The sequence below is a fragment of the Bartonella sp. AC10YNML genome, assembly GCF_042196825.1.
Classification (GTDB): Bacteria; Pseudomonadota; Alphaproteobacteria; order Rhizobiales; family Rhizobiaceae; genus Bartonella.
The window spans coordinates 115343-173013 of sequence record NZ_JBHIRA010000002.1 but is presented as its reverse complement, the minus strand read 5'-3'; the positions used below and the strand labels follow the sequence as shown (position 1 = coordinate 173013).

The window sequence follows — 57671 nt, the reverse complement described above, 5'->3', positions numbered from 1 at the left end:
GTAGACAAGAAGAGGGAAGTTTATGCGGGGCAGCAATAAAGATAAAATCTCCATTTTGATTGACTGTAATGCGGCGCTCTTTCCATTTTCCATTGACTTTAATATATTGGTTGATAGGGAGTGTATCGAGAAATTCATTAGCAATGAGGAAGAGAGGTTTTGAAGGAATTTGATTAAAATTTTCAATGCTATGGATTTGTTTTTGATAAGAGCAAAGGCGCTTTTTTTGTTCTTTTGCGAGTTTTTGGCTTATTTCGATCAGAAAAATTTCAGCAGCATTAAATGCCGTTTGAGAGAGCTTTTGGATGGTTCGCAAAATGTCATCCATCAAAGTTCCTCGTCCTGGACCTATTTCAGCGAGAATAAAAGGGTGAGGACACCCTTGAGCTTTCCAGCTCGCAAGAGTCCAAATGCCAATCATTTCTCCAAATAATTGGCTTATTTCAGGTGCTGTAATGAAATCACCAGCACGTCCGAAAGGTGTTTGTGTTTGATAATAACCAAATTGAGGATCTGTAAGTGCCAACGTCATATATTGGCTAACAGTGATTGGTCCATTAAGGACAATAATTTCTTTAATTTTTTCTTTGAGATTGGCCATTTTCTGTCGGTTTATATTTAAAGGCGTGGAGAAGAAGATAAAACCCTACAAGAAGCATGGGAAGAGATAAAGCCATGCCATAGGTAAAACCAGTAGAATGGAAAAGAGTCGAAAACCATTCTGGATCTTCTTGAGGCGCACGGTAAACTTCAGAAATGCTGCGTGTTACTGCGTAGCCTATAATAAATGTTCCTGATACAGTACCGGGACGTTTTAATGCTTTGAACCCAAAAATAAGAAGACACAGGATGATGAAGAGAAGAAATCCTTCCATAAATGCTTCGTAAAGCTGGCTTGGATGGCGCGGTAAATAGTAAGGATCGAGAGGAAAACAAACAGCCCAAGGACGTGTAGTAATATTGCCCCATAATTCTTGGTTGATGAAGTTGCAGATTCGTACAACGCCGATACCAATAGGAGCACCTGCAGCAATGATATCAAACATGGCTCGTATGTTAATATGATTTTTACGGGCAAACCAGATCATAGCAATGATAATACCAATAAGTCCGCCATGAAAGGACATTCCCCCATCCCATACGGCAATAATAGCACTTGGATGGTTAAAATAGTAAATGGGATCCCATACAAGAACTTGTCCTAAACGCCCTCCGACAACAACACTTATGGCAGACCAGACAACAAAATCTCCGATCTTTTCTTTATCCATAGGAGGATAGTTTCTATACCATAGAGATGTTTTTTTTAATAATTTTTGCGCATACCACCAAGCAAAAAGAATACCCAGTACGTAACCAAGTCCATACCAATGAAGTGCTATGGGACCTAGATGGATAATGACAGGATCAAGAAAAGACGGAAAAGCAATGGCTGGACAAGACAAATTGTTCATGAGTTAAGCATCTTACATTATACGAGATGAATATGAAGTGACTCTGATGGTCAGAAATGACAGATGAATACACAATGGTCAAGTCAGTAGGAAGGCTAGTCAGAAAGGGGGGGAGATTTCCACTGATTTATTACGGTAAAAAAATATGGTGATAAAAGGAATATTAAAAAATCTGAAACAAAATCATTATGAAAAATCTGCACAGTATGTGAAATATAGAGTAAAAGGAACAAATTACAGTATCTAAATGTTATGAGAATACGCTATAATGCGTGTGTCAATAATTAAAATTTAAGGAAAAAGGTTATGCGTAATGGATCAAATCGTATTCTTGATGAATTAGCAAAATTAGCAACAGATGCTGCTGACGTTGCGCAAGGCATACGACGTGAAGCTGGAACAGCTTTTCGTGTGCAGGCTGAAAAGATAGCAAACAAACTTGATCTTGTTTCTCGCGAAGAGTTTGAGACTTTTAAGGAGATGGTGCTGAAAATCCATACTGATAACGCTGATTTGAAAAGACGCCTTGATGATTTAAAAAAAGATGATTAAAAAAAACGCAGGCACAAAAAAGTAAAATAGTTTAAAAAAAAGAATCTTCAAAAAAATATCCCCAATTTTTCAATATGATGCGTGAAACTAAAAAATGCTTAATCTTGAGTCTGTTAGAGCGGAGCATTTGTTTATTTTTGATTTTTTTTGGGTAAAAATACATTTTTTTGAATCAGGGGGGCTGGCGCTATCAAATTGTATCAATACACTGAAAAAACTTGATGATTCGTTTCATGATTATCAGGTTTCCCTAAAGAGCGCGATTGTGTTCTAGGTGTTTGTGTTTTGTTGATGTTTTTAATGTGTATTTGTTTGGTGTAAGAGGTTTGATTGTAGCAAATATTGTTACAATTTAAGCGGTTTATATTCTGTTGACAATGTTTTAAGATGATTGAGGATTGTGATGAGGCTTGCATTTTGCGCCACAGAAAGAAAAGAGCACCCTGTTGACTTTATCGAACAGATTGCCTGTGAATATGATTGGTCGTTTGAGCGAGATGCACAAGATGAAATTAGCGTTTGTGTGGAAGGAAAACGCGCAAACTATCGTCTTGCTTTTTCATGGATGGAAGAGCATGAAGCACTTCATTTAGCTTGTTCGTTTGATCTTTCTATTAAAAATGCTCGAACAGCTGAAATACAGCGCTTATTGCTAGCAATTAATGAAAAATTGTTGTTGGGACATTTTGATTACTGGCAAAGGAATAATTCAGTTATTTATCGACAAGGTCTTCTTTTGGCTGGTGGGATGCATCCATCTCATATACAGGTTGAAACATTATTGATACATGCACTTAAAGCCTGTGAAAGCCATTATGTTGCATTTCAGATGGTTGCTTTATCGGGAGAAAGTGCTTACAAGGCACTGCAGTACACTTTGTTTGAAACTGTAGGGAATGCCTAAAACATCAAGTTTGTTATTTTTACAGACGGTTTGCTGAAATATTGCTCATAGGGGGATATCAAGAATAGCGCGCAATCCCCCGAGTGGGCTCTCGTCTAATTGTATATTGCCACCATGGCTGCGTGCTATGTCTTGAGCAATAGAAAGACCAAGTCCTGTTCCACTTGCATCTTGATTTCGCGCTTTATCAAGTCGAAAGAATGGCTTAAAAACTTCTGTGCGCATATTTTCATGAATTCCAGGTCCATTATCATCGATTATCAATATAAAAGATTCTTGTTGAGAGTTAGCTGTTAGTTTAACGGTTGTGCCGTAACAAAATGCATTTGATACAAGATTGCTGACCAAGCGTGTGAAAGCACGTGGACGTACTTGTATTTCTGTAGGACCTTCAATAGTGTAAGAAAATTGACGTTTGTGAAGATGAGCATCGGTGGAGAATTTTTGCATAAGAGCATTTAAATCAAAAGTCTTGACACTTTCACTTCCTTCTCCACGGGCAAAGGCAAGATAATCTTCTAACATATTTTGCATATCACTTACATCTTGCTCAAGCGGTTTAATATCAAAGCCAGTATTTGCTAATGCTAACTGAAGTTTAAAACGTGTAAGAATGGTTCTTAAATCATGACTTACTCCTGAGAGCATCATGGTGCGTTGTTCTATTTGGCGTTCAATACGTTCTCGCATACGTAAAAAAGCGATGCCTGCACGACGGACTTCATCAGCTCCTTGTGGTTGAAATCCTTTTGGTAAGGGACGACCTCGCCCAAAGCTTTCAGCCGCTTCAGCGAGTTGTTGAATTGGTTTTATTTGGTTGCGTAAGAAATAAATTGCTATCAACAATAAAACAAGAGCTGTTCCTACCATCCAGCTTAAAAAAATAGAGGTATTGGAAGCATAGGCTTGGCTGCGCGGAGCGAAGACACGCAAGATGTTGTGGCCAAGGTGGATACGGATTTCAACAAGATCAGAATCTCCTACGGTATCGATCCAGAAGGGACGGTTAATTTGTCGGGTAATTTCTTCGCTTAAAAAATAATCAAGAATTGCAAAAAATGGCTTAGGTCCCGGTGGGGGTAAGGGGGCAGGAGAGAGAATAGAAATGTTTAATCCCATACGTTGTTGTGCAATACGCTTGATATCTTCATAGTTATCTTGTTGTGGATATGTTTCAATAATATCAATAATGGCTGAAATATCATGCACGACAGCAGTTGAAAGACGCTCGGTTACCATTTGCCAATGACGTTCCATAAAGACGTAAGCAATAACCGTTTGCAGAAGCACCATGGGAGCAATAATAATGATCAAAGAACGAGCATAAAGCCGTTTAGGCATTTTTTTCGTTAGCCATCGAAAAAAAAATCTTAAAGGTTTGAACATTCTTGTGCCTATTCAATTGAGAGTTTATACCCTATTCCTCGCACAGTTTGGAGCCATATAGGAAGTGCTGGATTTTTTTCGATCTTACGGCGAAGGCGGTTGATTTGTACATCAATGGCACGTTCACTTATATTGCTGTCATCGGTCGCGAATTTATGGCGCGGAATTGTATCGCCTGCATTTTCGGCAAAAATGATCATCATTTCTTGTTCTTTATCGGTTAATTTAATAATTTCTCCTCTTTTTTTGAGTTCGCGCCGTGAAATTGAAAATATATAAGGACCAAAAATGATTTGCTCAATTTTAGGTTGGCTAAGGGGAAAACCACGTCGTAAAATGGCGTTGATGCGAAGGAGAAGTTCACGAGGGTCAAACGGCTTAGCCAGATAATCATCTGCCCCTGCTTCTAATCCACGGATACGATTGTCTATTTCTGATAAAGCTGTTAACATGAAGATAGGGACATCTTTTGTTTGACGGAGTGAATGAGTGAGATCAATACCGTTTTCGCCAGGCATCATGACATCAACAATAAGAAGATCAAAATCTAAACTTGCTAACAGTCGTCTTGCTTCATTCGCATTGGCTGAAACTGAAACACGAAATCCATTTTTAATGAGAAACTGAAATAAAAGATTGCGAATACGCGTATCGTCATCAATCACAAGAAGGTGAGGGGCATCGTCACACAAAACTTGAACGTGATTGCTCATTCTTAAAAAAACCTTGATAAAAATTTAGTTTACACAAAGTGCAAGTTTACATAAGTTGTATAAAGCTGTCGAGCAGCACCTTTACCTTAAAGGAGAGAAAGTTTTATTTATAAATTGAAAAAAGTTATTTTTGAAAAGGATATGATGGGTAGTCTTAATATACATATTATTCCAGTTACGACATTCCAACAAAATTGCACTTTGCTTTTTGATAGTGAATGTAAAACGGGGGTTCTCGTTGATCCTGGTGGTGATTGGCCGCGGATTCAAGACGTAATCGAAAAGAATGGTGTTATCGTTGAGGCTATTTGGATAACACATGGTCATTTTGATCATGTAGGAGCAGCAATGCAAGTGAAAGAAGCGCTTAATGTAAAAATTATCGGTTCACATCGCGATGATAAGCCTGTGATGGATGCCGTGAGCGAAAGCGCAAAAAATTATGGCATCACTGATGCTTGCATTTGTATTCCTGATCGATGGTTAGAAGATGGTGAGTGCGTTCATTTTGCTGGACATGTGTTTAAGGTTTTTCATACACCAGGGCATTCTCCTGGTCATGTTATTTATTTCAATGAAAAAGAGCGCTTAGCCCTCTTGGGTGATGTTCTTTTTCGTGGCTCTATTGGACGTACGGACTTCCCCTTCTGTTCCCATGAAAAATTGATGCAATCTCTTAGAGAAAAAGTTTTACCTTTAGGCAACGATGTTCGTTTCATCTGTGGGCATGGTCCCAAAAGTAGCATAGGCTATGAGCGCCAAAATAATCCTTTTCTTCAAGATTTTAATATATGAGCAAACAAAAAAACGCTTTGAAGCGTTTTTTTGCCATTTAAAACTTTTTAGTAGGGCAGAACAGAAGTTAATTTATTGGGGCATAACAAAGGTGTTCGACGCCTTTACGGTCTCGGAAAGTTCCTGTTTTAGGGTTGAAGGAACGGTATTTTTTCTTGCAATAGTTAAGCCAATCAGATTCTAATGATTGTTGTACTGGCTCATATTCCACCGTTTGCGGAGCTTCATAAATTATCTGTTCTTGTGGAACCTGTTGATATACAATTTGATGCTGTGGTGCGGTTTGATAAACAACTTGTGGCTGTTCTGGTTTTTTAAAAATTTTGCCGAGAAGTGCACCTGCTGCAAGAGCAAGAATGCCCATTGCTAAAGCTTCTCCTGAGTTATTTATATTAATACTACTGTGTTTTGTCTTTTTGCGCTCGACATAATGATATGTCTTGTGTTCAACATGATGGTGTTGTTGTGCTCCCCATTTATGGCTAACATAATGACGCTTGTGGGGATTATCAAAAGAGTGATGTTCACTATGAGAAAAATGGGAGCTAAAATTGTGAGACGGTAAACCAGCCTCCCTTCTCATATCATAGTTATGATACCATGCCATATCCGCAAGCGTTGGATCTAATGGCATCAAAACGGTTACAGTAGACATTGCCGTTAATACCGCTAACCTGATCACTTTTTTCATAATGATGCTCCTTGTGTCAATTCGTATTTTTCACATCCTACACGTTTCAAACTGAATAGAGACTGAACAATTTTGGACTTTATTGTGACAAAAAAATAAAAATTCATTTAGTTAAAAATATTATCAATACAATAAAATAAAATCATGACAGAATTTTGATTTCAATTAATGTACTCTTCTTAAGCTTAATTAAGCAGCTTGTATTTAGAGCACCAGATTTTTTACTATTGGTTATAAATTATTTATTGATGAGTACTTTTTTATTGCTTGATACAATATGAATTGAACAATAGGTGTATGAATAAAAGTTATCGTTTTTTATTATAGGCTTATGGTGCTAAGATAGAACCTTATTTCACCTTATTTGTGTGATTGAATACAGTCCTGTTTCACTACTCTCTTGTGAGGCTAAATATTGAGTTCGATATCATATTATAACTGTATAAATATAATATATTGCGGGAACTTTTTTTGATATATGGGAAACATTCTTGTTGGGATATGGCTGTTAGTTTGACAGTATTGGCATGACAAAATGCATTTGACACAAGATTGCTGATGAGACGCGTGAAGGCACGTGGGCGTGCCTGTATTTGTGTAGGGCTTTCAATGGTGTAGGAAAATTGACGTTTGTGAAGATGTGCATCGGTAGAGAATTTTTGCATAAGAGCATTTAAATCAAAAGTTTTAACACACTCACTTTCTTCACTACGGGCAAAAGAAAGGTAATCTTCTAACATGTTTTGCATGTCGCTCACATTTTGCTCAAGCGGCTTGATATCAAAGTCAGTATTTGCTAATGTTAGCTGAAGTTTAAAACGGGTGAGAATGGTTCTTAAATCATGGCTTACATCCGCAAGCATCATGGGGCGTTGTTCGATATATTTAGAAGATGGTGAGTGTGTGTATTTTGCTGGACATGAGTTTAGGGTTTTGCATACACTGGGGCATTCCCTTGGTCATGTTATTTGTTTCAATGAGAAAGAGCGCTTAGCCTTCTTGGGTGTTGTTCTCTTTCGTGGTTCTATTGGACGTACGGACTTCCCCTTCTGTTCTTATGAAAAATTGATGAAATCCCTTCGAGAAAAAGTTTTACCCTTAGGCGATGATGTTTGTTTTATCTGTGGGCATGATCCCAAAAGTAGTATAGACTATGAGCGCCAAAATAATACTTTTCTTCAAGATTTTAATATATGAGAAAACAAAAAAACGCTTTGAAGCGTTTTTTTGCCATTTAAAACTTTTTTAGTAGGACGCAACAGAAGTTAATTTATTGGGGCATAACAAATGTGTTCCAAACCATTACGGTCTCGAAAGGTCCCTGTTTTAGGGTTAAAGGAACGGTATTTTTTCTTGCAATAGTTAAGCCAATCAGATTCTAATGATTGCTGGAATGGCTCATATGCCACCGTTTGCTGCACTTGATAAACCCTTTGATTTTGTGGAACTTTTTGATAAATTACCTGACTTTGTGGTACTATTTGATAAACCACTTGTGGCTGTTCTGGTTTTTTTAAAATTGTACCAAGAATTGTACCTGTTGCAAGACCAAGAATGCCCACCGCTAAAGCATCTCCTGAGTTGTCTATATGAATATTACTGTGTTTTGTCTTTTTGCGCTCGACGTAATGATATGTTTTGTTTTCAACATGATGATAATGGTGGTGGTGGTGATGATGGTGTTGTTGTTGTTGTTGTTCCGTCTTACTATGTTTGGCTACAGACCTTTCATGTTTGGCTTTAAATCTTCTCTTGTTGTCATCAGAACTCTTGTGGAAATCATCAACAAACTTTTGGAAATCATCAGAAAAAAAGCCACGTTTTTTATCAGAACAATGGGAGTGAGAAAAACCGCAAGGCAGAATATCAGCTCTCTTCCTTATTTCCCTTATCGCATCATCTGTTTCTTTACGCATCTTCCTCATCATATCATCTATTTCTCTCGAGATAGAGTCACTACGATTCCATGCCATATCCGCAAGCGTTGCATTTAGCGGCATCAAAATGGTCACAGTTGACATTGCTGATAATACCGCTAACCTGATCACTTTTTTCATAATGATGCTCCTTGTGTTAATTCGTATTTTTCACATCCTACACGTTTCAAACTGAATAGAGCCTGAACAATTTTGGACTTTATTGTGACAAAACAAATAAATAAGCCATTTAGTAAAAGCTATCATAGATACTGACAAAATTTTGATTTCAATTTAATGTATTTAATTGATAAGATTGTATTGGTAGTAGATGATTTTTACTATGTTGTATAAAGTATTTATTTGGGAATAATTTGTTCCTATCAATTAATTTAATATAATTTAATAACTATTTTATAAATAAAGCCTATAGTTTTATCACTATATAATTATGATTAATATTAAATTATATATTATAGTATAATTGTATAAATATAATATATTTGTAGTAATATTTTGTTTCATGGGAGATATTTTTTAAAATTTGTCTGCATTTATTTATATTTTAGAAGTTTTTACAGTTTTAAAGATTTTTATAATAAGGTTGAACAAGAAAGATTTTTTAAAAAGTCAATAAGTTTAGGCATTTTTTGTAAAATATCCTCTCTTATGTTGTCTTAGAAAAATTGGAATATTTTTAATATTTGCTGTTATCTATTTTTAGGGCAATACTGTTTGCTCTTCATCGATAGTCAGTTTTTTAGAAGAGCTAAAGATTAGTTTTGGCGGTGTGAAATTTCTTGCTCCTTCATTGATTGCGTTTTTTTCGCTTTATTGTTGCTTGATTAGGGGTGTTTTTACGAGATTTTCCTTTTTGATTTTCCAAAATACCAGTGTCCATGGTTGGTCCCATGTGTGCAAGGTCTGGTTTGGAGAAAAGACTTGGTTGTAACACGGGCTCTTGGGGGGATTGTTCTCTATGATGTGTTAAGGGATTCTCCGCGAGTTCTAGTTCTATCTTTTGTAATTGTTTGATTTCATCGCGAAGGCGTGCTGCTTCTTCAAAATTAAGATCAGCAGCTGCTTCATGCATTAATTTTTCGAGGTGTTTAATATGAGATGCTAAATTGTTGCCAACTATATTTTTTTTCTCGATGACATCAGGGATATTTGTACGAATATGGTTGTTTTCATAGCCTGAATTGAGAATATCTCCGATATTTTTTTTGATACTTTTCGGTGTGATATGGTGTTCTTCATTATAGGCCATTTGTTTTTGTCGACGTCTTTGTGTCTCTTGTAAGGCTCGTTTTATGGAACCAGTGATCGTATCTGCATAGAGGATAACACGGCCATCTACGTTACGTGCAGCACGTCCGATTGTTTGTATGAGGGAAGTTTCAGAGCGCAAAAAGCCCTCTTTATCGGCATCTAGAATGGCAACAAAACCACATTCTGGAATATCTAAGCCTTCTCGGAGCAAGTTGATACCGATGAGGACATCAAAGGTGCCAAGCCGAAGATCGCGTAGAATTTCAATGCGTTCTAATGTATCAATGTCGGAATGCATATAGCGTACACGAATACCTTGTTCGTGGAGATATTCAGTTAAGTTTTCGGCCATACGCTTTGTGAGAACTGTCACCAATGTACGGTAGCCCTTTTGAATTGTTTTCCGAATTTCATTCACAACATCATCGACTTGAGTGCGTGCTGGACGAATTTCTGTTTCTGGATCGACAAGCCCTGTTGGGCGAATGATTTGTTCAGCAAAAATACCATGGGATTGTTCTATTTCCCAGCGTCCAGGTGTTGCGGAGACAGCAATTGTTTGTGGGCGCATGGCATCCCATTCTTCAAAGCGCAAAGGACGGTTGTCCATACAGGAAGGGAGGCGAAAACCATATTCTGCTAAAGTTGCTTTTCTGCGAAAATCACCTCGGTACATACCACCAATTTGGGGAATGGTTACATGGCTTTCATCGATAAAAACAAGAGAATTGAGTGGAATATATTCGAATAAAGTTGGGGGTGGTTCACCGGGATTTCGTCCTGTTAAATAACGTGAATAATTTTCAATTCCCGGACATGAACCGGTGGTTTCCAACATTTCCAAATCAAAAACTGTACGTTGTTCTAAACGTTGTGCTTCTAAAAGACGCCCAGCTTCGTTCAACTCATCGAGGCGTTGAACGAGTTCCATTTTGATAGATTTCATCGCTTGGTTAAGTGTTGGGCGTGGTATTACGTAGTGTGAGTTGGCATAAATTTTAATTGATTGAAGATCGCCTGTTTTTTGTCCGGTGAGAGGATCAAATTCCGTAATTGTTTCCACTTCATCGCCAAAGAGCGAAATACGCCAAGCACGATCTTCGAGGTGGGCAGGGAAAATTTCGATTGTATCCCCTCGTACACGAAAGGAACCACGAACGAAGTTGATATCTTGTCGATAATACTGTTGAGAGACTAAATCAGCCAAGAGTTTTCGTTGATTGAGTTTGTCCCCTTTTTCTATTTCGAAGGTCATAGCCGTATAGGTTTCTACGGAACCAATTCCGTAGATGCAGGAGACAGATGCGACGATAATAACATCATCACGCTCTAAGACGGCACGTGTTGCAGCATGACGCATCCGGTCGATTTGTTCATTAATAGAGGACTCTTTTTCAATATAAGTGTCAGAGCGTGCAACATAGGCTTCTGGTTGATAATAGTCATAATAAGAAACAAAATATTCGACAGCATTGTGAGGAAAAAAGCTTTTAAATTCTCCATAAAGCTGTGCCGCTAAAGTTTTATTTGGAGCTAAAATCAGAGCTGGACGCTGTGTTTTTTCAATGATATTGGCCATTGTATAGGTTTTTCCTGAGCCGGTAACACCCAAAAGCACTTGTGTACGTTCATCTTTTTGAATTCCCTCAACCAGAGTTTTAATGGCTTGAGGTTGATCTCCCGCTGGTTTAAAAGATGTTTCGAGTTGAAATGGAATACCACCTTCAGATTTTTCAGGACGAATAGGGCGGTGAGGTGTCCATAATGCACCATTCTTAAAAAGAGGATTACCTGAAGCAATGAGAGCAGAAAGAGCTTCTACTGTTGCAGTAACACCATTTTTCATTGTTGTATCCTTTGATAGAAGCGTGCTGGTGATTTTAAAGAAAATACTAATTTTTACAATTTCATTACAACAACAGCAAAACATTATTGAACAGATTTGTTTTGGTTTATTGGAGCTTTCATTAGGATCTTGATCAAGTTTTTTCTATGAGACAAATTCTTCGAAGTATTTCTTTGGAGGGAGCATATTTGTGGTTGTTCATAGACACTATTGCATTTTTTCCATGATGATATTCAAGAGGGCATAAGTTATTATGGCTGTTATGGAGAATAATCGGTACGTTTGGGCACTAAAGGCATTGTGTATGTGTGATAAAGATCATTTCCATCTTTAAATGAAAGATAACGAGATGACACCCAACCCATTTGAGCGTTATATCGGATATGGCACCAGTTTCCTTCACAGTTTTTGACAAAGACCAATTCCCCCGCAGAGATTAAGCCACAAAGCGCATACTGAGTGCTGGGGCCTGCTCTAAAATTAAGATTTCTCGTAACAAAGGCCTCTGCTGCCTCGGATATCGTTGTAGTTAAAAAGAAAGGAACAAACATAAAAAAAATTATGATTTTTTTCATTTTACTGCAAAGAACTTCTTTAGTAATTTTCTATCCTTCTCTCTTCGTATCACATATGATTTCTTTTGCCAGACTATGATAAAACAGAAAAAAATACAATTCTTTCTTCTTTAGGAGACTCAGCAGTAGAGTGAATTTTAATATTTTAAACACCAAAATGAGATGTTTTAAACACTATTGGTGCATGTTTTGTTCCCTTTATTTATTTTTATATGGAAAACAGAGAGACTGTACTATATAATGAAAAAGATCGTAGTTTTCGGATTCCAAAAGTAATTTTGGAAGCCGTTTTTTGTATTTTTATTAAACTTTCCGTGTAATAGAAAGGGACGGATTATGGAAAAAGTTCCGATGACTACAGCTGGTTTTGAAAGTCTTAAAGAAGAGTTGCGTTGGCGTCAACAACAGGAGCGTCCGCGGATTATTGAAGCAATTTCTGAGGCGCGAGCACATGGTGATTTGTCAGAAAATGCCGAGTATCATGCAGCTAAAGAAGCGCAAAGTCTTAATGAGGGGCGTATAAATGAGCTTGAAGATTATATCGCACGAGCAGAAGTGATAGATGTCTCGCGTCTTTCAGGTGACAAAATAAAATTTGGCGCAACCATTAAACTCTTGGATGAGGATACTGAAGAAAAAAAGGTGTATCAGATTGTAGGGGATCAAGAAGCTGATGTAAAAATTGGTAAAATCTCTATTTCTTCACCTATCGCACGTGCACTCATTGGCAAGCAAGAGGGTGACGTAATTGAGGTGAATGCGCCCGGTGGTGCGCATAATTACGAAATCATTGAGGTTCAGTACATCTAAACTATGTCTAAATTATTATGCGTATCTCTTTGGAAGAAACTGAGGTTATTGCGCCTCATTTAAAAAAGCGTTTGTCGGGAGTGACATCTACGATTATTCAGCTTATTCCACTACAGCGCGAACAGGGGGTGCGTATATCTACTTTGGGATTTGGATTACCACAAAACTTGCCTGCTCTTACCTTTAGGGACCTTTTCGGACTTTGGAAAAGTCCGAAAGGGAAATCATTTCGTATTTGGCATGCACGACGCAATATTGAGATGCTTTGTGGGATCTTTTTACGCGATATCTTGCGAATGAAGCTGAGGCTTATATTCACATCGGCTTCACAACGCCATCATAAGCCTTTTACCAAATGGTTGATTCGCCGTATGGATAGAGTTATTGCTACCAGTACGCATACGGGTGCTTATCTAGAAGTGCCTCACAAGGTTATTATGCATGGGGTGGATGTAAGGCGTTTTACGCCACCACAGACTCTTAATGATTACTTTTCTTCAACAGGATTTCCAGGAAAATATGCGGTAGGATGTTTTGGACGTGTGCGTAGCTCAAAGGGAACAGATTTATTTGTTGATGCTATGATAGCATTATTGCCCCACTATCCTGAGTGGACAGCACTTATTGCTGGTCGTACGACAGAACAACATTATCATTTTGAAAAAGAATTACGCCAAAAGATTGCTAAGGCTGATCTGAATGATCGCATTATTTTTCTTGGTGAGATTCTGGATACACCTTTATGGTATCGTCGTTTATCACTTTATGTGGCACCTTCTCGTACAGAAGGTTTCGGTTTAACACCATTAGAGGCAATGGCATCACAGGTTGCGGTTGTAACGAGTGATGCGGGAGCTTATAAAGAGTTGGTAGTAGCAGAAACAGGAACGGTTGTAAAAGCAGGAGATGGTTCGGCTTTAACGGCAGCGATTGAACTTTATTTTGCTGATGTAGAAAAAACATTAGCAGCCGGAAAGAAAGCTTTAACCCATGTTCGTACTCACTTTCCTTTGGAAAAGGAGGCAATTGAGATTGGAAGTATTTACAAAGAACTGTTTGCGGAAAAAATACTTTAAAATATATTATATCAAAAATCTTCTTGAGGAATGATAAAAAGTGTTTCCTTTAAAGGTTTTTTATGATCATCAAGAAAACATCTCAATTATATTAAGTGTTATTTCAAAAAAATTATCATGTCTTTCATATAACGCTATAAGAAGTTCTCAAAGTTTGGGATCAAAGATTAAAAAATCTATAGGTTTGAGAGCGATATATGGCTTATGACAAAGCATACGAGGAGAGAGAAGAATTATTTTAATTCCAGCAATATTTTAGAATGAGAAAATAATACTTTAACTTTTAAAGTCTAGAGATTTATGCACTATCTTAACGCTGTCATGCTAATATTATTACGTTTTGTAAGACTTAAATATAGAGCAAAAAAATTCTTATCTTAAATGAGAGAAAATTTTTGAGGTTTTCTGTAGTATTTTCATGGATAAAATAGTTGTACATATTTTTGGGTAGTAGAAATTCATAAACAAAATGTGCTCTGATTAATATATTGATATCATATAAATAATTTATCTTTGCAATTTGAATAAGAACTTTCAATATCGTATGATTCTTCCATGTCAAATCTGTTTATAGTAAATCAATAAAAACTATACATTTGCACGTCACAATTGGAAGAGAGCATGTGGCGGATAAAAACTATTTAAGAAAGGTGTAAAGAGATTTCTTATAAATTGTCTGAAATGCAGTCTGTTGCACATTAACAGCAGAAAAATAATATGATGGTGCTAATTGTATCTTATGTTGTGGTTTCGGTATGCACTTTATTATTTAAGTAAAAATGATGGGACCAATTAGATCTTATACCTTTCATAAGAATTGTTGTGAAATGAATAAGATGAGTATTGTGAGATGTTTTTTAACAAGCTCGTAAATTTGTAATAGAATGCATTCTATTTTCCATAAAGATGTTGTTCTATTAAAGAGAAAAAACACTTTTATCAGCAAATATTCATATTTTTGCATGAGGGATTATTCGTAAAAAAGAATGTTCTATGCGTCCACTTTATTTGATAAAGAAGATCAATAAAGTGAAGTTTTATATGTTATGGCTTTGAGAGTATTGGTATTTGATTGTTTTTGTTGAATTATTTTTATATCATTGATATGATGTTTTGTATGAAATTTTAGGAAATCTTCAGTAGATTGGGTGAGGGGTGAATATTATGACGCATACTGTTCTCGCCTTTTTATCTTGTAAATTTTTTATCATGGTAGCATAAAATACTCTATGCATTAGAATTGTTCACGCCAGAAAGCGGGAATAAAAAGGACGAATATTGTTATGATTTCAAGGCGTCCAGCTAACATTAGAAAACTTAAAATCCATAAAGCATTATCATTGATTGTAGAGAAATTACCTGCAGGGCCAATGATATCTCCAAAGCCTGGACCAACATTTGAAAGTGCGGTTAAGACACCTGTAAAGGAAGAGGTAAAGTCAAGACCGGTTGTAAGCAAAAGTGCAGTGCCGATAACAAGGCAGAACATATAAAGACATACAAAAAATAAAACGGCTTGAGCAACATCGTTTGATATATTTGAGTGATCATAGCGAGCTTTTACGACAACATTAGGAGAAAGAAGTTTTTGTATATTTGTTTGTGTAATACGCCAAAGAATAATAAGGCGATTGATTTTCATACCACCAGAAGTAGAACCAGCACACCCACCTGTAAAAGAAACAATAAAGAAAATTCCAAGCGCAAAGGGGCCCCAAAGTTGATAATCTTCAGCACTGTAACCTGTGGTACTAATAATGGATGAAAGGTGAAAAATGGCATCAAGAAAAACCAAATGGAAAGCGCGATGATCATGAAACCGTAGCCACACTGCTAAAGCAAAGCTGAAAAGGAGAACGATATGGAGAAAAACAATTACTTGTGGATCAAGGAAGCGTTTGGAGTGTCCAGGAAGAACTAATTTAACATAAAGGACGAAGGGTAAAGCAGAAAGCAACATGAAGATTGTTGAGATAATTAAGATAGCTGGTGTATTAGAAAAATAGCCAAAAGAAGCATCGTGAGTCGAAAAACCAGCAGTTGCTACTGTACTCATTGCATGGTTAATGGCATCAAATAAATTCATGCCTGCAGCAAAATAAGAAAGCATACAAGCCAATGTGAGACCAACATAAGCTATGATAATTCCATTAGCAATTTGGTTGATGCGAGGCAATATTTTTTCAGATTTATCAGATGATTCCATATGAAAAAGTCGTACTCCCCCCACACGCAGTGAAGGCAAAATCAAGAGGGCTAAACCGATAAAACCGATGCCTCCAATCCAGCATATGATAGAACGCCATAACAAAATACTTCGCGACAAATTATCAAGACCCGAAAGGACTGTAGAGCCTGTTGTTGTAATTCCAGAGACAGATTCAAAGATGGCACCTGCTAGAGAAATGGGTAGAGGGGAAAGATAAAGAGGTAAGGCACCCACGATGCTTCCTGTGAGCCAAAGACAAACAGTGAGCATAAAACCAAGGCGTGCTGAAAAACGACAAGTAGCCCCCTTAGTTGCTAAAAGAATCAGCGTTGCTAACATGGTGGTTATGGCACAAGAATAGAGAAAGCTTATCCAATTACGATTGTTGTCGTGCAAATCCACAAAAATTGGCAAAAGCATTGCTCCTCCCATGATTAAGGCAAAACGTGCACAGACATTGATAATAAATTGAAAAATGATCGTTCCCTATCTTTGTATCTCTTTTTATTATGGTTTTGTGCTCATAAGAAGTTACATTTTTCTCTTTATAGGATAAGGATTAATTCTTAACATTAGCGCGCCTTGATGAATTGGTAATCAGACCTTTTCATAAAACTTGAAAAGAAGTATACATAACATAATTAGGGCTCTTGAAAAATATTTTTTTAAAAGGCTGCATTCCGTTATCATTTATAGAATAATTAATTTATAATAAAGTGAAGGGGATTTAATGGTACAATCTCATATTCGTCTGCTGATTATTGGCTCAGGTCCGGCTGGTTATACAGCGGCGATCTATGCAGCAAGAGCAATGCTTAAGCCGGTTTTGGTGACGGGCTTGCAGCAGGGTGGGCAATTAACAATTACAACTGATGTTGAGAATTATCCAGGTTTTGCAGATCCCATTCAAGGACCATGGTTGATGGAGCAAATGGCAAAACAAGCTGAGAATATGGGGACAAAAATTGTCTATGATACAATTATAAAGGCTGATTTGTTGAAGTATCCTTTTGTTTTATATGGGGATTCAGGAACACAATATTCTTGTGATGCACTGATTATTGCAACAGGAGCTCAAGCGCGCTGGCTTGGTTTAGAAAGTGAACAGACCTTTATGGGCGGAGGTGTTTCCGCTTGTGCGACATGTGATGGCTTTTTTTATCGTGATAAGGACGTTATTGTCGTGGGAGGAGGAAATACGGCTGTTGAAGAAGCACTTTATTTATCGCATTTGGCTAAAAGTGTAAGCGTGGTTCACAGGCGGGGGCAGTTTCGGGCAGAAAAAATTTTGCAAGATAGGTTGCTAGCTTGTAATAATGTACGTGTTCTTTGGGATCATGTGGTCGAAGAAATTTTGGGGCTACCCGCTCAAGATTCAATGGGCGCTGTTGTAACAGGGGCACGTCTGAAAAATGTTAAGACAGGTCACGAGATGAAAGTGAATGCAGAGGGCATATTTATTGCCATTGGGCATGATCCTGCTGTTTCTCTGTTTGAAGGACAGCTGAAACAAAAACAAAGTGGCTATTTATGGACAGCACCGGACTCAACAGCAACAAGCATTGCTGGTGTTTTTGCTGCTGGGGATGTGACAGATGAAACATTCCGCCAAGCTGTAACAGCTGCGGGAAGAGGATGTATGGCAGCGTTGGAAGCAGAACGGTTTTTGGATATACTCAAGCGTTAGTCACCCATTGAGAACATAGAGAATATAGAGGTAAAATTAATTGTGGCGCCACCGTTGGATTGGGATAAGTTAAGGGTTTTTCACGCTGCAGCAGAAGCGGGATCTTTTACGCATGCTGCTCAAAAACTTCATTTATCTCAATCAGCCGTTTCACGACAGGTTTCGGCTTTAGAACAAGAGGTTGGGGTATCCTTATTTCAACGTCATGCGCGTGGTTTGATTCTTACAGAACAAGGAGAAACTCTTTATCGTACAGCTCATGATGTTTTGATGAAGCTTGAAAGTGTGCGTTTGCAATTAAGTGAAAGCTATGCAAAACCAACGGGGCACTTGCGTGTGACCTCGACCTTTGGAATGGGGGCAGGGTGGATTGCAGAGCGTATGCCAGAATTTCTTAGTCTTTATCCTGATATGCAGGTTCAGCTTTTGCTTTCCGATGAAGAGCTTGATTTGACAATGTGTCATGCGGATTGTGCTGTTCGCTTACATCAACCCAAACAACCTGATCTTATACAAAGAAAACTCTTTACAATTCATATGCATGTTTATGCTTCGGAAAAGTATATTGCAAATTATGGAAAGCCGGAAAAATTGTCTGATCTCGATGAGCATCGTATTATTTCGTTCGGTGAACCGGTTCCACCTTATTTGTCTGGTTTAAATTGGTTGGAAAAGGCTGGTAGAAGTGATGGATCATTGCGCGTTTCAGTTCTACAAATCAACAATATCATCTCAATAAAGAATGCGCTTATGCGTGATCTTGGGATTGCTGTGCTTCCTGATTATATCGTCAATAATGATGAGCATTTAGTGCGTCTTTTTCCTGATATGGTTGATATTCCTTCTTTTGATACTTTTTTTTGTTATCCTTATAATTTAAAGAATTTGGCAAGGTTAAATGCTTTTCGAGATTATATTTTTTTAAAAGCCCGTCAGTGGTCTTTTTAATATTAATATCTTAATTTATAAGGGACAATTAGCTATTTTGCAACTTGAGACTCCCGTAATATTCTTTCGTTTCAAATTTGCCTATATTGAATCAATTAAAATTATTTGTTGCACATTAAAAGTGGAGGGAGTCTGTGCGGGTAAATATTTTTGAAAAGAGGGATAAATGTTTTTTATGAATGCTAGCAACGGTGAGGGTTATTATATATTGAAAAATGGAAAATCGTGTGATGGTGTAGTTAACATTTTTACTATTTAATTAAAGAGAGTGGTACATGATGGAGACAAATTTAAAGCTATGTGTTTATCGCATAGCAGATACGCTTAAGTCTTTATTGTGCTTTTCCTTATAAAATGACATAGAATATTATCTCTTGATTATGTTGCCTCCCAGTTTCGTTTTCTTGAGTGTTCCCTTACGAAGATCTATCAGATTGATTTTATCTCTGAGGATTTTCCAAATTTGCCGGACATATGTCCGGCTTTTTTTTTAATTTTTGAAAGAGTCCCTAGAAATTGCAATATATGGGAAGATGATAAAGAAAAAATTTCGAAACTGGCGGATATCCAACAATTTTTTTAAGAATACTAAAATTCAATGAGGAGTTTGAGAGGGGGTATTCTACTGTACTGTAAAAGTCTGTCTTTTAGGAGCGTGATATAAAATATTTAAAACCTTATACATGAAGTGCTTTTTATTAGAATGTGAGATGAATATTTAAGGCAGGTCTTGTTCATAAAGCCTATGAAGTAAATCAAGTAGTTATTAGATAGAACTTAAAGGAAACTGGATTGTTTACACAACGATGGGAGGTGGCTTCTTCTTCATTTTAGGACGAAGAAGAAGCTGAGAAATAGAAGAGATTTTATTGTAAGGGCCTTTGATTATAAGGGCAATTGTGTTTAAAAGTGCTCGGTCTTTTTTAGAGTTATAAATTGAATGGAGAAAGCAGAATAGGCTTGTCATCTCTTATGATAAGAGACTGATTCATTTATTTGATAGCTAGATTTTTTTGATCTTTATCTACAGCATCTATTTTTGTGTTTATTCATAGATATTTTTGCTGAATCGATAGATTTAGACCATGACGCAGCTTCTGGTATTTTCTCGGATATACTAACATTCGGCAAAAAACAATCACAAGAGATGATGTTAAAAATTTTAAGTTAAACTGTTGCAAAAGCGCTGGATACGTAAGCAAGCTTCTTCAAGCAGTTTTTCTGATGTTGCATAAGAAATACGAAAAGTTAATCCAAGTCCAAAAGCAGACCCTTGGACGACAGCAACAGCCTCTGTTTCTAGAAGCGCTATGACAAAGTCTTCATCATTCATAATACATTGACCGTTAGGTGTTTTCTTACCAATAAGTCCTTTGCAAGAAGGATAAACATAAAAAGCACCTTCGGGTGTTGGACAGTGAATGCCAGGAGCTTGGTTTAACATGGAAACAACGAGATCACGGCGTGCTTGAAAAATACTTTTATTTTTAGTGATAAAGTCTTGTGGTCCATTGAGAGCTTCAACTGCTGCCCATTGTGAAATAACACTCGTGCCAGATGTTTGCTGGCCTTGAATGGTATCCATAGCTTTAATGAGTTCTTGTGGTCCGCCTGCATAACCGATTCTCCAGCCCGTCATCGCATAAGCTTTAGAAACACCATTCATTGTGAGTGTGCGATCATAAAGCGCTGGTTCTACTTGAGCTGGAGTAACAAAGGTAAAACCCTCATACGTGAGATGTTCATATATATCGTCAGTGAGAATATATACATGAGGATATTTTACTAAAACATCGGTGAGTTTTTTCAGTTCATTATATGTATAAGCGGCACCTGATGGATTTGAAGGAGAGTTAAAGATAAACCATTTGGTTTTTGGGGTAATGGCAGCTTCTAGCTCTTGTGGTTGGAGTTTATAAGAAAATTCCGCTTTTGTTTCTAAAAAGACAGGCGTACCATCGTTAAGTGTGACCATTTCTGGATAACTAACCCAATAAGGAGATGGAATGATGACTTCATCTCCTCTATTCAAAGTTGCCATAAATGCATTAAAGAGAATTTGTTTTCCACCGGTACCAACAATAATTTGTTCTGGTTGGTAAAGAAGGTTATTTTCTCTTTTAAATTTTGCAGAAATTGCTTGGCGCAATTCTGGAATTCCAGATATGGGAGGGTATTTTGTTTCTCCCCTTCGAATAGCTTCAATAGCCGCGTTTTTGATGTTGTCTGGGGTATCAAAGTCTGGCTCTCCAGCACTTAAAGCAATAACATTTCGCCCTAATGCTTTTAAATAACGGGCTTTTTGAGAAGCAGCAATTGTTGCAGAAGGTTTGATACGAGACAGTTTGTCGGCAATAAAAGCCATAATTTAAAATCCTTATATTATATCAAATGATTATTGCTTTAAGAATATTTTATAAGAGATTATATTGTATGCAATAAAAAACTTCCACAATACTCTTACATAGGCTTTATATTCTTCTTTTTTGAGATTTTTGCAAGGTCATTTCTTTTTAGGTTTTATGAAAGATTTATAAGGAAAGATAGAGGAGGTTTGATAAATTGTACAAAGGAGATAAGCAGTCTTTTATTTTAACAAGGTAAAATAATGTTTTATAAAAAATAAAAAATCTTCGTCGTTACAGACGAAGATTTCTAAATAAAATATTGCAGAATTTAAACTTTAAAGTGCTGCAAGGTTACCAGCGGCAAATTTTCCTGAACGACGATCTTGAAGAACATCATAAGAGATTTTTTGCCCTTCATTAAGACTGTTTAGACCTGAACGCTCGACGGCAGAAATGTGTACAAATACATCTGCACTACCATCACTAGGCTGAATGAATCCGAAACCTTTTGTTGTATTAAACCACTTAACTGTTCCTGTAGACATAGGAAACTCCTTAGAATATATAATTATATTGAGCATTGAAGCTTTTATCCCTTCAATACGGCTGTAGATCGAAATTAGGTGGGAGAAGTTTCGTCGAAAGTGCAGATTGCACAGGAAAGAAAGTCACGTAACCGAAAATTCGATGAAACCTCTATAAAAGTTTTTAGAACAAAAAGCAAGTCTTAATCAATTTTTATATAAAGAAAAAATAAGAAAATAGTGTACATTTTACTAAGTAGAAAAAAATTCAACTAAAATAACTTTGTAGTGAACGTACCTCAAGGTGCCTTTTTTTGAGTGCTTTGATCGCTTCTACGACGGCTTCGGCTCCAGCTATTGTTGTATAATAGGGAACATTTTGCATGAGTGCTGCATAACGTAATGATTTTGAGTCTGAGATGGCACTGGCAGTGCTAGTTGTATTAAAAATCAATTGAATTTGGCGATTACGAATAGCATCTTCAATATGGGGGTGTCCCTCTAGAACTTTGTTGATTTTTTTTGCTTCAACGTGGTGTTCGGTGAGAAATTTTTGTGTTCCACTTGTGGCGACAACAGAAAAGCCAAGCTCAGTTAAACGTTTTACAGGATTTAAGATGCGTTTTTTATCTTCATCCCTTACAGAAACGAACAAAGTTCCCTCTTTAGGGAGTTTTACACCAGCTCCAAGTTGGGCTTTAGCAAAAGCAAGCGAAAACTCATAGTCAAGACCCATAACTTCACCGGTTGAGCGCATTTCTGGACCAAGAAGTGTATCAACACCTGAAAAACGAGCAAAAGGAAACACTGCTTCCTTGACAGCAATATGTTGTTTTTCCTGCAAAGAAGGTAATCCACCATAAGCTTGAAGAGCATCATGAAGCGTTTCTCCTGCCATAATACGTGCAGCCATTTTAGCAATAGGGCGACCAATCGTTTTTGCAACAAATGGAACAGTACGTGAAGCACGGGGATTGACTTCTAAGACATAAATGGTGTCATCTTTTATAGCATATTGTACATTCATTAAACCGCGAACATGAAGTGCTTGTGCTAATGCTTTGGTTTGGCGCTCTAATTCAGTAACTATTTTATTTGAGAGCGTATGGACTGGTAAAGAACATGCTGAATCACCAGAGTGGATACCAGCTTCTTCAATGTGTTCCATAATACCAACGATTAGTGTTTCTTTGCCATCACAGAGACAATCAACATCTACTTCAATTGCTTCTGTTAAATAGGTATCAAAAAGAAGCGGATTTTTACCAAGCAATATATTGATTTGTCCTGTTGTGTCGTTAGGATAACGGACTTTGATATCTTCTGAAATTAATTCAGGGACACTCTCAAGTAAATAATTTTGTAAGCTACGCTCATCACGAATAATTTGCATAGCACGTCCTCCTAAAACATAAGATGGACGTACAACCAAGGGGAAGCCTAGTTCGTGGGCAATGAGGCGTGCTTGTTCGATGGAGTGGGCAATACCATTTTGAGGTTGTGTTAAATTAAGTTTAAATAACAGTTTTTGAAAGCGATCTCTATCTTCAGCTAAGTCGATAGCGTCAGGTGAAGTACCTAGGATGGGGATGTTGTGTTTTTCTAGAGCGCTTGCCAATTTCAAGGGTGTTTGTCCGCCAAATTGGACGATGACTCCAACCAAATCTCCTTTTTCCTGTTCTGCTTCTAAAATAGCGATAACGTCTTCTGTTGTTAAAGATTCAAAGTAAAGGCGATCAGAGGTATCATAGTCGGTTGAAACTGTTTCAGGATTACAGTTAATCATAATCGCTTCAAATCCTGCATCACGCAGTGCAAAAGCAGCGTGGCAGCAACAGTAATCAAATTCAATACCTTGCCCAATGCGGTTTGGTCCACCGCCTAAAATAGCAATTTTTTTGCGTTCAGAAACGTGTGCTTCCGAGTGCTCTACACCTGCAAAGGGAACTTCATATGTTGAATACATATAGGCTGTAGGAGAAGAAAATTCAGCCGCACAAGTATCGATCCGTTTGAAGACGTGTTTAACATTCAGTGATTTACGCAAAGCTGCGATATAATCGGTTTCTTGTCCGATAAGGGAGGCTAATCGAGCATCTGAAAAGCCCATAGCTTTTAACATACGTAAATTATCTGCATCTTGGGGTAATCCATGAATGCGGATACGCTGCTCCATTTCAATGATGGAGGCTATTTGTTCTAAAAACCACGGATCAATTTTGCTAATTTGGTGAATCTCATTTAAAGGTAAGCCTGTGCGCATAGCTTGAGCAATATAGCGTAGACGATCAGGGCTTGGTATGGCAATGGCTGAGCGTATAGAACTTTTTTCATCACCTTCAGCATGCTCTGGAATCACAATTTCATCAAGACCCGTAAGCCCTGTTTCAAGTCCACGGAGTGCTTTTTGTAACGATTCTTGAAAAGTGCGTCCAATTGCCATGACTTCTCCTACAGATTTCATCGCAGTTGTGAGGACAGGTGATGAACCGGGAAATTTTTCGAACGCAAAACGAGGAATTTTTGTCACAATATAGTCAATAGAAGGTTCAAATGATGCTGGTGTTGCACCGCCCGTGATATCATTTTTTAATTCATCAAGTGTATAACCAACAGCCAGTTTAGCCGCTACTTTGGCAATGGGAAACCCCGTTGCTTTTGAAGCAAGCGCTGAAGAGCGAGAAACACGCGGATTCATTTCAATAACAATGAGGCGCCCATTTTCAGGATTGACAGCAAACTGTACATTGGATCCCCCCGTTTCAACGCCAATTTCACGCAAAACAGCAATCGAAGCATTACGCATACATTGATATTCTTTATCGGTTAAGGTGAGAGCAGGTGCTACAGTGATCGAATCACCGGTATGAACCCCCATTGGATCAATGTTTTCGATAGAACAAACGATGATACAATTGTCGTTCTTATCACGAACAACTTCCATCTCATATTCTTTCCACCCTAAAACACTTTCTTCAATTAATACTTCTGTTGTTGGTGAAGCTTCAAGCCCACGTTCAATAATTTCATAGAATTCAGAGCGGTTATAAGCGATTCCACCACCAGTTCCACCAAGGGTAAATGAAGGACGAATAATAGCTGGAAGCCCAACAACATCAAGAGCTTGAACTGCTTTTGCTGTTGCATGAGCGATATAATGTTGTTTGCGATCAGCTTCGGTATGTCGCCAGTTGCGCTCAAGTTCTTCGAGTGCTTTGTCAAGCGCAGTACCAGAAAGCTTTGCTTTAAGTTCAGCACACGTTTTTGCGTGTTGTTGGCGATTTTCTTCTTTCAGTTCTGTTGCATTGGCTAACATAGAGCGTGGCGTTTCCAAACCGATTTTTGCCATCGCTTGGCGGAATAAAGCACGATCTTCAGCTTTATCAATAGCATCAGCATTGGCTCCTATCATTTCAACATGATAGCGGTCTAAAATACCCATACGCTTTAATGATAAAGCAGTATTGAGGGCTGTTTGTCCTCCCATAGTGGGTAAAAGGGCATCGGGACGTTCATGGGCAATAATTTTGGCAACGATTTCAGGCGTAATGGGCTCTATATAAGTTGCATCAGCTAGATCTGGATCTGTCATAATCGTGGCAGGATTAGAATTGACCAAAATAATTCGGTAACCTTCTTCTTTTAATGCTTTACAGGCTTGAGTACCAGAATAATCAAATTCACATGCCTGACCAATGATAATAGGTCCTGCTCCGATGATAAGAATAGATTTTATATCTGTGCGTTTGGGCATGACTTTTTCCTATGACAAATATCTATGTGCGATTGTTGCAGGCAAAATATTTCAGTTTTGAAGCTACAGTTATTTTATAAGTTAAGTGACAAAGAAAGTAAGCATTAAAATACCTTTTCCATGCTTTTTTTCATAAAATTTAAGATAAATTTCTTTTTTGAGTTGAGTCATCTCATCAGTCTATCAAAAGTATGACCTTTGATAAAAAATAATAACAGTGCTCCAACAAATTAGAATATTCAATCATACGTGGAGCATAAAAAGTCGGAACATCTTCCCAATACATTGCTTGCATATTTTGTGTTTTATGACGTTGTTTGCCTAAGAGACCCCGCGCTTTTTCTATTGCTTGTAAAACATAAGCCATTATTTATGGTTTGATGGGATTTCGTACAATGAAATGGGAAACTTATCGTGTTGTTCCGTAAAATACTGCTGTTTAGAGCTGTGATATAAGGTATGAAAATTTACCACATTAAGGTGTTTTTTGTTAGAGCGTATGATAAAATTCAGGACCAAATTTGTCTGTAGAGAGCTTATGAAATAAACCATATAAAATGGTTTCAGTTGGAATCTGTTAAATAAACAATAAGATTGTTGATAAGTCGGCTCTGGTCGAAGTTTCCGTTTTAGGGTAGGGAACGTCAATCTATAGATGTGTCCGTTTCATAAAAGGGTGAGAGTGTATTTTAATACAATGGCTAAGGAGATAATTTCAGAATGATTTTGTTTGTTTTTAAAAGAGAGTGAATACTCTCCCTTTACTTTATGGTGATGTTCAAAACTTTTTAAAATATAAAGAAGGATAAAATGCCGAGCATTTCCCAAACGAGATTTTGTCTGAAAGATGTATCAATAGGAAAGCTTTTGGTGGCTAGGTCTCAAAAAGGGATTTGTCATAGTGCGTTAGGAGACACTATAGAGCAATTACTACAGGAGTTTACGCTACGATTTGGTGATGCACAACAAGTTGTAGGTGACAATACATTTAAGAGAGAAGTTGCCCATATTATAGCCATGATAGAAACACCTAAGCTGGTAAAAAAATATAATTTTCCCTTAGATATAAATGGTACAGTTTTTCAACGACAAGTATGGGCAGTATTATGTGATATACCATGTGGTGAAACAATTTCATATGAGGTTTTAGCATGCCGTATTGGTATGCCGAATGCTTTTCGTGCCGTTGCTAATGCCTGTGCACGTAACGAATTGGCTGTTATCATTCCGTGTCATCGTGTTGTGCGTAAAAATGGTTTTATTTCAGGGTATCGTTGGGGGGACAAACGGAAACAGATTTTACTACAACGAGAACAAAATGGAGAAATTTAACTTTGTGTGATGGGCATTATAATCGTTACAGTTGTTCCTTTCATTTCTTTTGAAGTAATTTCAAGTTTTCCCTTGTGGAGTTCTAGCAAGGAGCGTGAAATGGCTAAGCCAAGACCTGAGCCCGTATGAGATTTAGTAAGTTGATTTTCAACTTGTTCAAAGGGTTGTCCAAGTTTTTTAATTGCTGATTGTGGAATACCAACACCTGTATCTGTAATTTTAAAAATAAGATTATTTTTTTTCTTGAAAGCGCAGACATCAATATTTCCGCCAGAAGGAGTGAATTTAACGGCATTAGAGATGAGATTAAGGAAAATCTGTTTCATTGCACGACCATCAACTTCAGCATGAAGTTCTGGGGTAATGTTTGTTGTAACAGCAATATTTTTTTCTTGAGCCTGAGGCGTTAGTGTTCGTACTGCTTCACTAATGATAGGTTCAAGATCGGTATTTTTACAATCAAGCGTAAATCTTCCAGCTTCGATTTTTGACATATCAAGGATGTCATTGATAAGGGTTAGAAGATGGGTTCCTGAATTATAAATATCATGCATATATTCTTTATAGCGTTGTGAACCAAGAGGGCCAAAGGTTGATTGTAACATAATATCTGAAAAGCCGAGAATAGCATTTAGTGGAGTGCGCAATTCATGAGACATATTGGCTAAAAATTCTGATTTAGCCTTATTAGCACTTTCGGCGCGTTCTTTTTCTGCTTTCAGACTTTTATTAAGTTTTTCAACTTCTGTTGCGCGTTGTTGAGCACTCCCTCTCGCACGTTTGAGTTCTTGAATGAAAGAAAAAAGACGCCTTTCGCTGTCTTCAAATTTTTCCTGTTGTTGTTTAAGCTCAGAAATGTCAGTACCAATACAAACCAATCCTCCATCTTGGGTTCGTCGTTCGTTAATTTTGAGCCAACAACCATCTGCCGTTTGGCGAATACTGGTTAAGTTACCAGTACCATCATCTTTAAGGGGATATTCACTAAGAGCAGGGCGTGCCATGGCTTCGACGGTTGCACGTTGGATACCTGATTGGAGAATTTGTTTAGGAATAGCGGCATATTCGCAAAATTTGCTGTTGGACATGACTAAACGTCCTTCAGCATCCCACAAGACGAAAGATTCTGAAATGTTTTCAATCGCGTCACGAATACGAAGGTCGGCTTGTGCCGTTTGTTCAGCCAATTGTTGCTGTTCACTAATATCGAAGGAAATACCAACCAAATGGGGTTCTTCTTCTTCAGTCACTTCGGCACGAATGCGCATCCATACATAATGACCATCAGCATGACGCATAGGAACGTTAATATCGATATGCTTTTTTTTGCCGCTCATTAATTCCTGAGCAAGGTCAAAAAAATTCGCATCATTTGGATTGATAATGGCGCTAATTTGGGAAATTGAGAGCAATGCATCTTGAGGGACATAGCCGAGCATTTCGTACATTGCTCGTGACCAGTAGACGCGTCCACTGGCCATATTCCAATCCCATAGTCCACAGCGTCCACGCATCATTGCCATATCAATACGGTTTTGAATTTTTTCTGAAACAAGATCTGTTTTGCGTGCTCGTACAATTTGGTTATAATAAGCATAAAGAAGAGCGAGGATAACGCCACTAGTTCCAATAAACATGGTTATATTTAACGAGAGAGCTTTCCGCCATTCCATGTAAATATGTTGCATTTTTTCACTGATGAATACCCCATATTGTCCATTTTCTGTTTGCTCAAAGGAAGCAAGAGCAGGAATATCTTTTTCTATTGTAATTTTCATGATTCCAGCATGTTTTCCTAGAGCTTGTAAAGTAATGCTTTCAGAGGTAAAATCCTGTAAGGGTTTTCCTAAGACAATCTCGGAACTTGATGAAGCTAGGACATTGCCTTTTTGATCGACAATAGCAATAACAGCGCTGGTTTTTATAAAACCTTTGTTACGAAAATTGGTTAGGATATTTTGTAAATGATTATGAGAAAGAGCAGCAGCTTTTCCTTGTCGAGTGGCGGCAAGTAAGTCACGGTCGATTGTATTGGTAATATGAGAAGCTAAGAGAGTGATGGTAGAATGCGTGTTTTTATCAATTGTGTTGCGCCAATCATAGATTGATACGAAACGGATTGCTGCAAGCGCAATAAGAAATGCCACAATGACAAATGGAAGTGAGCGTCGCAACCAAGGTTCAATAAAGAGAAGCTTTTGATAGGTAGAGCCAGAAAACAGATGAATACGCTTTGTCTGCGCTTTATGGCTTTGAGCGCTCGATTTTGAATCAGTATATATCTCCGTTGGCGCATTATATGCGTCCAATTTAGCCATCTCTTGTTCCTTTAATTCCGGAATAATGTGATTTAAAAACTGCTTCGATATTCATTAATAACCCCATGAGAGTGCAATGAATCAAAACAGGAGTCTTCTGTCCAGTCTTTTTTTAAAAAAAAGTATTTTACTTTTATGAATTTGGAATATGAAAAGGAAAAGGCATTTTAAACATGGCCTATAAACAGGCTTAGATTGCCTGTTTATAGGTTTAATGATGATCAAAGTAGCTTGTAGAGTTTATTTTTAAAAATATTATAGTATATTGATTTAAAATGTTTTTTTGTTTCAAGTGAGTAGACGATTGATGATATCAGAAACATCGCTTGATAATTTTGGTGCGGCAGCAATCGTTTTTAATGCCGTTTCAAGTTTTTGTTGCCGAATGGGTTCTAATTGTCGCCAAGAGCGCAAAGTTGTTAATAATCGTGAAGCAAGCTGTGGATTTTTTTTGTCAATTTCTAAAATGATTTGGCAAAGAAAATCATAGGAGGCACCATCAACTCTGTTAAAGCCTGTTAGGTTGTTAGAGGCAAAGATACCGATCAGAGATCGTACACGATTAGGATTATCCTTTGAAAATAGCGGGTGTTGCATGAGCTTTTGAACATTTTCGAGTGTTGATGTGCCAGCAACCATTGCTTGAATAGAAAACCATTTATCCATAACCAAAGGGTCATGTCGATAGCGGTTTTCAAAATCATTTAAGGCATTTTGTGCCTGCTCACTTTCGTTAAAACGCTTCACGAGAACAGCAATACTCGCCATTCGGTCAGTCATATTATCAGCTGTTGCATACTGTGTCGCCGCACGATTTGGATTGTTCTCAGAAATGGAAAGATAATCCAATAGTATGTTCTTGAATGCTCGCTTTCCGGCTTGTACAGTGTCTGGTGAATAGGGTTCTTGGGTTTGCATTTGTTCATAAAATTTTGTTAAGAGTTTTTGATGTGTTTGTGCAAGTGAAGCGAGAAACTGATTGCGCACGTAATGAATACGATCTGGATCAATATTTTTACCGATTGTATGAGCAAGCTCAACTTCACTAGGTAAATTTAAACAGAAGGCACGAAATTCAGGCTCTAAGGTTTCATCTGTTATGATTGTTTCAATCAGGTTTAGCAAAGCAGAGGAGATTGTTTCTTTTGCTGCTTGTGTTTTATCTTGAATGCTTTGAAGCAAAGCTTGCGTCATTAAATGATTAAGAGATTGCCAGCGATTAAGGTGATTGTCATCATGTTGTGCAAGAAAAATAAGTTCACTTTCATTAAATGGCGTGTGTAGAATGATTGGTGCAGAAAAGTCTCGCAGCAGTGATAAAACGGGTTTTTCACGCAGTCCTTTTAATGTAAACGTTTGGCTTTCCTTGGATAAAAGCATAACATCTGATTGAATATCTGTATCCGCTTCATAGGTGAGGTTTTCTCCGTTAGGTCCTAACAAGCCAAATACGATAGGGATAAGCATAGGCTTTTTTGTATTTTGTTGTGGGGTTGCGGGAATATGTTGCTTTGTATGAATTGTTAAAACACCATCGCTATAATGACTATCGATTTCTACATTGGGTGTTCCTGCCTGTTCATACCATAGCATGAATTGGGAGAAGTCTTGACCAGACACTTCAGCAAAACAGGTAATAAAATCTTCAATTGTACAAGCTTGTCCATCATGACGTTGAAAATAAAGATCAGTGCCTTTACGAAACAGAGTAGGACCTAAAATAGTTCGTATCATGCGAACAACTTCAGCACCTTTTTCATAAACAGTTGTGGTGTAAAAATTATTAATTTGGCTATATTGACGAGGACGTACAGGATGCGCAAGAGGTCCTGCGTCTTCTGTAAATTGCGTCGCTTTTAATGCTTTTACATTTTCAATTCGCTGTAGGCTGCGTATATTTTGATCTGATGAAAATTCCTGATCACGATAAACAGTGAATCCTTCTTTTAAACAGAGTTGAAACCAATCGCGACAGGTAACACGATTACCGCTCCAATTATGGAAATATTCATGGGCAATGACACGTTCAACATTTCTATAATCCTGATCGGTTGCTGTTTCAGGATCGACAAGAACATATTTATCATTAAAAACGTTAAGGCCTTTGTTTTCCATTGCTCCCATGTTAAAGTCGGACACAGCAACAATATTGAAAACATCAAGATCATATTCGCGTCCGAAACATTGTTCATCCCAACGCATGGAACGTTTAAGAGCATCCATTGCATAGGTTGCGCGTTCGGTTTTTCCTTTTTCTACATAGATACCAAGCTCGATACGTCGTCCAGATACAGTTGTAAAATGGTCTTCTAACTTATCAAGATCTCCACCTACTAAAGCAAAGAGATAAGATGGCTTGGGATAAGGATCTTCCCAAATGGCAAAATGGCGATTATTCTCTAAAGTTCCTGTTTTCACCAGATTACCATTTGAAAGCAAGATTGGGATTGTTTGGGTATCTGCTTCAATTTTCACTCTATAGGTAGAAAGAACATCTGGGCGGTCGTAAAAATAAGTAATACGACGAAAACCTTCCGATTCGCATTGTGTGCAATAAACACCATTTGAAAGATAAAGCCCCATAAGTTGGCGATTGCTTTCTGGATTCAGTTCCGTGACCATTTTCAAAGTAAAAGGAGCCGTTTGTGGCGTTGTAATTTCTAAACGTGAAGGCGTCACTCTATAAGTGTTTGGGGCTAATATCTCATCATTAATAGAAACGGAAATTAAAGTAAGATCATCACCAGAAAGAACGAGAGGTGTTAATTCTTTTGTATCGTGACGAGGCTCAATAAACAATATGGCTGTAACATAGGTTTTTGTTGGTGCCAATTGGAAAGAAAGGTGTGTTTTAGGGATAGCGTAAGGAGTTGGTTGGTAATCTTCCAAACGATAAATAGATGTTATTGGCTGTTTCATAGTTTTTTCCCATTAGTATTTTAAGAGTTAAAGAAGGGTGTTTTAATTTTAGAAGCAAGATAGGATTAAAGAATTACAAAAGGCTGTCGAGGCGATTTTTTACTTCTAAGAAGTCTATCCATGTAAGCTTCTTTTGACTAGGGGTTCTAAGAAGGTAAGCTGGATGAAAAGTTGGCATAACAGGTATTTTTATATTATCTTCGCTTTCATAGATATGCCATTTCCCTCTTGTTCGGATAATCCCATTTTGAGATCCAGTAAGAAATTGTGCAGCAACGCCTCCCAGTGCTATAAGAACACGAGGACGTGCTAAATAAATGTGCCGTTCAATAAAAGGGCGGCACAAGGCAACTTCTCTTGGTGTTGGTGTACGATTTCCTGGTGGACGCCAAGGAATAGTGTTGGCAATGTAAACATTATTTCTTGCTAAGCCAATTGATGCGAGAATTTTATTAAGTAACACCCCTGCTTTTCCCACAAAAGGAATTCCTTGTATATCCTCTTCTCGTCCTGGTGCTTCACCTATGAGCATTAGGGGACTTCCTGCTGTTCCATCTGAAAAACAGGTATTTTTTGCTGTCAATTTTAGTGAACAGCCATTAAATGCAAGGAGGGCAGATTTTAATTCATCAAGTGTCTTTGCACTTTTTGCACTCTCTATAGCAGCGGATTCGTTTTGTATAGGACTAGAATTATACAGTGGATGATTATCTAATTTTACGCTTGGAGATGTTTTGGCAGATGTTTGTTGATTACCAGAAATGTTAACAACAGGCGTTAATTTTCTCTCTGAACAAGCAGACTGCTTAAAACGATCAATAGGGAAGTCTGTCAGAACGGCATCCGCACCACTTTCTTTATAAAAGTTTAAGAGTTCTTCATAGGAAATCGAGTACGGCGTTTGATTTAACATTTTACTTTTTCTAATGATCTAGGCACTATAGATCAAACAAAATTATCCTTCAAGTTTTATAAACGTATTCGCTAGCCATTAATGTATAAGAATGCTGATAGGATTCTCTCTTTTCACAAAAAAGGCAAATCGTAAAATGCGAGTTTTCGCGATTATATGCATCTTTAAATGTATAATTTGTTTAAATTGCGCTATTTCAACTTTTTAAACAAAATAAACTCACTCATAATAAAAGAATTTTTTACTGAATGCAAGTGGCGTGATAATATTTTTTATCATTATATTCTATATTTAATACTTAGTGAAAGTGAATTTTGTATTATTTTATTTAAAAAATTAAGTATAATTTTTTATTATTATATTTATTTAATAGCTTTTATTAAATAAATTAAATATATTAATTGAAATATATAATTATTACTTTTATATGAGAAAACACTAAGACGTTACAAACAGTTTTCACAATGGGTTAAAAGCAATGTGTGGATATATTCTTTTGCTTTTTTTACAGCTGAAATGAGAGGTTCATTGAGTGCCAAATGCGCTGCAATAGCGCTTGATAGAATGCAACCTGTTCCACGCATTGTTCCTTTTAAACGTGGAGTAGAAATATTGATGACTTCAATTTTGTCAATGAAGCTATCAATTGCAAGAGGACCCTCCGCATGTCCGCCTTTTACTAAGATAGAGCGAGCTCCCAATGACAAAAGTTTTTTTGCTTGTTGTATTGCTTGCTTATCATTAGATGCCAATGGACTTTGGCTAAGAAGAGCGAGTTCTTCTCTATTCGGTGTTAAAAGATCAACATGAGGAAGCAGTTTATCGATCATAGTGTCGATGATTGTTTCTGTTATTAGTTTTCTTCCTGATGAAGCGACAAGTACAGGGTCCAAAACAACTGGAACATGGGGATAGTCTTTGAGTACGTTACAGATTGCTGCTATAATTGCTTTTGTCCCCGTCATACCAATTTTTATTGCGCTTATTGGATTTGCTTCTAGAGCAGCACGCATTTGCGCAGCGACGAGGTCTCCACACATTGGAATGATTTCGACAACGCGATTATCATCTTGTACGTTAACACAAGTAATTGCTAAATTTGCTTTTATTTGAAAATGTGCAGAGGTTTCTATATCACGAACAATACCGGCACCTCCTGTTGGATCAGTGCCTGCAACAATAAGAATGGAAGGTATCAACGCCATGTTTGTGTCACTTTTATCCACTGCTGTACACGCTCTTCAGGTTTTTTATGGAGGATAATATCAGTCACAACAGCAGCACTATTTGCTCCTGCATTTAAAACACTAACTGCACGTTCTGGTGTTAACCCACCAATACCCACTAAAGGTAAAGCACCAATCCGTTTTCTCCATTGTTTGATTTTCTCTAGTCCTTGTGGCATCCATTTCATTTTTTTTAAGATTGTCGGATAAATAGGACCAAGTGCAATATACTCAGGATTAGCAGAGAGTGCGATATCCAATTCATGTTCATCATGTGTACTAAGACCAACTTTTATACCACTTTTACGAATTGCGTGAAGATCAGCATTGCTCAGGTCTTCTTGTCCCAGATGAATAAAATTACACTTTTCATCAATTGCTATTTCCCAATGATCATTAATAATTAATTGTGTTCCCAATTTATTGCATATGTTTTTTGCACGCTTAATATGTTGACGGATTATTTGTTGATTTTCATGTTTCATACGCAATTGTACGAGCTTGATACCAAGAGGAAGCAAACGTTCAATCCAATCAGCGTTATCAACGATGAGGTAAAAAGGATCCAGTTTCATGAAAATACCGCTTTTCCAATGATTGGTGTTGAAGGGACTGCTACATTGCGTGCTTCGATCATGCCAGCTTTATACCCCATACGCCCTGCCTGAATAGCTTTGGAAAAGGCCTCAGCCATCAAAACAGGATCAGCTGCTTTAGCAACTGCGGTATTAAGCAGTACTGCATCATAACCTAGTTCCATCGCAATGGCGGCATGGGATGGGCGTCCAATGCCGGCATCAATAACAAGAGTAGCATCAGGAAGGTAAGCACGGATAGAACGCAATCCATCAGTATTATGAGGTCCTTTGGCAGAACCAATAGGAGCACACCAAGGCATAATAACACGGCAACCAATGTCGAAAAGTTTTTCAGCAACAATGAGATCATCCGTTGTATAGGCAAAAATTTTGAAACCTTCATTGTTTAAAATTTGAGCTGCTTCGATTAAGGAAAAAATATTTGGCTGTAAGGTGTCTGAATTACCGATAATTTCGAGTTTAATCCAAGCTGTTTTAAAAAGATCTCTTGCTAATTGCGCTGTGGTTACGGCCTCTTTAACAGTATAACAACCAGCAGTATTAGGAAGCACTGTTACCCCAAGATCTTGAAGAAATTGCCAAAACTGCCCTCCTTGTTTTCCACCTGCGCTTTCTCGACGTAATGAAACGGTTACAATTTCTGTATTGGATTTATGAATAGCATCACGAAGGATGACAGGAGAAGGATATTGCGCTGTACCTAACATAAGACGAGAGGTGAATTGTCGTCCATAAAGATTCAACATAATTAACCACCTTGCATTGGGCTTAAAATTTCCACTTTATCTCCTTCATGCAAAATAAATTGGTCTCGCGCATCTACAGGAACAACTTCAGCATTAACAGCAGTTGCTAGCCAATTTCCTTCATACCCCAATTCCACAAGCAAGAGACTAAGAAAAGGAGCTTCTGTTTGAAGTGTTTCACCATTAACAAATATTTGCATGCTTTATTCCAATGCCAATTTCACTGCTCGTTTTGCCATTTCTGGAGACAAAAGAAAACCATGTCTATAAAATCCATTAATAGAGATATGGTTACCATATTTGCATACAGAAGGGAAGTTATCAGGATAAGCTGGACGAATACCAATGCCGGATTCAACAATTTCTGCTTCGGCAAAAGCAGGGTGCAATGTATAGGCCGCGTTGAGCAATTCCATCATTGATCTTACAGAGATTGCACCATCAAAGTCACTTTCAATCATCGTTGCGCCAATCATGAAAATATCATTCTGTCGTGGAACAACATAAAGTGGAAATCGTGGATGAAGAAGACGAATTGGGCGGGAAATTTTAATTTCTGTACTCCGCAAGAGTAGCATTTCACCACGTACACCCCGTATATTTTTATCTTTTCCTAAACGTCCTATTCCTGTCGCATCAATAACAATATCAAAATTTTTTTCAGCCTTCTCTACATCAACAAAACAGGCTCCATTGTTGAGAAGCTTTTCTTTTAAAGCCATAAGTGCTTTGCGAGGATCAATATGGGCTTCATTTTCATAAAAGAGTGCACAGTTAAAACGTTCCGCAAGATCTGGTTCAAGATGAGCTATTTCTGTATTATCTATGGTTTTGTGATTATGCGTACGCATAAAAAATCGTTCAAGCTCTCCTCTATCTCGTGTAGGTGCAACTACTAAAGTGCCTTTTTGTATGACAAGGTTGGGGAGCGTTTTACGCCACCATTGTATAGCTTGTACACCAAGATCTTCAACAATCTGTTCCGCATTTTCTCTTTCACAGTAAGGTGCGAGCATTCCTCCTGCATACCAACTAGCACTTCCTATAGGTGAATGAGGGGGGGCTGATACAGTAACAGAAGCACCTTTTTGCTGTAACATAAAGGCAACTGTTAAGCCGCCTACACCTGCACCTTTGATAAGAATGTTCTTCAACTGTTTACTTTCTTTTTTTGAGGAGGAACAATTTCCATATAAAGATCACCACTTTCTTGATATTTTTCAGCCATAGCAATCATACCTTCACCTTTTGTTTTTTTGAGTGCTGCAGCATCACGAATATCATGGGAAATACGCATAGAACAGAATTTTGGTCCACACATGGAACAAAAATGCACCAATTTATGGGCATCTTTAGGCATTGTCTCATCATGAAAGGCACAGGCTGTTTCTGGATCAAGAGAAAGGTTAAATTGATCATGCCATCTAAAATCAAATCGTGCACGCGAAAGAGCATTATCGCGCAATTGTGCTCTCGGCAAACCTTTGGCAAGGTCTGCGGCATGAGCAGCAATTTTATAAGTAATCACACCAGTTTTTACGTCATTCCTATCGGGGAGTCCTAGGTGTTCTTTAGGTGTTACATAACACAACATAGCAGTTCCAAACCATCCAATCATAGCGGCACCAATTGCTGATGTAATATGATCATAACCCGGAGCAATGTCCGTTGTAAGAGGTCCTAAAGTATAAAAAGGCGCCTCATGACAAAGATCTAATTGTTGCTCCATATTTTCTTTAATTTTGTGCATTGGGACATGCCCAGGGCCTTCAATCATAACTTGTACATCTTTTTTCCAAGCAACTTTTGTCAATTCTCCCAAGGTTTTAAGCTCTGCAAATTGGGCCTCGTCATTGGCATCGGCAATAGAGCCAGGACGCAATCCATCCCCCAATGAAAGAGAGATGTCATACGTGCGTGCAATATCACAAATTTCATCAAAATGTTCATAGAGAAAACTTTCTTTATGATGATGCAAACACCATTTTGCCATAATAGAACCACCTCGTGAAACAATACCTGTTACCCGATCAACGGTCAAAGGGATAAAAGGTAGTCTTAATCCTGCATGAATGGTAAAATAATCAACACCTTGTTCTGCTTGCTCAATAAGGGTATCACGAAAAATATCCCATGTTAAGTTTTCGGCAATACCCTGCACTTTTTCGAGTGCTTGATAAAGAGGAACTGTTCCGATGGGCACAGGAGAATTTCGGATAATCCATTCACGAATATTGTGAATATTTCGTCCTGTAGAAAGATCCATAACTGTATCTGCTCCCCAGCGAATGGCCCAAACCATTTTATCAACTTCTTCTTCCATAGATGAAGTTACTGCTGAATTTCCAATATTGGCATTAATTTTAACACGAAAATTACGTCCAATAATCATAGGTTCGCACTCTGGATGATTAATGTTTTGTGGAATAATGGCGCGTCCACAAGCAATTTCATTGCGAACAAATTCCGCAGTATAAGTTTCAGGTATTGATCCAGAAAATGTTTCATTTGATGGTACATTTTGCCGCTCTTCTACTGCTAATCCTTCATTTTCTCGTATAGCCACATATTCCATTTCTTCGGTAATAATGCCTGCGCGTGCGTAAGCCATTTGTGTAATTGCTTTGCCATTTTTTGCTCGTAAAATAGAACGTTTTTGCTTAAAGGCTGGTGTAAGGTTTTTATCAGAAGTCAATCCATTATCTTCAGGTTTAACTAATCGTGCAGGATAAGTTTCAGTATCATCCCGCTTAGAGAGCCAAGGCAAGCTAATTGCTGGAAGGCCTTTTGTAATATCAATGATCATATCTTTATCTGTGTAGGGGCCAGAAGTATCGTAGACGTTTAAAGGTTTTTCACCACTGCCATCAGCCAGTGAAATTTCACGCAATGGTACGCGCACATCAGAAAAGAGAAGGCTCTGTTGATAAATTTTGCGTGAAGCGGGAAAGGGGTTACAACTAATTGATGGAGTATTTTTCTGCACAAACTTTTTCCTTATAGACACGGAGTTCAAAAATAGGTTGCGATGTTAATGGAGTTACGATGTTAATGGAGATGTATTCAAATTATCAATCACGAGCATTCGGATGAATAGGGGTAAGTATTGCTTTGTAGCAAAGAAAACCCAATACAGCTCAAGAAAAGTTATTTTGAAAAACTGATACAATATCTATTCTAATATTTGCATGCCTCCTCCCACTTGAAGTATTTTTGTTAATACGAATATGGTTGGCTTAAATATCTATATTGTCAATCATAAAAATATATTTTAAACGATTTTGGTGTGTTTTTAAGAGTGAAAATAAATATTATGAAGTGATAAACTATGATATTGAAGCTTTTATAAACCAGAATAAAGTTAAAAGCGGATTATCAGAGAAAAAGTAGATAGTTTATGGCTCTGATTGAGATTTTTTTCATATTAAAATAATAACTCAGAATACCATAAGATTCTCTCATCATATATCTTTTCATATAAAAACACTTCCTTGCATGTCATAAGTGGGAGCGTATGGGGCAAAACACTTGAAGAAAGGAAGCCAAATGTCATTTAATGAACATTCTAAGATGTGAGGCTGTCAAAAAGTGGAGGCCAACAAAATGTATGATGGATTCCACTTGTATCTTCAAAAGCTTAAAGCTGATGATCTATAATGGCTTGCTATTGTATCATTGACGTGCGCTGTCGTAAAATGAAAGGAGTATATTTTGAGCAATATTTCTTAAAAAGTGCGTAATATGCAATATCATTATATTTTGTTTGGGGTATTCTATTCTTCATGAGGGGGATGTTTCCATTAAGAATGCGATAAACAAAAGCGGGAAACAATACCTAATCTTTATTATTAAAAATAATATTGTCTTGAATTAAGAAGAACACCAATAATTGCAAGATGTTGTTTAGAATGATTTATTGCTCTTGCAAAAAACATATACATATAATAATATATAGAGGGAGATGTGCTAAGTGTGGGAGGGGAAAAGTTGGTTATGGGGCGTTTAAAAAACAAGGATATTGTTCATAAAGATTGGGGGAGGGGCTAGGTTATGCTTTTTAATTTTTTCCGGATCGGATACAACCTTCAAATTTTGTGAAGGTGTGTGATATTTGATATTTCAAGGTATTTTATTTCCAGTTTAATGAAAGTGTGGAGCAAGTGTCCATATTGAATATATTTTCTATGATACATTTAGATTGAATAAAAGCTTATTCAAAAAAACATTGGTGCTAATCTTGTGACACAATTTCAGAAATAAATTGAATAAAATAGAACAAAGTATCTGCGTGTGAATAAAAAGATAATGAAGCATGTAAAAAATTTGAAGCTAATTTTTAAAGTTTTAATACAAATGATAGCCAAAAGATAGAATTTCTTTGTTTAAAATATATGGTATAAAATATCGATGAGATAGATTTAAACTATTGAAAAAAATAAAAAAAGATAATGTTTAAGTCAGAAACTTTCTATGTGGATGATAAGTTATTACATTCAGTAATGGTTATATGAAATCCATAATAAGGAAAAATTTGAATAATATTTATAAATTTTGCAACAAGATGCAAGATTTAAAAAATAATTATATAACAACAGCAAAACAACAAAACAAGATATTAAGTAACATCAGATGAGGTGGTTACATTATACATTAGAAGAGAAAGTATTCATACTAATGTTATGAAAAGCGTCTGGTGAATTTAGGTTATAAAATTGGAAGGAGTGAAGAGAGATAAAATGCGTAAATAAGGATGGTGCAGTGGTTATGATGTATCAATCAACAGCGGCAGCACATTTTAGTGCACAGAACGAGAAGTTGTTAGAAAAACTATGAAAATAATGGGGGTTTAAAATGTCTAATATTTACGATTGGTCTCTAAAGGCTGATGAAAATGCTTATTCAGATAGTATCATTAATTGGGCAGAAGGACAGCCGCCTAGTTCTGTTAATGATAGTGCACGGGCGATGATGCAGCGCGTACGAGAATATCTTGCAGATAATGGTGGATCTATTGACTCAAGCTTTATGGTAAATGCGGAAGATAAAACAACATTAATTACCTTAAAGACAGTTTCACCAATAAAGAAATACAACAATGATATCATCATACGTTTTAAAGCTCGTGGCACAAATATTGGCACGACGACAATAACTGTTAATAATATAGGAGAAAAGCTTATCTATAAAGCCACTGATGTGGGGGTTATCCCCTTAGAAGGGGGAGAGCTGCAAAGAGGTGGCATTTATGAAATGGTATATAATAATGGTGTTTTAATAAAAGAGCATGAAGGGTGGTATTTATTAAATCCTACACCACCAAAAATAGAAAATTTTCCTGCTGGATTCATTGCAACATTTGCTATGCAAAGTGTGCCAAATGGTTGGCTTTTATGTGATGGTAAGTCCTATAAGTGTGAGGATTATCCGCAGTTATTCAAGGCAATAGGTGATAAATGGGGGAAAAACAGCTATGGAACTTTTAAAGTTCCTGATTTTAGAGGTATGTTTTTACGCGGCTTTGATGATGGCCGTGGTTTAGATGGTGGTAGAAAATTTGCAGATAAACAACAAGATAGCATAAGATCGCATACGCATATTGGGACCATTGAAGAAGCAGGCGAGCATGCACACAGTTTTGAGTATAAAACAGTAGGATGGCCCGTTGGTGATATTGGAAGACTACCAAATCATTATACCTATAATGCGACCCTGAAAGGGACAACAGCTTCTGCTGGTGCACATACACACAAGATCACTCTTTCCCATACGGGTGAAACAGAAACGCGCCCTGTTAATGCAACTGTTGTCTATGCTATAAAATCATGAGTATGATCTGCTCATAAATAATCTATACACTTTGATAATTTTGTTAACGCGGAGCAATTCCGCGTTATTTTTTATGTATGTGAAGAGGAAATCTATACTCTTTATACAATACTTGAGAGAGTTAAAAAATAATTTTAAATGATTGGAGGGAAGAGTTAAGGATATAATTTATTATAATTGTATGATTATGAAGAGAAAATATGTAAAAATTATTTTAAATTTGCCATTAAATGATCTGGAGATACATCTTTTCATCAGGTGTTTTGATAGGGGCTAAAGTGATACAATTACTCAATCTGAGGCATGAAAAAGTGCAACATTTGTAGCGTTTTATTACAAAAACAGTATATCTTTGTATCAGCGAATTGATCTCATAAAGAGATTTCTCATCTCTTTATCAATTTTATTTCTTTGCAATGCTATGATGTAGGTTATATTTGTAAATTGTATACTCCTTGAGTGAAATTATCGTTATACTTTCTTTTCATCTCTATATTACGCATTGTTTTTGCGTTAAGGGGACGACAAGAAGCGTTATTGAATTTATTTTAAATATTTTATTCAATAGTTTAATTCTTTTGATGTACCAATAAACAATTTTTCTAATAGAGGAAGAAAAATAAAAATATGATTATATTTAATGTTTTTATTGACTACAGAGATAGATAAAGAATCAATATAAAAAAAGATAAAGAAAAAGCATATATGTTATGAGAAAAAATAACGCCGTTAAAGCAACAAATAAATCTTTTACAGATTGTTAAGAGGTACTTAATTTTTATCTAGTCCCTAGAAAATATAAATAATCCATGTAATTATTATGACAAAGGTATTTGTATGTATTTCTGGATCATTTTTATTAAAGACAAGAGTGATAGAAAGAGCGAGGAAAATACATATTTATGTCGTATAAACTTGCATTATATAAAATTATGATAGCAAAACAAAATCTCAAATATTTTTAGTACGTAAAATCTTGAAAGATTTTAAACAGATAGTCTTTTCCAAAAATATCTTTGATGCGAGCGGAAGACGTTAGATGATAGAAAGGAGTTCATTAAAAATAAAATAGAATCTTGAATATTTGCGTACTTTATTGTGCTAGGTACATTAATTTTTAGATTGAAGCTGACTGCTTTAGGATCTAAACCTCATAAGAGGATGCTGTTTGAGGGAGTATAAATGGGATATCTTCTTTAGGTAATTCAGAAACGTTTAAGGAACAATGATAAACATCGCGGAGATTTTGTGTTGTCAAAACATTAGTCGCATTTCCTTCGCAATAAATCTCTCCTTCTTTTAGCAAGATCATGCTATCTGCATAATGTGCTGCAAGATTGAGATCATGAAGAACAGCGAGAACGCCGCCACCAGAATGAGCAAATTGTTTAGCAATATCCATAACGATGATTTGATGTTGAATATCGAGGCTAGCAATAGGTTCATCTAATATCATCCAGCGAGGAACCCCATTATGAACAGGTTTCCAGATTTGGCAAAGAACACGAGCAAGTTGTACGCGCGCTTGTTCTCCACCTGATAATTGGTGATAATATAGGTTACCATAATCAGAAAGGTCAACGCGATCTAAAGCTTTCTGGATAAGATTTTGCAATTCGGCTTTGGCAGTGCTAAATTGGTTTACAGAAAGGCCAAGCCCTACAACTTCATGGACTAAGAACGGAAATACGAGCGTTGTTGATTGTGGTAGTACAGCGCGCATTTTTGCCATTACATGAGTTTTTGTTTGGCATACATTATAACCATTTAAAGTTATTTTTCCACTGTAAGGAATTTCACCACTCAGAGCTTTGATAAAAGTACTTTTTCCTGATCCATTAGGGCCAATAATAATGGTAAAAGCACCACTTTTAGCTTGAAGATTAATGTGTTTAAGAATCTGTTTTTTTCCGCGCTGAACACAAATATTTGTCGCTTCAATCATGAAAAGTCTGTTCCTCGTTTGCATATAAGGATCCATAGAAAGAAAGGTGCACCAAAAAGTGCTGTTACAATCCCAATCGGCAATTCTGCGGGGGCAACAATTAAGCGTGCAAACATATCAGCAAAAATAAGTAATGCTGCTCCCAAGAGAGCAGAGCAAGGAATGAGATAGCGATGATCAGGACCTATGAGCTGACGTAAAATATGAGGAACAATAATACCAATAAAACCAATACCACCACTGACAGCAACAGCACTACCACACATAAGAGCAACAAGGGGAATAGAAATATTTTTGACGCGTTGAATATGGAAACCAATATGGCCAGCAACAGCTTCTCCAAGAGCAAGGGCATTAAGTGCTCGTGATAAAAAGGGAGAGAAAAGAAGACCAATAACGATAAAAGGGAGAACGAGCCATACTTTCAACCATGTAGCGCCCGCAAGAGAGCCCAGACTCCAAAAAGTGATATCACGCAGTTGTTGGTCATTTGCGACAAAAATCAATGTTCCGACAACAGCACTACTTAATGCACCAAGAGCAATACCAGCAAGCAGCATGGTTGCAATAGAGGTAAAGCTGTTATGTGTTGCTATTATGTAGAGAATAATCGTTGATAAAAGTCCACCAAAAAAAGCACCTATGATAACTTTATAAGGCTCTAGAAAAGGTGCAAATGAAACAGGAAAAGCAATGCCGACAACAATTGCTAAGACTGCTCCAAGTCCAGCACCTGCTGATACACCTACAATTCCGGGATCTGCAAGAGGATTACGAAAAAGCCCTTGCATAAGAACACCGGAGACAGCTAAAGCTGCTCCAATCAATAATCCCAAGATAACACGGGGAAGCCTTATGTCGATGAGCACGAGGTAATCACGCGTTTTACTACTTACCGAAAAATCTTGTGTAAGCATCACATGGAGGAGATCAACGAAAGAAACCTTTGCTGCACCATTCAAGAGCCCACCAAAAATACTTAAAATAAGGAATATTATTAAGCTTAATAATAAAATCTTCCCCTGCTTTGAACGGTTTATTTTTTTACCTTCTTTTTCTTTAGGTAAATGCATCCTGGATGTACCGTCTACCATTTTTATCAGCTCTTACCGTTTTGATGTGCACCATAAAGTATCTCAATAAGCTCTCTTGATGCGTCTGCAGTACGTGGACCAAATCCCAAAAAATACATAGCATCCATCTGTTTTATGGCATGATTTTTCGCTGCAGTTGTTGCTTGAATTGCCGGTATGGCTAAAATCTTATCAATGCTGGTTGATCTTGCACCATGTTTTACAAGCAAAATAACATCAGGATCTGATTTCAATAATGCTTCGCCGTTGAGAAGTTTATATCCTTTATAATCGGTGATAGCATTGATAGCGCCTGAAAGTTTGATCATACTATCAGCTGCAGTACCTGTTCCAGATGCCATGACGCGTCCATTTTGCACAGAGAAAACAAAAAGAACACGCTTTGGTGTTGTTACTTTCGCCAAAAGCGCATCGTTGTCTAAAAAATTACGCTTCAATTTCTCAATTAACGCTGCGGCTTGTACTTCCCGATGAATGGCTTGACCAACGAGGCGAATCTTTTCTATCACATTTTCACGGGAGTAGTCTTCTGGTATGATCACCAGAGGTATCGATGTTTTTTTGAGAATATCAATTGTTGAAGCGGGACCACTTCCTTCAACAAGCAATATACCCTCTGGAGCAAGTGATAAAACCCCCTCAGGTGAAAGAGCACGCATATATCCTAGCACAGGAAGCTTGAGCGCTTCTTGTGGGTAGACGCTTGTACTATCACGGGCGACAAGTTGATCTTGGGCTCCCAATGCATAGACAATTTCTGTAAGTGCTCCGCCGATAGAAACAATTCGAGCATTTTCAGGAAAACGCGTTGCAGGTTCAGCAATCACTTGTTTAGAAAAACAAGTAAGAGAGAGCAGTAAACACATAAGAAAAAGGTTTGATAACCTATGTAAAAGAGATATGAACATGTCTAACCTTATCTTAGTTACTGCTGTTTTCTTGGCATGATGGCAAACTATTCAATAAAGAACGCCAATCTTCACGTTCTTTTTGACCCTCTTTGCGTACGCCAAAAAATTGAATAACCATCTCATCATCTTTATCGAAAACTTCAAGTGAACTGACATAACCATCACGGGTAGGTTTGCGAACATGCCATACACTAGAAATCCCAGACGTGAGTAAATGAAGGTCAAATCTTGGATCAAGAACATTAAGCCAAGGTCCCATTTGCTTAATATTTTTTACAGTCCCACTAAAAATTTGAATACACCCTTTATTCCCAACAAAACACATGATTGGCAGTTCTTGTTGTGCGACTTGGTTAAGCATTATTTCAACAGCATTTACCTGTAATTCATCGGCAAATTCATTACCAACATATTTTACAGCATGATGTCGATTAATTTTAAATTCGGAAATAATTTTGTGAAGTTGGTGTACATCTGTCATTTTCCGCCAACGGTCCCGAAAACTCTCAATATCCAATTCTGTTATGTCACACTGGGCTGGGAGAGAAACGGGAAGAATGTTAAGAACAGGAGACTGATCTTCAAGAAGGAGCTTTTCAACAAGTTTATTCCACTCTTCCATATTTGTCATATCTTTAGAATAGACCTTTAAGATAGCAACGCCATGTTGATCAAAGAATTGCAGACTTTTTGTAGGTTTTCCAAGAATAACGACATCATATTCAAAACCGAACTTCCATTGTTTTGTAAAAATACGCAAATCAATTTCACCAAGTGTGATAGGAATATGTTCGTTTTGAACAATTTTTTCAAAGCGTCCCGTTATTTCGTGAACAGCATATTCATTGCGAGTTAAGACCATGACGGTTCCAAGTCGAGGTGCATTTTCCAAGAGAGTAGCAACATCAGTTTGTAGCCTTTTTGCTTTTCCAATGGTACAATAAGCCGCAATAAGCTCCGCTTCAGATATACCAATCGAAACCGCAAAATCGCGGTTTCGCATTTCTTTTTTTTCTTCACGCAAACGAAGAATCATTTCAGCTGTATGTGCCATGAATTTACCTTATGCTACTTAACTCAAAAACTAACTTTCAAATTTTACAATTCCAAGGCAATAAATTAAATTCTTTTAAGAGTTCAATCTATCACAAAATAACACTCTATCGCCAACAGCTGAGCAATCAAAAAACGATAAAACAGAAAGAATTAAAACTTTTCTACCAAATCTTTGTAATTTTAAAGATGTTGAAAATAGAAACACAATAATTAATCCTTTTATCAATATGATTTTATTGACCGAATAATTAACAGAAGTGACTAAAACTTTTGTACAAACGACACCTTAAAGTTACGACCAGGCTGGCTATAATAGTCTTTTGGTGTTGAACTTTTACCTGAAGGAAGTTCAGATACATTCCAATATTTTGTATTGAAAAGATTATAAACACCGGCTCTTAGAATAGGTCCTGTTTCACCGAATGGTTTCCACCACCCTGTCATATCAACGACATGATATCCTGGAATTTTTTGGTAATCAGATTCTCCGGCTACTTTATCACGTTTAGCTGCCAAAGTAAGGATAATATCGCTTCCCCAAACCTCTTTTGCATATCCTAATCCGATAATTGCTTTCAAAGGAGGAATTGAGTTAAGATACTCCTTTTTATCAAGATCTTTTCCTTGTGAATAAGCAAGAGCAACATTGCTATGAAAACCGTTTTTAAGAACTAAATGGGCTTTTGTCTCAACACCAAAAATTTGCACGTGAAAACGATTCATATAATGCCGACGCGCAAATCTAAATTCCTCTGATGGCCCTCTATCCTCAGTATCTATGAAATTCTTATATTGATTAAAAAAGGCATTGAAGGAACCACCGAAATTTACATTTCCATACCGTAAACCAACATCATACCCATTGCTTGTTTCTGGTTGAAGATCAGGATTCCCTTTCACGTAATAAGCAGAAGGTTTGATATAAGAGACGTAAAGTTCTGAAATACGTGGTGCACGAAAAGCCTGTGCCCACTGAGCATAGAGCGTTACTTGATTACGAACATCCCACTCCACGCGTAATTTAGGAGAAAAGCGTGAACCACTTCTTTCTGGAGGGAATTTATCAGAAATCAGAGCTTTCTCATAAGAAGGTGTTTTCTGAGGAATATATTTGTACCAATCATACCGGATTCCCGGTGTTACACGAAAACGATCATCAACCAACCCAATTTCATCTTCAAAAACAAAACCTAAATTGTAACCATTTGTGTCTGGCGAATCTGATCGATTAGCAGGAACAAAAAGACATCCTCGAGCGTATTCTTTTATATGACAATTGTCTTTACCTAACAAATAGTGATGAAATTTAGATGACGAAACATTCATTACAAACTTTAACGTATGGTTTATAGTGCCAAAATCCACTTTTTTAAGGGCATCAGCATTGAAACCATAATTGATATTACGCAAGAAATTATCTCTCAAATAATCCCCTTTGGGGGCTGAAACACGAACGCCTGTCATAACGTAACGACTTGATTGCCTTTGCCAATAAAGCTGCCCATTAAACGCATCAAGAACTGCATCACCATTACCATTATAATTATAAGAAAGAGAAAAGCGCTCACGAAGTTTATTATCCTGCTCATAAACGGAACCTGGAGCGTATCTTTTAGACGAATTTAATTCATGTGTGTTACTCTTATGACCAAAACGCTCTGCGGTAAAACCAAGGCGGTGATTATCACTCAAATATTGATGAATTTTAAAAAGTAAGTTATTTTTATCAAAGTGAGAAGGGTTTTTGCGCGTGCGTTCCTCATACCCTTCTACTGTTCCCATATTTTTGCGCTCATGACCTTCTACATAAGATCCTTGAAAAAGTAAAAATGTCCGGTAATTACGCACAGCAAAAGCTTGATCGATGCGCCAGCTGTTATCAACAGAATTATAACCACCTTTTATAAGGCTTCCCCAATTCTTTTCTTCCACGATCAGGTCTTCAGGATCAAGGGTACGCAACGCAATGATTCCCCCTAAGGCGCCAGAACCATAAAGACTAGAATCTGATCCTTGAATAGTATCAAACGTAGAAAGAGCATTGAAATCAAAAGTTGTGTTTCCACCTCCACCACGGAATATATCATTAAACCATGGAAGAGAAATACCATCCATTGTCGTAAGAACACGGTTCGCATCTAAACCCCGAATAACGAAACTGTTATTTTCTGAGTTATAGGATACGGAAGGATTAAGACGACTCACATCATAAACATCAGTTATTTGTCTTTCATCAATATTCTTGTTGGTCTTACGATCAGTCAGAATGGTTATTGAATTTGAAGCATCTTCTATTTTTTTTCCTTTAATAAGGATTGGTTTGAGTTCAGTGACAGCACTTCCATCTTTATTTTGTGCAAAAACAAATGAAGGTATACAAACCGATAATGCACTTAAAATTACACAGCTTTTATAGATATTTTTTCGTCTTATTTGCATAACACATCATAACCCTTTTAAACATCCCCTCTCTGTTTTGAAATTTTTTTAATACAAAAAAGCTGGACTCACTAATTAAAACTTGCCAGCCAAGTAGGAATGATTTTGACAACAGCACAAAATCATTAGAAGACCATATTAAACATGACAAAATCAGTCAAGAAAAAAGTTGCAATTTCAAAATAGCCTGTTTTAATGAGATTGAACACCAATATTAAGCTTAAAATAGTGGCAGAAAAAACGATGAATTTTGCAAATACGAAACAATTATTAATTCTTTGGATTGGTGCATTTATTGGGGCTTTCTTTTTGCATGTATTATTGGCAGCACAGTTTTATTTTCAAAGTACTGGTATAAGTAATGGCTTGCTCTCGTCGGAGATTATGCTGACTTTTGTGCAAGAAACTGTATATCCGGATGTTGATACAGACTTGCCAGATATTCATAGAGAGTTGGATATTAATACAGAGCAAGAAGTATTACAGTCTGATCTCCTAGAGCAGGAGTCAGAAGGATTGGAATCCGTGGATGAAGTTCAATCGGAAGAACCTCAGCATATAGTAGAACAAGATGATTTAAAGCCTTTGGAAGAACTCCTACCTCAAAAAGTGGAGCATAAAGCGTTTATCAAAAAAACAATACCGATGCCAAAGGCAGTAGTAAAGCGCTCCAATGCAAAGGCGGTACGTTCTTCTTCCATCAACAAGGGCGGCGGTACAGCAGGGCTTGAAGATATGTTGTTAATGGAGTGGTTAGCAAAGGTACAGTCACAATTAGAAAGGCAAAAAAATTATATTGTGGGACAGCGCACCAATCGTACAAAAGGAACGGTGAAGTTAGAATTTATGGTGCATGAGCAGGGGAGTATTTTTTCTAGTCGTGTCGTTGTTTCTGCTGGAGATCCAGAACTTGATCGATTAGCGATGGCAGCCCTTCGACGCGTTGGTTCTTTTCCACCACCACCACCATCAAAAGTGAATAAAACAATTAGAGTATCCCTAATATTTAGCTGATTTTTTATACGGGGCGATTTTCTTATAATATATTGATTTATAATGATTGTTTATAATTTTGATGAAAGTTAAAATATAATTTATTCGAATTTTTTTGATGTTGAATCAATCAAAACCATCCGCTTACTTATGATACAAGTTGAGGAGGAGCATGGACAAAAAACTTCTAAAAAGCAGTGAACATACTTCTTATGAGTGCTCTAAATGAAAGGGCTTTTGCAACATTGGGAGTTAAGGGATGATGGAGCTATAGCTTTTATTAATTAAAGGTCTAATCGATTTTTATACCATTCGTGAGAAGATTTTCGTAAGTACTTTTCAGATACACCGTTGTGAAATGGACTTAGAAACATTAAAATAAAACAATAATATAAATAAGAAAAACATACTATTTGGGGATGCTCTGTTTTGTGTAAAGGATGTGAGCTTATATGTAAAAATGAGAAAAAAGCAAAGCTTCATCTTCATTATTAAAAGATATTGACATATTTAAAAGTCGTAAAACCGAATGAAAAGGGAAGGGGCAGAAGAGAATTGTTTGTCTTTAAGGCTTTCTAACTCAATGAGTCTCTCTTTCTGTTATCAGAGATAACCCAAACGATATACACAATAATGCGCCCCTATTGGGTATAGAAATATTGTAAGCAGAAAAAATAGTCTTAAAATAAGCTGTTTCACAAGATTTGAATATTGACTAATAAGCAACAGTAAAAGGATGAGCTATTTGTTTCACTCTTCTCTTATATTTGTAATCTCTATGATATTGTCATCTATGTTGAGAAGAAATGAATTATTTGTACTACCTGTTGATTTATAATGATAATTCATCATTTTGTATTTGAAATAAAAGACCCAAATAGTATAGGGTTTTCTCATTTCGAATTTATGAATACTGAATCAATTAAAATTACTTTCTTATACGTCCTAAGAAGGTTGGTATGTGGGTACTATTTAAAAAGGAATAAAAACACTTCTTATGAACCCTTTCAAATGCTACTTGGGAAGTTCAGGCATATTATTTCCGTCGACCAGAAAGCAAGTCGGTTTTTATATCTATTTTCCCAGTGAGTCTCGCTTTGTAAACACCGTAATTTTCCATGACACACATCACGTAATTCCGTGTTTCTGTATAAGGGATACGTTCAATCCAATCGATGACGTTATTGAGAGGTTGTCCTCGAGGATCGCCATAGCGCTTGATCCATTCATTGACACGGCGGGGGCCCGCATTATAGCCAATAAGAGTTAGTATATAGGATCCATTAAAACGTTCCAATTGTTCATTGAGAAAATGGGCGCCTAATGTCACATTATAACGCGCATCACTGCTAAATCTTTTAGGAGACCATGCGATTGAGTATTTTTTTGCTAGTGCTTCTGCAGTTGTAGGAAGCAATTGGAGTATCCCTTGTGCACCTGCTTGTGATATGGCTGTTGGATTAAATTCGCTTTCTTTGTGTGCAATGGCATAGATAAGCGATTTTTCTTCTACAGAAATATGAGCAGAGTCTGGTATAGCTCCCAGAGGATGAGAGAGTGCTCCAACATTTTTTCCTAGGAAAGCAGCCATTTTTCCGATTCTGAGGCTGGTATAATAGTCACCATTTTTTTCTGCCATAACAGCCAGAAGAGCTAATTCACCGGGGCTTTCTATTTTTTTTCCGAGTTCTCTATAAAAAACTTTAGCAAACTCAGCATATCCAGCTTCTTCAAGACGTTGAATTGCTTTGATCGCTTTTCGTGCACTAAAATGTTGTCGCTCAGCGATTGTTGGTTTAGGAAGAGAGATATTAATTTTTTTTTGGTTGAGTCGCGCAGCGGCTAATTGACCATAATACGTTGCGCCAAAATGAGCGGCGCGATGAAAGTACAGCTGGGCATTTTTATGTTCTCCTAGCGTTTCTGCTGTTCGTCCCATCCAGTAATATCCACGTGATGCAGCAAAAGGTAAAGAGGAGAGTTGAGGAATGCGTGAAAAATGTTGCATTGCCAACTTAGGGTTATGAAGAAACCGTAGTGCATACCATCCTGCGTGAAATTCAGCATCGACGGCTAATGCAGATGTCATACCAGTGTGCCTTGCAACGAGTTGATAAGCTATTTGGGGTTTGTTTAAATCAAGCATTTCACGAGAAAGGGCGCGTTGCTCTTTCCACAATGATTGAGGGTTCATAAGATGGAATGCATCTTGTGATGTTTTCATCATGAGTGTTGCGGCTGCATCATATTGTTCTGTTCGCCGCAGATGGCGCATTCGAGCAAACTGGAAGAGAGGATCTTTTTTCCATACTCTTTCTAAAGCTTTTAATTTTTGTGTTGCGCTAGGATCATTTTTTTCAACCGCTACAAAAGCATCAAAAAGAGATTGAGCATGGGCTAATTTTGCAACGCGTGCCGCTGAATCAAAACGATGTGCATACAACATAAACTGCATGCGTTTTAAATGATCAATAGGTTTTAAGGCAGCACTTGCATTTTTAAGAACAAATACTTCTTCTTGTGCATTAAGCCGTGTTTTATGCCACCATGGTGCAATAATGTGTTGAGCACGGGTGATTTGTCCCGTTGCAATGAGTGCTTTAGCAAAGAGAGCCATGCCTTGTGCTGTAAGGGGGGGATGATGAGAAAATTTTTGGATAATGGCGTGTGTGATATTGGTTTCGTTAAGAAAAGCACGTTCAGCATTGCGTTGCATCGTTTCTATACCAGGCCATCCTTTTAGCATGTTAATTGCATTAGATATTTCAGAGCTTGGTATATTATTTTGCTTTGATAGTCCTAGCGCCCATGTCAAAATATAACGATCAAGGCTATGTTTTTCCATTGAATTACGAAGATTTATTGTTTTTGCAATATTGTTATTTGCAAGGGCATCTAATCCAGCTTTTAGTTGTTTGAGTGTCACGGTATTGTACGATGTCGTGTGTCTCTGTTGAAGAGGTTCTTGAGCTTCTTGTTTTATGGCAATGGGGGTAGGACGTGTCGAAGGGATTGGTACTTTCCCATGTAAAAGCGGTGTTTGTGCAAGTGCACTTGAAAATAAAATTCTTATTGCCAGTATAAGTGCAGTAAAGGTTGATACGAAAAGAGAGGTGGAAAATACACGCATAGAGAAAAGACCTTGAGACCTTGCTTTTTGTAAAAAAAACTTAAGGTTTTTTAGAACACAAGCGTGAAAAACGCGTTAATATAGACGGTTTGTTTTAAAGAAATGTTCAACATTTAAGGAGGTCCATTTTCATCTTATGAGGGCTTTTTTTGAAATTCATCTTGCTTCAATGATAGAGCAAGATTATGCTCTATTTAAAATTTATAAAAGGCGATTATAAAAAAATAAAAGCAAACATTATAGGGAGTTTATCATGCTCAAGGGAGCTATAACTGCGCTTATCACCCCGTTTGATAACAAGGGCGCAATTGATGAGAAGGCATTTTGTGATTTTGTTGAATGGCAGATTACACAAGGGATTAATGGTGTAAGCCCTGTTGGGACAACAGGTGAATCAGCAACTTTAAGTCATGAAGAACATAGGCGAATTATAGAATTGTGTGTCAAGCAGGTCGCAAAGCGTGTTCCTGTTATTGCGGGAGCGGGATCAAATAGCACAAGTGAGGCTATAGAGCTTGCACAATATGCAGAAAAGGCTGGTGCAGATGCAGTTTTGGTTGTCACTCCTTATTACAACAAACCAAATCAATCTGGTTTATACAAGCATTTTTCTTCTATTGCCAAAGCTGTTTCTATTCCGATTATAATTTATAATATCCCTGGTCGTTCTATTATCGATATGGCCGTGGAAACGATGAGAGATCTTTATCAAGATTTTAAAAATATCGTTGGTGTTAAGGATGCGACGAGCAGAATTGAGCGCGTTAGTGAGCAACGTGAAAAGTGTGGCAAGGATTTTATGCAGCTTTCCGGTGATGATTGTACAGCGTTAGGATTTAATGCACATGGAGGTATGGGGTGTATTTCGGTTTCCTCGAATGTTGCTCCAAAGCTTTGTGCAGAGCTTCAAGCTGCGTGTTTTCGTGGTGATTATAAAACAGCACGAGAATTAAATGATCGCCTCATGCCTCTCAATCGTGCTGTGTTTATTGAACCTAGCCCAGCAGGGATTAAATATGCTGCTACAAAATTGGGGCTTTGTGGTGAGACTGTACGTTCTCCGATTGTTCCATTAACAGAGAGCACAAAGAAGGTTATTGATGTAGCCCTCAGCCATGCTGGTCTTTTAAAAGCATAAAATGATATTGAAAAAGTCATGAATAAAAAAAAGAACGCGCCCGTACGGAAAATAATTGCTGACAATCGTAAAGCACGTTTTAATTTTGAAATCCTTAATAATCTCGAGGCTGGTCTTGTCCTTCAGGGAGCGGAAGTGAAGTCCTTACGTTCCAATCATGCTAATATTGCTGAAAGCTATGCGAGTTTTGAGAATGGGGAATTATGGTTAGTAAACAGCTATATTCCTGAATATACGCAGGCTAATCGTTTTAATCATGAACCACGACGTTTGCGCAAATTATTACTTTCAAAACGTGAGATGGCACGTTTTTTTAATGCAACGTCTCGTGAAGGAATGACACTTGTTCCTCTCAAACTTTATTTTAATGAACGAGGGCGCGTTAAGTTGGAGATCGCTCTAGCGCGAGGGAAAAAGCTTCATGATAAGCGCGAAACGGAAAAAAAACGCGATTGGGGACGTGAAAAAGCAAGACTTTTAAAAAGATATGGATGACGGATGCGATTTAGATATCCTTTATTTATAGCGCTATTTAAAACAGTTTTAGCATTGATCTAAGTATGTTTTTACTGCTTGAAAAATTTGGTGAAACATAGCGTCTGTTAAGCGGCCAGTATTCGTATTATAACGAGAACAGTGATAGCTTGAAAAGATGCGTAATCTACCGATATTATTGATTTCGCCATGTCCAAAAGGGTGAGCTAAAACTTTTGCATTAAGGGCACGTATTGTTGAATGGTGCGCAATGGTGCCTAAGGTAATAACGGCTTTAAGTTTGGGAAGATTTGTTAAAAGAGGAGAGAAGAAATAGCGGCACGTGTTAATTTCTGCACCGGTGGGTTTATTTTCTGGTGGAACACAACGAACAGAGTTAACAATTGCTGCATCAATAAGTTCAAGAGTATCGTCTGCTCTTTCTTCAAAGGTTCCTTGGGCAAAACCAAACTTTTTTAAAGTTGAATAAAGTAAGTGCCCAGCATAATCACCAGTAAATGGACGTCCAGTTCGATTTGCTCCGCGTAATCCAGGGGCAAGCCCAACAATAAGAAGGCGTGTTGTGTCTGGCCCTTTATAAGGAAAGAATGGGCGCACCGGTGCATTATACCAACTTGGTTCTTTTACACGCCAGCCAGCGATAAATTGATGGAGCCTAGGACATAAATTGCAATTTGGGGGTGGTTCTGGGCAAAGCGATGTTAATTGGCTATTCATGGTGTTAGGCATTAATCGTTTTTCTATTTTTTTTGAGTCTTTTATAGCGTATATGACGGGTTATGGTTTGATAAACAATCTATAATGAATATAAATAAACTTTTTTAGAAGAAAGTTTAATATAAACTTATTGCTCATTATTGTGTAAGGATAGGTCATCTTTCAGTAATTTATTCGATGAATAAGAGTGCAATACACATGATGTTCAAAGAAAAAAGTTCTCTCTTTAGATAAAGATATTATCATAAAAAGTATGTATAAGGCTGCTGTTATTGCAAAGGGTTTAAACAGCAGGTATTCCTTTTAAAAGGATAAGGACTCCAGACAAGTATTCTGTCAAGAAAGATCTCCCTTTGTTTGAAGTCAATCTATTGGAATGCTTTTAAAAGAAATTTTGATAACGAGCATGAATAGGTTATACATTTTTATAAATTTTCCAAGATTTTTTTAAATAAGTTCTTTAATTAAAAAATATAAAAGTTTGTGTTGTTTTTCTTGTGTTTTATTTTGATTATTGTATATACTACTTTATCCGCTATTAAATTTTTTTATTTGAGAAAGAGGCATAAATGGCCCGCGTAACGGTAGAAGATTGTATTGATAAAGTTGACAACCGCTTTGAGTTGGTACTTTTAGCAGGTCATCGGGCGCGTCAGATTTCACAAGGAGCGCAGATTACGGTTGATCGCGATAATGATAAAAATCCAGTTGTTGCTTTACGTGAAATAGCAGAAGAAACATTGTCGCCTGCTGATTTAAAGGAAGACCTTATTCATTCGCTGCAAAAACATGTGGAAGTAGATGAGCCAGAAATGGCAAGTGAATTTATTACCCATTCAGGTGAAGCTGAAAGTGTTTTTAATACGTCGTCGCAAGAAGAAGGTACTTCATTTGATCATATGTCAGAAGAAGAGCTTTTAGCGGGTATTGAAGGTTTGGTTGTTCCAGAAAAAAGTGACGATTACTAATTGCAGCAATTTATGTTACAGGAGTAAAGATACCTTGTCATGTAAGGAGCAATTATTTTTCTTGTCTTTTTTGATAGGACATGTTCAATAAAGATTAGAGGTGTGAAAAGATAAAGGATATGCTCGTATGATGCGTCAGTGTGAGCTTGTTGGACGTGTTCAACGTTACAAGTCTGACGTAGATGAGGCTCTTTTAAACAGGGCCTATGATTATGCAATGAAAAAGCATGCACATCAAAAGCGTGCATCAGGTGATCTTTATTTTTCTCATCCTTTAGAAGTTGCTGCTATTTTGACAGATATGCGGTTGGACGAGGCAACGATTGCTGTTGCTCTTTTGCATGATACAATTGAAGATACAAGCGCTACACGAGCAGAAATTGATCAGATTTTTGGTTCTGAAATTGGAAAGTTGGTTGAAGGGCTTACAAAGCTTAATAAGCTTGATCTTGTATCAAAGAAAGCCGTACAAGCAGAAAATCTTCGTAAACTTCTTATTGCTATTTCTGATGATGTTCGTGTTCTTTTAGTCAAACTTGCTGATCGTCTTCATAATATGCGTACCCTTGGTGTTATGCGTGATGATAAACGTCGGCGAATTGCTGAGGAGACGATGGATATCTATGCGCCACTTGCAGGCCGTATGGGTATGCAGGATATGCGTGAGGAGTTAGAGGATCTCTCTTTCTTTTATTTAAATCCAGAAGGTTATCGTACGATTACCAATCGACTTTCTGAATTATTGAAACACAACCGTGATTTGCTTTCCACAATTGAAAATGAATTGACAAAACTTTTTTTCGAGCATGGCATTAAAGCAGATGTTAAAAGCCGTCAGAAAAAATCTTATTCAGTCTTTCGCAAAATGGAAAGTAAAGCATTATCTTTTGAACAATTATCGGATATTTTTGGATTTCGTGTGATTGTTGAGTCCGTGAATGATTGTTATCGTGCTCTTGGTGTCATTCATACGACATGGCCAATGGTTCCTGGTCGTTTTAAAGATTATATCTCTATACCAAAGCAAAATGATTATCGTTCTATTCATACAACAATTGTTGGTCCTTCAAGACAACGTGTTGAGTTGCAAATTAGAACGGCTGCTATGGATGAAGTTGCTGAATATGGGGTTGCTGCTCATTCCATATATAAAGAGCACGGTTCCAATTATTCGACTGTGAAGTTATCAAGTGAAACGAATGCCTATGCATGGTTGCGTCAAACGATACAATCTTTGTCTGATGGAGATAATCCAGAAGAGTTTTTAGAACATACAAAACTTGAGCTTTTTCAAGACCAAGTTTTTTGTTTTACGCCGAAAGGTCGATTAATTGCTTTTCCTAAAGGAGCTACGCCTATTGATTTTGCTTATGCCGTCCATACAGATATCGGTGATTCTTGTGTAGGTGTAAAAATCAATGGTCGTATTATGCCTTTAATGACCAA

Annotated in this window: 43 protein-coding genes and 2 pseudogenes (2 of these 45 running past the window's edge); 15 read left to right on the top strand and 30 right to left on the bottom strand. The window is 37.2% G+C overall.

The genetic code is table 11. From position 1 onward, the window contains the following. Positions 1 to 601, bottom strand: the 5' portion of a protein-coding gene (locus ACFINA_RS01900; RefSeq protein WP_375606343.1) for a class I SAM-dependent methyltransferase. Its footprint begins 479 nt before the window's first position; the window shows 601 of its 1080 coding nt (coding positions 1-601); the start codon lies at positions 599 to 601; its stop codon lies beyond the left edge, outside the window. After that, entirely contained in the window at positions 576 to 1454 is an 879-nt protein-coding gene (gene lgt / locus ACFINA_RS01895; protein WP_375606342.1) for a prolipoprotein diacylglyceryl transferase, read from the bottom strand. The genes ACFINA_RS01900 and lgt overlap by 26 nt, the downstream gene beginning before the upstream one ends. 306 nt (positions 1455 to 1760) lie before the next feature. Here lgt and ACFINA_RS01890 point away from each other — a divergent pair, with 306 nt between their 5' ends. Further along, complete coding sequence (locus ACFINA_RS01890) at positions 1761 to 2006, top strand: accessory factor UbiK family protein (protein ID WP_375606341.1); 246 nt, start codon at positions 1761 to 1763, stop codon at positions 2004 to 2006. Between the two features lie 403 nt (positions 2007 to 2409). Continuing rightward, positions 2410 to 2910 carry a YbjN domain-containing protein gene (locus ACFINA_RS01885; protein WP_273724125.1) on the top strand — a complete coding sequence of 167 codons (501 nt, stop codon included), beginning with the start codon at positions 2410 to 2412 and terminating at the stop codon, positions 2908 to 2910. Positions 2911 to 2955: 45 nt separating this feature from the next. Here the strand turns inward: ACFINA_RS01885 and ACFINA_RS01880 are convergent, their stop codons facing one another. Beyond that, positions 2956 to 4296, bottom strand: a complete 1341-nt coding sequence (locus tag ACFINA_RS01880; protein WP_375614976.1) for an ATP-binding protein — start codon at positions 4294 to 4296, stop codon at positions 2956 to 2958. A gap of 8 nt (positions 4297 to 4304) precedes the next feature. Then, positions 4305 to 5009, bottom strand: coding sequence for a response regulator (locus ACFINA_RS01875; RefSeq protein ID WP_375606339.1), 705 nt, complete (start codon positions 5007 to 5009; stop codon positions 4305 to 4307). A gap of 144 nt (positions 5010 to 5153) precedes the next feature. Between ACFINA_RS01875 and ACFINA_RS01870 the strand changes: the two genes are divergently transcribed. Further along, entirely contained in the window at positions 5154 to 5804 is a 651-nt protein-coding gene (locus ACFINA_RS01870; RefSeq protein ID WP_375606477.1) for an MBL fold metallo-hydrolase, read from the top strand. 67 nt (positions 5805 to 5871) lie between these two features. Here the strand turns inward: ACFINA_RS01870 and ACFINA_RS01865 are convergent, their stop codons facing one another. Together ACFINA_RS01865 and ACFINA_RS01860 are read right to left on the bottom strand one after the other, a co-directional pair. After that, the gene (locus tag ACFINA_RS01865) at positions 5872 to 6495 is read right to left on the bottom strand and encodes a BA14K family protein (RefSeq protein ID WP_375614975.1); all 624 of its coding nucleotides are present in this window, start codon (positions 6493 to 6495) and stop codon (positions 5872 to 5874) included. Between the two features lie 482 nt (positions 6496 to 6977). Beyond that, positions 6978 to 7382, bottom strand: a pseudogene (locus tag ACFINA_RS01860) (sensor histidine kinase); the annotation flags it as partial. On the opposite strand from ACFINA_RS01860, the pseudogene ACFINA_RS01855 reads away from it, so the two are divergent. Then, positions 7378 to 7692, top strand: a pseudogene (locus tag ACFINA_RS01855) (MBL fold metallo-hydrolase); the annotation flags it as partial. The pseudogenes ACFINA_RS01860 and ACFINA_RS01855 overlap by 5 nt on opposite strands. A gap of 68 nt (positions 7693 to 7760) precedes the next feature. Here ACFINA_RS01855 and ACFINA_RS01850 read toward each other — a convergent pair. The 3 genes from ACFINA_RS01850 to ACFINA_RS01840 form a co-directional block, all read right to left on the bottom strand. After that, entirely contained in the window at positions 7761 to 8552 is a 792-nt protein-coding gene (locus ACFINA_RS01850; protein ID WP_375614974.1) for a BA14K family protein, read from the bottom strand. A 667-nt stretch (positions 8553 to 9219) separates the two neighbouring features. Continuing rightward, positions 9220 to 11529 carry an excinuclease ABC subunit UvrB gene (gene uvrB, locus ACFINA_RS01845; protein WP_375606336.1) on the bottom strand — a complete coding sequence of 770 codons (2310 nt, stop codon included), beginning with the start codon at positions 11527 to 11529 and terminating at the stop codon, positions 9220 to 9222. Between the two features lie 260 nt (positions 11530 to 11789). Further along, entirely contained in the window at positions 11790 to 12104 is a 315-nt protein-coding gene (locus tag ACFINA_RS01840; protein WP_375606335.1) for an SH3 domain-containing protein, read from the bottom strand. A 336-nt stretch (positions 12105 to 12440) separates the two neighbouring features. Here ACFINA_RS01840 and greA point away from each other — a divergent pair, with 336 nt between their 5' ends. Further along, a complete protein-coding gene (gene greA / locus ACFINA_RS01835) occupies positions 12441 to 12914 on the top strand; it encodes a transcription elongation factor GreA (RefSeq protein ID WP_375609123.1) in 474 nt (157 codons plus the stop codon). Between the two features lie 17 nt (positions 12915 to 12931). Beyond that, complete coding sequence (locus ACFINA_RS01830) at positions 12932 to 13990, top strand: glycosyltransferase family 4 protein (protein WP_375606333.1); 1059 nt, start codon at positions 12932 to 12934, stop codon at positions 13988 to 13990. Positions 13991 to 15224: 1234 nt separating this feature from the next. Here the strand turns inward: ACFINA_RS01830 and ACFINA_RS01825 are convergent. Next, on the bottom strand, positions 15225 to 16619 hold the full coding sequence (locus ACFINA_RS01825) for a TrkH family potassium uptake protein (protein WP_375606332.1): 1395 nt from the start codon (positions 16617 to 16619) through the stop codon (positions 15225 to 15227). A 310-nt stretch (positions 16620 to 16929) separates the two neighbouring features. Here ACFINA_RS01825 and trxB point away from each other — a divergent pair, with 310 nt between their 5' ends. Continuing rightward, on the top strand, positions 16930 to 17886 hold the full coding sequence (trxB, locus tag ACFINA_RS01820) for a thioredoxin-disulfide reductase (RefSeq protein WP_375606331.1): 957 nt from the start codon (positions 16930 to 16932) through the stop codon (positions 17884 to 17886). A gap of 42 nt (positions 17887 to 17928) precedes the next feature. Beyond that, complete coding sequence (locus ACFINA_RS01815) at positions 17929 to 18834, top strand: LysR family transcriptional regulator (RefSeq protein ID WP_273791217.1); 906 nt, start codon at positions 17929 to 17931, stop codon at positions 18832 to 18834. 1162 nt (positions 18835 to 19996) lie between these two features. Here the strand turns inward: ACFINA_RS01815 and ACFINA_RS01810 are convergent. From ACFINA_RS01810 to ACFINA_RS01795, 4 genes are all read right to left on the bottom strand, one after another. Beyond that, entirely contained in the window at positions 19997 to 21199 is a 1203-nt protein-coding gene (locus ACFINA_RS01810) for a pyridoxal phosphate-dependent aminotransferase (RefSeq protein ID WP_375614973.1), read from the bottom strand. Positions 21200 to 21517: 318 nt separating this feature from the next. After that, positions 21518 to 21727: a cold-shock protein gene (locus ACFINA_RS01805; protein WP_012754908.1), complete on the bottom strand. Its 210-nt coding sequence runs from the start codon at positions 21725 to 21727 to the stop codon at positions 21518 to 21520. Between the two features lie 247 nt (positions 21728 to 21974). Beyond that, positions 21975 to 25460: a carbamoyl-phosphate synthase large subunit gene (gene carB, locus ACFINA_RS01800; protein WP_375614401.1), complete on the bottom strand. Its 3486-nt coding sequence runs from the start codon at positions 25458 to 25460 to the stop codon at positions 21975 to 21977. Positions 25461 to 25635: 175 nt separating this feature from the next. After that, positions 25636 to 25827, bottom strand: a complete 192-nt coding sequence (locus ACFINA_RS01795; RefSeq protein ID WP_375614400.1) for a hypothetical protein — start codon at positions 25825 to 25827, stop codon at positions 25636 to 25638. A 443-nt stretch (positions 25828 to 26270) separates the two neighbouring features. On the opposite strand from ACFINA_RS01795, the gene ACFINA_RS01790 reads away from it, so the two are divergent. Beyond that, a complete protein-coding gene (locus ACFINA_RS01790) occupies positions 26271 to 26792 on the top strand; it encodes a methylated-DNA--[protein]-cysteine S-methyltransferase (protein ID WP_375606327.1) in 522 nt (173 codons plus the stop codon). Here the strand turns inward: ACFINA_RS01790 and ACFINA_RS01785 are convergent. The 9 genes from ACFINA_RS01785 to thiC all read right to left on the bottom strand — a co-directional run bounded on the left by ACFINA_RS01785 (position 26789) and on the right by thiC (position 38499). Next, positions 26789 to 29110, bottom strand: coding sequence for an ATP-binding protein (locus ACFINA_RS01785; RefSeq protein ID WP_375614972.1), 2322 nt, complete (start codon positions 29108 to 29110; stop codon positions 26789 to 26791). The two genes, ACFINA_RS01790 and ACFINA_RS01785, sit on opposite strands and share 4 nt — an antisense overlap. Before the next feature lie 288 nt (positions 29111 to 29398). Next, a complete protein-coding gene (pepN, locus tag ACFINA_RS01780; protein ID WP_375614971.1) occupies positions 29399 to 32029 on the bottom strand; it encodes an aminopeptidase N in 2631 nt (876 codons plus the stop codon). 73 nt (positions 32030 to 32102) lie between these two features. Next, on the bottom strand, positions 32103 to 32942 hold the full coding sequence (locus ACFINA_RS01775; RefSeq protein ID WP_375606324.1) for a uracil-DNA glycosylase family protein: 840 nt from the start codon (positions 32940 to 32942) through the stop codon (positions 32103 to 32105). A gap of 446 nt (positions 32943 to 33388) precedes the next feature. Further along, the gene (locus ACFINA_RS01770) at positions 33389 to 34147 is read right to left on the bottom strand and encodes a hydroxymethylpyrimidine/phosphomethylpyrimidine kinase (RefSeq protein WP_375615000.1); all 759 of its coding nucleotides are present in this window, start codon (positions 34145 to 34147) and stop codon (positions 33389 to 33391) included. Continuing rightward, on the bottom strand, positions 34138 to 34743 hold the full coding sequence (locus tag ACFINA_RS01765; RefSeq protein WP_375610135.1) for a thiamine phosphate synthase: 606 nt from the start codon (positions 34741 to 34743) through the stop codon (positions 34138 to 34140). The genes ACFINA_RS01770 and ACFINA_RS01765 overlap by 10 nt, the downstream gene beginning before the upstream one ends. After that, positions 34740 to 35513, bottom strand: a complete 774-nt coding sequence (locus ACFINA_RS01760) for a thiazole synthase (RefSeq protein ID WP_375606322.1) — start codon at positions 35511 to 35513, stop codon at positions 34740 to 34742. The genes ACFINA_RS01765 and ACFINA_RS01760 overlap by 4 nt, the downstream gene beginning before the upstream one ends. 2 nt (positions 35514 to 35515) lie before the next feature. Then, positions 35516 to 35713, bottom strand: coding sequence for a sulfur carrier protein ThiS (gene thiS, locus ACFINA_RS01755; protein ID WP_375606321.1), 198 nt, complete (start codon positions 35711 to 35713; stop codon positions 35516 to 35518). Positions 35714 to 35716: 3 nt separating this feature from the next. Next, positions 35717 to 36667 (bottom strand): FAD-dependent oxidoreductase, encoded by a 951-nt coding sequence (locus ACFINA_RS01750; protein WP_375606320.1) that lies wholly within the window; start codon positions 36665 to 36667, stop codon positions 35717 to 35719. Further along, a complete protein-coding gene (gene thiC, locus ACFINA_RS01745; protein WP_375606319.1) occupies positions 36664 to 38499 on the bottom strand; it encodes a phosphomethylpyrimidine synthase ThiC in 1836 nt (611 codons plus the stop codon). The genes ACFINA_RS01750 and thiC overlap by 4 nt, the downstream gene beginning before the upstream one ends. A gap of 1865 nt (positions 38500 to 40364) precedes the next feature. Here thiC and ACFINA_RS01740 point away from each other — a divergent pair. After that, positions 40365 to 41339 carry a phage tail protein gene (locus ACFINA_RS01740; RefSeq protein ID WP_375610138.1) on the top strand — a complete coding sequence of 325 codons (975 nt, stop codon included), beginning with the start codon at positions 40365 to 40367 and terminating at the stop codon, positions 41337 to 41339. Positions 41340 to 42483: 1144 nt separating this feature from the next. Here the strand turns inward: ACFINA_RS01740 and ACFINA_RS01735 are convergent. From ACFINA_RS01735 to ACFINA_RS01715, 5 genes are all read right to left on the bottom strand, one after another. Beyond that, positions 42484 to 43284, bottom strand: coding sequence for a heme ABC transporter ATP-binding protein (locus ACFINA_RS01735; RefSeq protein WP_375614970.1), 801 nt, complete (start codon positions 43282 to 43284; stop codon positions 42484 to 42486). Continuing rightward, entirely contained in the window at positions 43281 to 44378 is a 1098-nt protein-coding gene (locus ACFINA_RS01730) for a FecCD family ABC transporter permease (protein WP_375606316.1), read from the bottom strand. Before ACFINA_RS01730 ends, ACFINA_RS01735 begins: the two co-directional genes overlap by 4 nt. A 5-nt stretch (positions 44379 to 44383) precedes the next feature. Further along, a complete protein-coding gene (locus ACFINA_RS01725) occupies positions 44384 to 45286 on the bottom strand; it encodes a hemin ABC transporter substrate-binding protein (RefSeq protein WP_375606315.1) in 903 nt (300 codons plus the stop codon). A 13-nt stretch (positions 45287 to 45299) separates the two neighbouring features. Beyond that, positions 45300 to 46343, bottom strand: a complete 1044-nt coding sequence (locus tag ACFINA_RS01720; RefSeq protein ID WP_375606314.1) for a hemin-degrading factor — start codon at positions 46341 to 46343, stop codon at positions 45300 to 45302. A 263-nt stretch (positions 46344 to 46606) separates the two neighbouring features. Continuing rightward, a complete protein-coding gene (locus ACFINA_RS01715; protein ID WP_375614969.1) occupies positions 46607 to 48784 on the bottom strand; it encodes a TonB-dependent hemoglobin/transferrin/lactoferrin family receptor in 2178 nt (725 codons plus the stop codon). A 243-nt stretch (positions 48785 to 49027) separates the two neighbouring features. On the opposite strand from ACFINA_RS01715, the gene ACFINA_RS01710 reads away from it, so the two are divergent. Continuing rightward, positions 49028 to 49798 carry an energy transducer TonB gene (locus ACFINA_RS01710; protein ID WP_375614999.1) on the top strand — a complete coding sequence of 257 codons (771 nt, stop codon included), beginning with the start codon at positions 49028 to 49030 and terminating at the stop codon, positions 49796 to 49798. A 1015-nt stretch (positions 49799 to 50813) separates the two neighbouring features. Here the strand turns inward: ACFINA_RS01710 and ACFINA_RS01705 are convergent. Then, positions 50814 to 52907 carry a lytic transglycosylase domain-containing protein gene (locus ACFINA_RS01705; protein ID WP_375614968.1) on the bottom strand — a complete coding sequence of 698 codons (2094 nt, stop codon included), beginning with the start codon at positions 52905 to 52907 and terminating at the stop codon, positions 50814 to 50816. A 253-nt stretch (positions 52908 to 53160) separates the two neighbouring features. On the opposite strand from ACFINA_RS01705, the gene dapA reads away from it, so the two are divergent. Beyond that, positions 53161 to 54045, top strand: coding sequence for a 4-hydroxy-tetrahydrodipicolinate synthase (dapA, locus tag ACFINA_RS01700; RefSeq protein WP_375606311.1), 885 nt, complete (start codon positions 53161 to 53163; stop codon positions 54043 to 54045). Positions 54046 to 54063: 18 nt separating this feature from the next. Further along, complete coding sequence (gene smpB, locus ACFINA_RS01695) at positions 54064 to 54540, top strand: SsrA-binding protein SmpB (RefSeq protein WP_012231306.1); 477 nt, start codon at positions 54064 to 54066, stop codon at positions 54538 to 54540. Between the two features lie 48 nt (positions 54541 to 54588). On the opposite strand, the gene ACFINA_RS01690 is transcribed toward smpB, so the two are convergent. Then, positions 54589 to 55257, bottom strand: a complete 669-nt coding sequence (locus ACFINA_RS01690; protein ID WP_375606474.1) for a uracil-DNA glycosylase — start codon at positions 55255 to 55257, stop codon at positions 54589 to 54591. A gap of 569 nt (positions 55258 to 55826) precedes the next feature. Here ACFINA_RS01690 and rpoZ point away from each other — a divergent pair. Together rpoZ and ACFINA_RS01680 are read left to right on the top strand one after the other, a co-directional pair. Beyond that, the gene (gene rpoZ, locus ACFINA_RS01685; RefSeq protein ID WP_273791104.1) at positions 55827 to 56225 is read left to right on the top strand and encodes a DNA-directed RNA polymerase subunit omega; all 399 of its coding nucleotides are present in this window, start codon (positions 55827 to 55829) and stop codon (positions 56223 to 56225) included. A gap of 127 nt (positions 56226 to 56352) precedes the next feature. Further along, on the top strand, positions 56353 to 57671 hold the 5' portion of the coding sequence (locus ACFINA_RS01680) for a RelA/SpoT family protein (protein ID WP_375606310.1). 904 nt of this gene lie beyond the right edge of the window; 1319 of the gene's 2223 nt are visible here — the first part of the coding sequence; it begins with the start codon at positions 56353 to 56355; the stop codon falls past the right edge of the window.

Bases quoted from the DNA above. Each gene is read 5' to 3' on its own strand.
- greA (WP_375609123.1), top strand. From the start codon at position 12,441: ATGGAAAAAGTTCCGATGACTACAGCTGGTTTTGAAAGTCTTAAAGAA.
- pepN (WP_375614971.1), bottom strand. From the start codon at position 32,029: ATGAAACAGCCAATAACATCTATTTATCGTTTGGAAGATTACCAACCA.
- ACFINA_RS01840 (WP_375606335.1), bottom strand. From the start codon at position 12,104: ATGAAAAAAATCATAATTTTTTTTATGTTTGTTCCTTTCTTTTTAACT.
- ACFINA_RS01730 (WP_375606316.1), bottom strand. From the start codon at position 44,378: ATGGTAGACGGTACATCCAGGATGCATTTACCTAAAGAAAAAGAAGGT.
- ACFINA_RS01765 (WP_375610135.1), bottom strand. From the start codon at position 34,743: ATGAAACTGGATCCTTTTTACCTCATCGTTGATAACGCTGATTGGATT.
- ACFINA_RS01890 (WP_375606341.1), top strand. From the start codon at position 1,761: ATGCGTAATGGATCAAATCGTATTCTTGATGAATTAGCAAAATTAGCA.
- ACFINA_RS01705 (WP_375614968.1), bottom strand. From the start codon at position 52,907: ATGCGTGTATTTTCCACCTCTCTTTTCGTATCAACCTTTACTGCACTT.
- rpoZ (WP_273791104.1), top strand. From the start codon at position 55,827: ATGGCCCGCGTAACGGTAGAAGATTGTATTGATAAAGTTGACAACCGC.
- ACFINA_RS01725 (WP_375606315.1), bottom strand. From the start codon at position 45,286: ATGTTCATATCTCTTTTACATAGGTTATCAAACCTTTTTCTTATGTGT.
- ACFINA_RS01825 (WP_375606332.1), bottom strand. From the start codon at position 16,619: ATGCTTTTGCCAATTTTTGTGGATTTGCACGACAACAATCGTAATTGG.
- dapA (WP_375606311.1), top strand. From the start codon at position 53,161: ATGCTCAAGGGAGCTATAACTGCGCTTATCACCCCGTTTGATAACAAG.
- smpB (WP_012231306.1), top strand. From the start codon at position 54,064: ATGAATAAAAAAAAGAACGCGCCCGTACGGAAAATAATTGCTGACAAT.
- ACFINA_RS01810 (WP_375614973.1), bottom strand. From the start codon at position 21,199: ATGGCTTTTATTGCCGACAAACTGTCTCGTATCAAACCTTCTGCAACA.
- ACFINA_RS01885 (WP_273724125.1), top strand. From the start codon at position 2,410: ATGAGGCTTGCATTTTGCGCCACAGAAAGAAAAGAGCACCCTGTTGAC.
- ACFINA_RS01715 (WP_375614969.1), bottom strand. From the start codon at position 48,784: ATGCAAATAAGACGAAAAAATATCTATAAAAGCTGTGTAATTTTAAGT.
- uvrB (WP_375606336.1), bottom strand. From the start codon at position 11,529: ATGAAAAATGGTGTTACTGCAACAGTAGAAGCTCTTTCTGCTCTCATT.
- ACFINA_RS01875 (WP_375606339.1), bottom strand. From the start codon at position 5,009: ATGAGCAATCACGTTCAAGTTTTGTGTGACGATGCCCCTCACCTTCTT.
- trxB (WP_375606331.1), top strand. From the start codon at position 16,930: ATGGTACAATCTCATATTCGTCTGCTGATTATTGGCTCAGGTCCGGCT.
- lgt (WP_375606342.1), bottom strand. From the start codon at position 1,454: ATGAACAATTTGTCTTGTCCAGCCATTGCTTTTCCGTCTTTTCTTGAT.
- ACFINA_RS01775 (WP_375606324.1), bottom strand. From the start codon at position 32,942: ATGTTAAATCAAACGCCGTACTCGATTTCCTATGAAGAACTCTTAAAC.
- ACFINA_RS01690 (WP_375606474.1), bottom strand. From the start codon at position 55,257: ATGAATAGCCAATTAACATCGCTTTGCCCAGAACCACCCCCAAATTGC.
- ACFINA_RS01735 (WP_375614970.1), bottom strand. From the start codon at position 43,284: ATGATTGAAGCGACAAATATTTGTGTTCAGCGCGGAAAAAAACAGATT.
- ACFINA_RS01865 (WP_375614975.1), bottom strand. From the start codon at position 6,495: ATGAAAAAAGTGATCAGGTTAGCGGTATTAACGGCAATGTCTACTGTA.
- ACFINA_RS01785 (WP_375614972.1), bottom strand. From the start codon at position 29,110: ATGGCTAAATTGGACGCATATAATGCGCCAACGGAGATATATACTGAT.
- ACFINA_RS01710 (WP_375614999.1), top strand. From the start codon at position 49,028: ATGAATTTTGCAAATACGAAACAATTATTAATTCTTTGGATTGGTGCA.
- ACFINA_RS01740 (WP_375610138.1), top strand. From the start codon at position 40,365: ATGTCTAATATTTACGATTGGTCTCTAAAGGCTGATGAAAATGCTTAT.
- carB (WP_375614401.1), bottom strand. From the start codon at position 25,460: ATGCCCAAACGCACAGATATAAAATCTATTCTTATCATCGGAGCAGGA.
- ACFINA_RS01790 (WP_375606327.1), top strand. From the start codon at position 26,271: ATGCCGAGCATTTCCCAAACGAGATTTTGTCTGAAAGATGTATCAATA.
- ACFINA_RS01760 (WP_375606322.1), bottom strand. From the start codon at position 35,513: ATGTTGAATCTTTATGGACGACAATTCACCTCTCGTCTTATGTTAGGT.
- ACFINA_RS01830 (WP_375606333.1), top strand. From the start codon at position 12,932: ATGCGTATCTCTTTGGAAGAAACTGAGGTTATTGCGCCTCATTTAAAA.
- ACFINA_RS01795 (WP_375614400.1), bottom strand. From the start codon at position 25,827: ATGGCTTATGTTTTACAAGCAATAGAAAAAGCGCGGGGTCTCTTAGGC.
- ACFINA_RS01770 (WP_375615000.1), bottom strand. From the start codon at position 34,147: ATGGCGTTGATACCTTCCATTCTTATTGTTGCAGGCACTGATCCAACA.
- ACFINA_RS01870 (WP_375606477.1), top strand. From the start codon at position 5,154: ATGGGTAGTCTTAATATACATATTATTCCAGTTACGACATTCCAACAA.
- ACFINA_RS01850 (WP_375614974.1), bottom strand. From the start codon at position 8,552: ATGAAAAAAGTGATCAGGTTAGCGGTATTATCAGCAATGTCAACTGTG.
- ACFINA_RS01720 (WP_375606314.1), bottom strand. From the start codon at position 46,343: ATGGCACATACAGCTGAAATGATTCTTCGTTTGCGTGAAGAAAAAAAA.
- thiS (WP_375606321.1), bottom strand. From the start codon at position 35,713: ATGCAAATATTTGTTAATGGTGAAACACTTCAAACAGAAGCTCCTTTT.
- ACFINA_RS01805 (WP_012754908.1), bottom strand. From the start codon at position 21,727: ATGTCTACAGGAACAGTTAAGTGGTTTAATACAACAAAAGGTTTCGGA.
- ACFINA_RS01880 (WP_375614976.1), bottom strand. From the start codon at position 4,296: ATGTTCAAACCTTTAAGATTTTTTTTTCGATGGCTAACGAAAAAAATG.